The organism is Polaribacter porphyrae (assembly GCF_002954685.1).
GTDB classification, from domain to species: Bacteria; Bacteroidota; Bacteroidia; order Flavobacteriales; family Flavobacteriaceae; genus Polaribacter; species Polaribacter porphyrae.
In genome coordinates this window covers 334256-391926 of the sequence record NZ_MSCN01000001.1, presented here as the reverse complement: position 1 = coordinate 391926, position 57671 = coordinate 334256, and the positions used below count along the sequence as shown (strand labels likewise).

Below are 57671 nucleotides of genomic sequence, written 5' to 3'. Positions count from 1 at the left end.
GAACCTACATATGAATTATCTTTAATAGCTAAATCATAAATTTCAATAGGTTTTTTTGTATAAGTTTCTTTAATGTTATCTAATAATTCTAGATTTATATTATCTTTATATACGTTGTATTTTAACTGATTAGAAATTTTATTAATATTTTCATTTAGAGGAGCAGGATCAAAAAATAATTGAATTTTGTCGTTCATTTGTCTTACTCTTTTATTTCTTAAGTGCGTATCAAAAGCTTCTGAAACAGATTTAATATATGCGATATCTCTTTGGTAAAACTCCATAGATTCATTTGGGTATTTTTGCGGGTTAATTCTATCAGAAAGGTCTAATAGAAAACTTATATTTAAATTTTGTGTGCTAGTATTTTTTGAAGTAATTACGCTATTCTTATTATCTACATCTTTTTTATTAATTGAATCTTTTGCACATGAGAAGAATAGAATCAAAATAAAAAGAGGAAATATTGTTTTTGTTTTTTTCATCATTTTAACTTTTTGAGAATACAAGTTGTTGAAAATCAATATCTACTAATTTCAATTCACTTAAATGTTTTTGAGCTACTTCTTCACATTTATCTCTTACTTCGTCTAATTGCTTTTGTGGAAATTTTAACTCTGAATTTATGGCTTGATACCATCCTTCTTTGTATTGATAATGATAATGCAGGTATTCTTTTACAGGAAAGATAAAACCATCTATTTTTGATTGTAATTCAGTAATATCTCCTTTAATAGAAGTGATTTCGTGTTTGATAGTTTCTAAATTAGTTATTAATTTTTCCTTGTTTAGAAGTGTGTTTTTAATTTCTTCTTTTCTGGCATTGATAAAAGCTTTTATTTTGTCCACATTTTCGTGCTCTTTCATTACAAAATCAAATACCAAACCCCAAATAATATAAACGATGAATCCAGCAAAAATAATTCCCCAAAAATTCACACTTTGTAATGCAGTTGAAGGGGAAAAACTTTCTCCTAAAACTCTTTCAAAATCAAAAATTTTCTTTTCGATTAAATAGGCTAAAATGACATCGAATAAAAAAGTTAGAATAAATAAACCTGCTAATTTTAGGTAAGATGAAACACCTTTCGTTTTTTGAAACATATGAACCAAATAGCCTAAACCCATAAATACAAAAGGAATTGTACCTACAAAAACAGCTTCTAACCAACCATCTGAAATAGCATTACTTAAAGCATTTGGAGCAAATATCGCAGCTGTTAAACTACTGGTTTCAAAATCTTTAAAAAATGCTGAATAAGATGCAGACACATAAAAAACAAAAAGATAGATTGTTATTGGCAATAATAAAATTAACCCAATATAAAACTGTGCTTTTGGTCTTCTGTCAGCGTCAATTCCATACGTTTCAGGGTTTTGTTTGATGTCTATCATTTGAAATCTCAAATCATCTATTTTTTTTTGACTCGTTTCTTTTTGGTCTTCATAAATAGATAATGCAGTTTCTCTTTTCTTTAATTCAGTTCTCTTTTTTTCTTGTTGCTCTAAATAAGGTTGTTTTAAAATTTGTTGTTCATTTAACTGTTTTCTACAAAGATTTTCAAAACTATTGTACAAATTTTGAAGTCCAACACCAAAAGTTACAGGATTTCCAGAAGCTTTTATAGAAGCTCCATAACCTGTTTGATAATACGTGATTCTTATTTGCTCTCTTGCTTCTTCTGTATCCTCAACAATTTCTTTTTGCGGGTTTATATCAGGATTATTTTTTAGTTTAAATAAATTCTTAATAGCTTCCATATTTATGAGTTTATGCTTTTAATAATTTCTTCTTTACTGATACTTTTTTTAGCGGCATCTAATAAATAATCTGCTAATTGCGTGATATTTTCATCTAAAAACTCAAATTTCTTACAGTATTTTTTAAGAGTTGTGTATTCATCTTCAGTTACTTCTTTATCAGCCCAAATCATAACTGCTAAATCATACAAGTATTCAATTCTTAATTCCAAAGAGGCTGGGATTGAAGAATCGTGAGAAGGATTTAATAGAATTTCGTTGAGTTGTTCTTTCGATATTTCTCTTTCTTCTGCAAATTTGTAAAGCATTTGCATTTCTAAAACATCAAAATTATCGTCAGCAAATGCCATTTGATATAATCTTAAAAAATGACTTTTTAGTTCGGTTGAAATCATAGTTGTTTGATTAGTATGAATATTGAAATACTGGAAGTAATTAGTAATAAGACGATTCCTAAACATCCACCTCTAGAAGATTTAGAAAATGTTTTTCTGTAGGTTAATCCTGGAATTCCTGTTCTTACAGAAAAACCTTTTGAACCAATAGTTCCTCTTTTGGTTTTTAAGCTAGATGAAATACCAGATTTACTGATATTTAACCCAAAACCTTTTCCTAATTTTATTCTTTTTTGATATCTGAACCCCATAATTAATATAGGTATTTACCATAAACATAGCCAATTAAGCCAGTTTTTTTGACCTTAACTTTTATCCAATTTTTAGTTTTATCTAAATAAATAAGTGCTGCATCTTTTTTTAAACGCTCTAAAATTTTAGACTTACTATTTGGTTCTTTTCTCAAGTTTAAAGTTTCTATAGAAACATATAAAGTATTTCCCTTTTTTAATTTGTAAGCTATTTTGCTAAAACTCGTAGATTTCTTTTTTGAATAATTATTTCTGTAAACTTTATTACTTACTGAACTACATACTCCACAAGAACCTCCATTTTTTGAACAATGCTTGCACCCAGAACAATTTTTACAAGCTGTACAATAACTTGAACCTGTGCATCTACCCAGTTCTGTGCAACAAGAAGCTATTAACTCTTTCTTTTTTGTTTCTTGTGAAAGTAAATCAATACTAAAAAAAAATATTAATACACATAACAATTTTAATGATAAATCTTTCATAATCAATTATTTTGGTGGTGTTCTCCTATGCTTTCTTACAGGAACTGTTTTTGGTCCTGGCTTTGGAGTATTTGGATTTTTTCTAGGAGTAGGAGAAGGCTTTGATCTTCTGTGAGGTTCAACTGGAACTGTTTTTGTTGCCATAATTTCGCTTTTTAATTAATTTCATTTCAAATGTAAAACCTCTAAAAAACAAAAGCTTACGGAAATCCGTAAGCTGAAAATATTAAACCTAAAATGCGAGAATTTATTTATGCTGATAACAATGTCCACCACCTTTTACTTTTCGTCTACAAAATTTACCCGATTTTGTTTTTGCACCACAAAGTGTAGTTGTCTTTTTTGAAGAAGAACTTTTTCTACTATTTTCTTTTTTATCTTGACTTGTATGCTGATAACAATAGCCATTTGCAATTTTCGTAAAGTGTTTGCATCTTGATCCTTTTTTGGTAGTTCCTTTACATCTTACTGATTTGGATTTGCCAACAGCTTTGTTAGTAAAATTAAAAGTATTTACTAAATCTTCTACTCTTGGTGGTTTACAAATTTTACAGGGACTTAAATGGTGTTTAGAAATATCAGTCTTTCCTAATAATTTCTTGGAAACATTTTCTACCATTCTACAAGAAGCTAAATGATACTTTTTACCAGAAGGTGTTTTGTAAACGTTTTGAGAGCTAATTTGAAAACTAAAAAGAATAAAAAAAATTAAAATGTATTTTTTCATAGACGATTATAAATTACTAAATTATTTATAAAACAAAACCTTACGAAAATTCGTAAGGTTTGTCGATTATTTTAATAATCTTTCTGCAATTTCTTTTTCATCAATTACATCTTTATTTGGTAAAATCATATATTTTCTTTTATCTACTGGATTTGTGAACAATTCAAATCCATGCTTGCAATTATTAATTCTAAATTTTAATGCCTTTAAACCTGAATAAAAACCCTCATTATATGTTTTCTCATATACATAATGAGAACAAGACTTTCTAAAAATACAACTCGCTGATTTATTTTTAGACTTTAAAAACCAATAAAGCTTTATAAACTTTATTAAAACTATTTTCAATTTTGTTTGCTAAAAACAATCATTTGCCTAGAAGCCATATAACCAGGTTTTGCGCCCAAACCAAAACATCCTGCATCTGGCTGAATAAAAGTTTCTACACTTTCTAATCTCACATACAACCAACCTTGATTAGAGTGATGTTTAATCATATCTTCTAATTGTTGCGCAACTTCTGTAGAATTTTCTTTATTCCTGTTTATTGATGGCACAAATGGTATTACTTTATATTCCATAATTTTTATATACTAACAAATTCAGTTGCTTTGACAACTATTCCTTTTTCTAATGTAACATTACAATTTCTACATACAGACTTTAAATCACTCATAGCTTGATTTGATGATTTTTTTGAATGCCAAAGTGTTGTATTTGGTAAATAATAAATTTTAGTTTCTCCTTTGAAATTAAAATGATCTAGATAACCAAGTTCTTGTAACCCTTCTTTAACATCATTGTGTTTATTCTTTATATCATATGATAATAATATATTTCCAACAGTTGTTCCCATAATTTTTAATTTTAAATTATACTTCAAAACTAAAACCATAAAACAAAAAAAGATTACGTATTTCCGTAATCTAAATAATTAATATTAAAAATTAGGTTTTATATCAAACCTAAATCTTTAGCAATAGCAACCAAATGAGTAGGGTTATTGGCATTAAAATGTTCTTTTAAAAACTTTAATCTTTTTTCTATTGAACTTTTTCCTGAAGGTTTTATTCCCTTTTCTATAAATAATTTTGGTAAATCATCTTGCAAAATACCATTAGAAAGATGCTTGATGATATTAACATCATATTCTGTAATTTCAATTGCTTTTTTTGGATGAATAGCACTTTTTAAATCTTGAGTAATATAAAAATCGTCTGTTTTATAAATTGTATGAATTGCTTTTTTTAGTTCTATTTGAGCATTTCTGTTTTTCCAAACATACGCATTTACCCTTAAGTTTTTATACAAATTTTGAATTCTAAAAGGTTTATCTTCTATAGAAAAAATAATGATTTTTAGATTTGGGAACGCTCCTCTTACTTGCTTTACTAATCCTTCTCCAGATTTTATTTTTTGTGGAATATGATCTTCAATAAAAGACAAATCAGAAATTAGTAAATCAAAAGGTTTATGCTCTAAAACACCTTTTTTTAAATGTAAAAGTACTTCATCACAATAAGAAACGTGTTTTATTTCAGAGAAATTTAATTCATCTAAAGTAGCTTTTAGCCCACTATTTATAATATCTACATCTTCTGCAATGAGTACTCTTTTAAACATTTTTATTTTTTAAAACGAATCTTTATTTTCAATCCTTTGTTAGTTACTGATTCAAAATTAAGCGTTCCTCCAAAAGGTTTTATACGGGTTTCCATATTTGTAAGTCCGTTTTTTAAAACAACTTCATTATTTTTAAACCCAACACCATTATCAGCATAATTAATCTCTAAAAATTTGCCTTCTTTTTTACAAGAAATAACAACCAAATTAGCTTTACTATGTTTTTTTAAATTTACTAGTAATTCATTAAATACTCTGTACAACATTCTTTGTTGCTCTTTTTTTAAGAAATTCAATTCTAAAGCTGATATATCTTTCAAAATAATTTTACAATCTTCAGAATGGTAACTTTCTATTAACTGATTTAAAGTTTTTTCAAAATCTTTACCTGTTACTATTTCATCATTTTCGTGAGAAATAGCTCTTGTTTGTAAGTATATTTTATCCAAGTCATTTACAATTTCTGTGTTACTGTAAGTGGTGTTTTGGACTTTGGTAATTACATTAAAAATATCATTACCTAATTCGTCGTGTAATTTTTTTGCTATTCTAGTTTCGGTAAGATACTTCTCTTCTAAAACTTTTTTCTTCTGTATTTGTTTTCTTCTATAAAGTGAGAACGACAAAATTGAAATAGATATAATTGCAATAATCAAAATGTTTTTCTTTTGATTATTTTCTTGTTCAGCAATCAATTTATTTTCGGTTGCTAATGTTTTAAACTTTAATTTCTTTTTTTCTTCCTCTTCGTAATCATATTTAATCTTCGCAAACTTATATTGTCTTTTGGTATTTTCTTGCTGTAAAGAATCTCTTAAACAAATACTTTCTTTATAATATTTGATTGATTTTTCTGGAGTTTGAAGTTTTACAATTTTATCAATAGATTCTAATAAACTATTTACAGCTTTTTCATTTTTAGCAGCTTGATACATTTTTTTAATATAAAGCAAAGATTTATTTTTATTTCTTTTCTCAAAAAATTCAGCTAAATGAGAGTAACTTGCTATTAAACCATAATTATCATTATTCTTTAATTTAAGAGAATTTGCAAAAAATAAATCTTTTAAAACTTTTTTGTTTCGGTTTTGTAACCATTTAGTATAGGCTAAATTATCTAAAACTCTAGCTCTTGTTTTTTTATTGATTTTTGAGTTTTTTAATAACTCTTCAAAAAGTAAAATTGATTTTTGATATTGTTGCTTATCTTTATATAAAATTGCTAAATTATTTTTATACTTAATTTTTGAATTTTCATTATCAGAAATAATAAAAGCTTTCTTATAATAGGTTATAGCATCATCAAATAAAAAACGCTTTTTAGAATTTATAGCTAAACAATTGTAAGCAGATGAAGTTGTCCTATTTCTTTTTCCATTAATGAATTTTATAGCTTCTACAGCAGTAGAATCACTAATAGAATAACTCCCAAAATTAGATTCAATAATAGCTATATTTAATAAACTTCTCCCAACTTGTATGCTATCACTATCTTTTAAAAAAGAAATTTTTGACTGATTAAAATAATAGAATGCACTATCTGATTGACTTTTCTTATTGAAATAACCACCTAACTTGTAATAAACCTTACCTTTATAACCGTAATTCTTTTTTACTATATTTTGATTTAGCATTTTTTTAGCAAAAATAATTGAGCTATCAATTTTATTTAGTTTCCCATACAAATAACTGATATTGTTTAGCACTAAATACCTAATTGTATCATTTACATTTTTTTGTCCTAGAATTTCTTTAGAAAAGTTAAGTCTATTAGAAAAATCAGTTTTTTTACTGACTGATTTTTGATATAGTTCTTTTAATTTTTCATCTTTAACGGATGCATTATTATTTGATGACTTATCTTTACAAGACACAAAAAAAATAACAATCAAAAAAAAGAGGAATGTAACTTTAATTTGTTTCATTCCTCTAAATTACTATAAATATTTAAAAACTCTATCCTCCATTTGCTGGATCTTCTTCCTCATCTGGATCTTGCTCTTCTTCTCCATCTGTTGCTTGAATTTCGATACTTTCAGATTTATTATCAAAATCTTCATCTAAATCTGTACAAGATGTAAACACTCCGTTTGCAAGTAAAATTGCGAATACTAAAAATATTTTTTTCATTATATTCTCTTTTAAAAATTAAACAATAGTGTTGCTATCCGAATTTGTAATTCAGCTTATCTGTTGTTCACAACACATTAAAATTTAAAAGAGTCGCGCGCCTCTTTTGTGGGAAGTTGTAGCATAAAATAGCTTTGTAGAGTTGTTTTCCCAATTCAAAAAAACGCCACTATTTTATACTGTTTTTTAGAAGTTATTCTCTCTTTGTTTTTTTTGAGAATTAATTCTGATGCAAATATCAAATAGAATCTTTTATTTCTTGTGGACAGATATTGAACAACTTTTGGAAAGTTTTGTCTATGAATAGATTAGACAACTTTGTCTAATATTTGTCTAAATAATTTTACCTTTGTTTAGCTTAAAGGAAAGTATATGATTGAGAAGTTATTTGTAGATTTATTTGAAAAAATTAAACGTGAAGAAGGTGCTAATAATAAAAATGCGATAGCAGTATTTTTTGTGAACACAATTCTAGAAAATTATGGAAAATCGAGATATATAAGCGAAAAGAAAACGAGTAGATATTACGAAAAATATATAGAAAACAAACCTAATGTTAGTGTTGGGAATCCTGATGAAACTCTAAAAGAAATTATATCAAAATATTTAGGTTATCAAGATTATAGACATTTTATTATCAACTTTAATAATGAAGTATTAGAAAATAGAAACAATGCATCATCAATAACATCTTCTGAAGTTAAAGAAAATTTTAAAGAGCAAAAAAAGGGATTAAATGTTAATAATAAATCTACTCTAGTTTTAAAAATAGCTTCAATACTTTTAATTTCTATAATTGGGCTTTTTGGTCTCAATTATTATTTTACAGATGATAATTGTATCATTTGGAAAGAAAATCATTACGAAACTACTTCTTGTAAAACTAAAAATTCATTAGATAATAAAATCAATACTATAAATATTGAGCAATTCAAAAAAATAGAGGTTGATGATAAAACTGCTTTTTTCAAAAATGGAAACCCTATTATTTGGTATGGGAAATCTCCAAAAGGAAAAATTGAGTTTTTCACACAAAGAGGTAAACATCCAGAAACTTTGAATGAATTAAAACCAATCACAGAAGGCATTATTAATAAATATGTTTACACTAACAATGAGGATAAAACTATTTTAGAATAAGTTTTCTATAAAAAAACTATGGATATAAACGTAATTCAGTTTGTTACCTTGTAAGCCTCCTAAAAACGTTAAAAAGACTCTTTCAGAGTGACAAACTGAATGGAAAATAAAAGTAAAATAAATAATTATTTTGTCATTCAGAACGAGGCACGAAGTGAAGAATCTCAAAGTAAAAAAACGAAATTCTTCAGACATATTTATCAGAAAAATTTCAACATTAACAAATATATAAAAGAAAAAAAAGCAACTAAAAATTTAGCTGCTTTTGTCTTTTTTAAATTGATAAAATTATCGAATCAACTTTTTATATTTAATACGTTTTGGCATTAAATCTCCACCCAAACGTTTTTTCTTATTTTCTTCATAATCAGAAAAAGAACCTTCAAAGAAATATACTTGGCTATCGCCTTCAAAAGCTAAAATGTGCGTACAGACTCTGTCTAAAAACCATCTATCGTGACTAATTACCACTGCACAACCTGCAAAATTTTCTAAACCTTCTTCTAAAGCCCTTAAGGTGTTTACATCCAAATCGTTTGTTGGTTCATCTAATAAAAGAACATTTCCTTCTTCCTTAAGCGTCATTGCCAAATGCAAACGGTTTCTCTCTCCACCTGATAAAGTTGAAACTTTCTTATTTTGCTCACTTCCTGAAAAATTAAATCGACTTAAATAGGCTCTAGAATTTACTTGCTTTCCTCCCATTAGTACCAAATCTTGTCCATCAGAAAAATTTTCCCAAATCGATTTATCAGGACTAATATCTGAATGTGCTTGATCTACATAAGCCAATTTTGCTGTATCTCCTACTTTAAAACTTCCTTTATCAGCAGTTTCTTCGCCCATAATCATTTTAAAAATGGTCGTTTTTCCTGCTCCATTTGGCCCAATAATTCCAACAATTCCTGCTTGAGGCAAATTGAATTCTAAATTTTCATACAATAATTTATTTCCATAAGCTTTAGAAACACCAGTTGCTTCAATTACATTGGTTCCTAATCTTGGTCCATTAGGAATATAAATTTCTAATTTTTCATCAACTTGTTTTTGATCTTGACTCATCAATTTGTCATAATTCTTCAAACGTGCTTTCTGCTTGGTTTGACGACCTTTTGCTCCTTGACGAACCCACTCTAACTCACGTTCTAAAGTTTTCTGACGTTTACTAGCTGTTTTGCTTTCTTGCGCCATTCTTTGCGATTTTTGATCTAACCAAGAAGAGTAATTTCCTTTCCAAGGTATACCTTCTCCTCTATCTAATTCTAAAATCCAACCTGCAACATTATCCAAGAAATATCTATCGTGAGTAACAGCTATTACTGTTCCTTTATATTGTGCTAAATGATGCTCTAACCAATGTACAGATTCTGCATCTAAATGGTTTGTTGGCTCATCTAATAATAAAATTTCTGGTTCTTGTAATAGCAATCTACACAAAGCCACACGTCTTTTTTCTCCTCCAGAAAGTACACCTATTTTTTTATCAGAATCTGGTGTACGTAAAGCATCCATCGCAATTTCTAACTTTGTGTCTAACTCCCAAGCATTTGCTGCATCAATTTTGTCTTGCAGTTCTGCTTGTTGATTCATTAACTTTTCCATTTTATCTGCATCAGAATAGACTTCTTCCAAACCAAACATATCGTTGATTTTGTTGTATTCATCTAAAATGGCAACTGTTTCTGCAACACCTTCTTTTACAACCTCCATTACGGTTTTTTCTGGATCTAATTGTGGCTCTTGTTCTAAATAACCAACGTTGTAACCTGATGAAAAAGTAACATCTCCTTGAAAATTCTTTTCAACTCCTGCAATAATTTTTAATAATGTTGATTTTCCTGATCCATTTAAACCAAGAATTCCAATTTTTGCTCCATAAAAAAAGCTTAAATAAATATCTTTTAAAACCTGTTTTCCTGTAGATTGATAGGTTTTAGAAACCTTATTCATTGAAAAAATGACTTTCTTATCGTCTGACATTTTATATAATTTATTTTTTGTTTAAATTTAATTTGTTTTCTATTCTCTTATACAAAAGTTAAAGATGAAACTAAACCCTACCTTTTAATGCATTAAATACCCATGCAATACAGAAGAAACCAATGCCTACAGTTGCGAAACCCCAACCAGCAACATCATCATATCTATATGCACCCATTAAAATTAAAATTACACCCATTGTTATCATTAAAAAAGTAGCCCATCCTAAAACGGTATTTTTGTTCATTGCCATATTTTGTAAATTTGTGAAAAGCAAATATCGATAAATTATTTTGTTTATCTTAACATTTTATAACCTTGAGTGTAACAATGTATTAGTTTTCAACGTCTATATATTATGACCAAAATACTTTCTTTATTTTTCTGTCTATTGTTTAGCCAGATAATATTAGCCGATAATACAGAAATTCGATTATTTTCCGAAATTCCTATTTATTTTTCTCATGCTGAAAAAATCAATGAATTTACAACTAGAATTCCTTTTAAGTTAGTTGATAGATTAATTGTAATTGAAGGGGAATTGAACGATAAAAAAGGGAATTTTATCATTGATACAGGTTCTGAAACTTTAATTTTAAATAAGACTTACTTTAGAATATATAGTTTTAATTATCAAAAAAGTGGGGAAACATCTGGAATTCTAAAAGATGTAAACCCCATTGAAAAAACAATAAGTAAACTAACTTTTGACAATTTAAACCTAAAAAATAAAAAATCTGATATTATAAATCTTTCTCATATAGAGAAAAGCAAAAAAATAAAATTACTAGGTATTATTGGTTATGATATTTTAAAAGATTACGAAGTTTTTGTTGATTTGTATCTGAATCAAATCACGCTAACAAAAACAGATCATAAAGGTAATAAACTTGGTGAAAAAAATTATTTAGAAAGAATTGTTGATACAGTAGATTTTAAATTAAAAAAACACACAATAGTACTTAAAGCTTTTGTAAATAAAGAAAAAGTTACTTTTGGTTTAGATACTGGTGCAGAGTTTAATCAAATAAATTCTAGAATTAATAAAAAGGTTTTAAAATATTTTTATCCAAAGAAAAGAGTAAAGTTAACAGGGGCAAGTTCTAAACAAATTGAAGTTTTATATGGAACTTTGCATAGAGTTAAGCTTAATAATAAGAATTATTTTGGACCAATGAAAACTATTTTAACCAACTTAAATAATATGAACAAAGCCTTTGGCACAAAGTTAGATGGTATTTTAGGGCATGACTTTTTTGCACAAAAAAGAGTTATTATTAATTATAAGAAAGAACAATTGTATTTTATCAAATACCCAATAATCAGAGATTGAGAAAAAAGATTTCACATATCATAATTTTTGCACTATTATTTATTTCTCTCACAGGGTTTTCACAAGAAAACGTAATTAAGGGATATAAAATTGAAGGTGATTATATTGTTTTTACTTTTGATAAAAGAGATTATAATAAAGCTACACATCATAAAACTGAAGAACGTTTAGATTTTAATGATTTTGACATTGATAAGGTAGTAGTTGCTGGTAATTTTAATAACTGGTCTCGTAAACGTTGGAAAATGAAAAAAGTTGATGAAAATATTTACCAACTTAAAAAAAAGGTTTCAGATTTTAATGAGGATTTTAATTGGGAATTTAAATTTGTTGTAAACAATAATTTTTGGGCTGAACCTACAGAAAATCCTATTAATACAACTCCTGCAAAAAATTGGTTTGGAGCCTATCTAAATACATATAATTTAAGAATTTTACCAGCTTATATTTCTGAAAACGGGAATGCTAAATTCTTTTTAAAAGGCTTTGATAATGCAAAAGAAGTAATTTTAAGTGGCTCTTTTAATAGATGGAATGAGCATCTATATAAGATGCAAAAAACTAAAAATGGTTGGAAATTAAATCTGCAATTAAGTCCAAATTATTATGAATACAAGTTCATTGTAGATGGCAAATGGATTGAAGATCCTGATAACCCTAATAAAACTGAAAATGAGTTTTATGAATATAATTCTGTAATTAACATCAAAAAAAAAGTTACTTTTTTATTGGAGCATTTTAAAAATGCTGAAGAAGTAATTTTAGCTGGTTCTTTTAACAATTGGAATGAAGAAGAGTATAAAATGACAAAAACAGAACATGGTTGGAAATTTACCACGAAACTTTCTGGAGGCAAACATCACTACAAATTCATAGTTGATGGCAATTGGGAGTTAGACCCACACAACCCGATAAAAGAATTTGATGATAATGGTCACATCAATTCTGTTAAAATGGTAAAGTAAATCTTATCTTTCTAACCAAACTCGAAATTCTGGTGTTCTACTATTTGTAGTAAACAAAGTTTCTTCAGTATTATTTAAATGAACTTCTACTCTATTTTTAATGTAAGAACTGTATTTTTTGATATAATTAAAGTTTACAATTTCACTTCTACTAATTTGAAAAAAAACTTTTTTATCTAATTCTGAATATATTTTACTCAATCTTTCGTTTATGATATGTTTTCTATTTGTATTATCAACTGCAACTACAAAATCCCCATTTGCCTGAAAATATTGAATATCTTCAATTCGTAACAAGAAAAATCCATCTCTCTTTTTAATAGAAAACGTAGTTCTTTTTTCTGGTTGATGTTCTACAAATTCATTAACAGAAATATTTGCTAAACTCAACTGTAAGTTAGCATTTTCAAACTTTAATTGATTAATAACTGACTGGTTTTTTATACAATCTTTAGCAAACCTATATAAAAATGAATATAGAATTGTAGAGTAAATAAGCATACTCAAAACTCCAAAAATGATACTATTTTCTCCGAAAAATTCTTGCTGAAAAATCGCAAATGAAAAGTCAGATTCTGATAGATAGATGCTAAAAATAAATGACCTCATAACTTCGAAACCAACAAATAATGAAAAGGAAATCGCTAAATACAAGTGCCATTTTTTCTTGTTTAAAAATTTAGGAATTAACCAAAATACATTACTAAAAAATAGTATCGGAACTGCTAATGCAATATGTGGTGCTACTGATAAAGGTAAAAATTCGTTCGATATCCAAGATTGAGTCCATTCTACATTAATACTTGCAAAAAACAAAGTCCAAAATAAAAGATGAATCCAAAATTCTAATTTTAAAATCATCGATTTAAAAAAAGTTGACATAGATATTGGTTTTAATAACTTACTACAAAGTAAACGATTGAAAACTATTTATGTAACAATTTCAACTAGTTTTTATACCCAATTCAACTTTTAATTAACCTTTTTGAATTGAAAGAAACACTTCTTAAGTTACAGTATATAAAGCTTTTCGTCTTATTTATATATGAAAAAAATCATTGCACAAGTTTTTGTTTGTTGTACAGTTGTAGTGTCTCATTCTATGATGGATGCATTTCCAACTTTTCAAAAATTATCTAAAAAGAAAATTTGCGAGATAGAAACTGACAGCATTCTAGCCTCTGAAAAATTTAAAAAGTTCACTAATCATTTAAGTAAAGAGGAAAAAGAAGAGCTGTTGCAGCTAAAAGAATTACAAGTAGAATTTTGTGATTGATAACCTACAAATCTATCTGCAATAAAAATGATTTTTTTAGAATTAAGCTTGTCATTTCAAACGCAATGAAATGGAATTAAGAAATCTAAAGAATTTTAGTTTTTAGATTTCTAAAAAAGGTCGAAATGACAGATATATCAAATATTAAATACATTAAATTATGAGTTTACAAATTAATAAATTAACAAAAACATATTCAAATGGTGTAAAAGCCATTAACAATTTAGACATCGAAATTAAAAAAGGAATGTTTGGGTTATTAGGACCAAATGGAGCAGGAAAATCTTCTTTAATGAGAACCATTGCCACTTTACAAAATCCAACTTCTGGAAGTGTAATTTTTAATGATATTGATGTTCTAAAAAGCCCATTAGAATTAAGAAAAGTTCTAGGTTATTTACCTCAATACTTTGGAGTGTACCCAAAAGTTTCTGCTGAAAAATTATTAGATTATTTTGGAGTTTTAAAAGGAATATCTTCTAAAAAGGAACGTAATAAAATGACACAAAGCGTATTAGAACTCACCAACTTGTGTGATGTAAGAAAAAAAAGTGTTAGTGGTTATTCTGGAGGAATGAAACAACGTTTTGGAATTGCACAATTACTACTCAATAATCCTAAATTAATTATTGTTGATGAACCTACAGCAGGTTTAGATCCTGCAGAAAGAAATCGTTTCTTAAATGTTTTACGTGAAGTTGGTACAGAAAATACTGTCATTTTCTCAACACATATTGTAGATGATGTTAAAGAACTATGTACAGATATGGCAATAATGAACGGTGGTGAAATTCTACAAAAAACAACTCCTCTTGAAGCTACAAATAATATTAAAGATAAGATTTGGGAAACTATAATTGACAAAAATAAATTGCCTTTTTTTGAAGAGAAATTCAATATTTTATCTTCAAGTTTTACAGAAAATAATGCTTTAGCAGTGCGTGTTTTTGCAAAAGAAAAACCGAATGATTCTTTTACAATTGCCAAAGCCAATCTTGAAGACGTGTATTTTATTGCTTTAAAAAATGCTAACCTTTAATCTAAAATTATGTTTACTTCAATTTTTACTTACGAACTTAAATATTGGTTAAAAAAACCATCTACATACTTTTATTTTATCACTTTTTTTGGAATTGCACTCTTACTTTTTATTGGAACAGCAGGTTTTTTTGATAGTGCAGAAAGTAGCAACCCACAAAATGTCAGAATTTTAAATTCTCCTTTTGAAATTAATTATATGTTAAAGTTTTTCAATAAACTATTCTTATTTTTATTACCAACAGTAATTGGAGTATCAATTTATAAAGATTATAAAGACAATGTGCACAGTATTTTATACAGTTTCCCCATTAAAAAAAGAAGTTATCTATTTAGTAAGTTTATAAGTTCTTTCTTAATAGTTAGCTTCATCACTTTTTCAGTCGGATTCGCTTTTTTAATAGGCGAATACTTCCCCAATTTGCATTCATCAAAAATTGGTGATTTTAATATTCTTGGATACCTACAAGCCTACTTGCTGTTTACTATTCCAAATATATTTATTTATGGTTTACTTATTTTTTCTTTAATTACCTATTTTAGAAATATTTACACTGGTTTTGGTGTAATTATAATCTTATTTTTTATTCAAAGTATTACTCAAAATATTTTTGGTGATTACCCTTTCTTAATTGCATTGTTAGATCCTTTTGCTGAAAATGCTGTCCTGTACGAAACTCAATATTGGTCTTTAGCTGATAAAAATTCTGCATTAATTCCAGCATTTGGAGTTATCTTATACAATAGAATTTTTTGGACAATGTTGAGCTTTCTTATTTTTTACTTTGTATATCAAAAATTTCAGTTCCACGAACATATCTCATCAATTTTAAACAAAACAAAAAAAGGAAAAAGCATTGTAAAAAAGAATTTTAATAAGGTTTTAAGTGTTACTTTACCTAAAGTGAATTATCGTTTTTCTACATATCAACAGCTTAAAAGTAGTTGGTATTTATCTAACTTTCATTTTAAAACAATTGTAAAAAGTTGGTTATTTTATTGCATCGCTTTTTTAGGAATTCTTGCTGTATTATTTGCCATTGGTAAAATTACCAATGATAGTGATTTAGCTGTTTTACCAAGTACTAACATCATTCTTACAATTCCTGCTTTCTTTTTTACCACCATAATTATGCTACTTACATTTGTGTATAGTGGAATGTTGATACATAAAAGTAGAAAAGCAAATATGCATCAAATAAATGATGTTACTGCAACCAGTAACTGGGTGTTTTTGGTATCAAAAATAATTGCGATTTTAAAAATGCAAGTTGTACTACTGTTTTTGTTGCTATTAACAGGAATCAGTATTCAAATTTTTAATGAATATTACAATTTTGAAATTGATTTATATCTATTTCATTTATTCATAATTCAATTTTCAGGATTAATTATTTGGGCATCTACATCTATATTTATTCACAATTTATTTAAAAACACATACGTTGGTATATTTATTTTGATTTTGATTTGGCTGGGAGTTTCTGGTATTCAACAATTTGGAATTGATACTAAATTACTATTGTTCAACTTTGAAGAACCTCTGCAATATTCAGATATTAATGGTTATGGAAGTCAATTAATACCATTTTTAATTGTTAAAGGATATTGGATTTTCTTTACTTTATTATTATTAATATTTTCCTATCTACTTTGGTTTAGAGGGTTTTACGAATCTTTTAAAGAACGGTTTCAGCAAATAAAAGTAAATCTAAACAAACCTGTAAAATATACTACTATTACTGGATTCATAGGATTTATCTGTTTTGGATTTGTTATTTATCAAGGAGAAAGTAAGTTATATAAAAATCAGGATATAAAACCTGAAACTGCATTAATAAATTTTAAAAATGAGTTTAAATTGTTTTCAAAAATTACAAATCAACCTAAAATAGTCGCTGTCGATTTAAAGTTGGATATTTTTCCTAAAAAACAAAATTTTAAAGCGAATGGAAGTTATTTATTAGTAAACAAATCTAATCAGAAAATAGACACTTTATTAATTAAAACAGGTTTTGATGAAGTTAGCAATTATACTTTAAACATTGATTTTAAGCTAATTAAAAAAAGCGATTATTTTAATTTTAAAGTACTAAAATTATCAAAACCATTATTACCAAAAGATTCTATTAAACTAAATTTTTCGGTTAAAAACAAAGAAAACACCTTGTTTGAAAGAAATTCTAATGTGCTTAAAAATGGAGCATTTTTAAAACAAGATATTTTACCAAGATTTGGCTATTTTTTAAATAATACTATTAAAAAACCTACTGATTCTCTAGCCAAAATTAACCAGTTAGGAAGTTTAGATGCAGATTTTATAGACTTTTCAGCAACAATTAGTACTTCTAAAAATCAAATGATAATTTCACCTGGTAATTTGATAAAAGAATGGAAATCAGAAAATAGAAAGTTCTATCAATACAAAACTCATAAAAAAATAAAGTTCAGTCTAGCGTTTATTTCTGGGGATTTTGACATTAAAAAAGAACATTATAAAAATGTTGATTTTGAAGTATATCATCACAAAAATCATCATCAAAATATTGATAAAATGCTAAATGGTCTCAAAGCAAGTTTTGACTACAATACCAAATATTTTAATAATTATCAGCATAAGAGTGTAAAAGTGGTAGAATTTCCCATTTCAGAAGGTGTTTTTGCTACAATTATGGGAAATATGATTCCAACTTCTGAAAGAAGGTTTTTAGCAAATCCGAATGTAAAAAATCAATTTGATACTTCTTTTAAGGTACAAGCTCACGAATTAACACATCATTGGTGGGGAAATCAATTGATACATGCAAATGCTTTGGGTGCTGGACTTTTATCAGAATCTATTACAGATTACATCACCTTAAAAATATTTAATCATCAATTTGGACAAGAAAAAAAACAACAATTTTTAAAATACCAAAGAAGGCGTTATTTAAGAGGAAGTGTAAATGATTCTAATGAAAAATCTTTACAATTAGCACAACCTAAAGATGTGTATTTATCTTATGGAAAAGGAAGCATGGCTTTAAACACTTTAGCTACATATTTAGGGGAAGATAAATTAAACAATACTTTAAAAACGTTTTTTGATGAATTTACTAGCAGAAAAAATCAGTATCCAACTTCATTAGATTTGATTAAAAAACTGAAACAAAATATACCAGATTCATTACAATATTTAGTAGGAGATTATTTTGAAAATGTAATTTTTTACGATGCTAAATTAAATAAAGTAAAAGTGAATAAAGATGGAAATAAATATAAAATTATAGTAGATTTTGAATACTCTAAATACCTGAAAAACAACAAAAAGAATGTATCATCTTTAAATGATTTTATCCAAATTGGTTTTTATGATATTGATGAAAAAGTTATCACTCAAAAAACTATTAAAGTGACTAAAAAAGAGAATTCTATTTCTTTTTTATTGGATAAAAAACCAGCTAAAGTCATATTAGATCCTAATTTATTATTGATAGAAAAAAATATAGATAATAACATAAAAACCATATATAATGATTAAAAATAGTTTTCTAACCTTATTACTAATAATTTCTAATCCGATTCTAACTCAAGAAAATTTAGAAATTCAGAAGCCTGAATCTGTTGGCATATCAAGTGCAAAGCTAAAGGAATTAAATACTAAACTACATAGTTTTGTAAACAACAAGCAATTGGCAGGAATTCAAACTGCAATCATCAGAAAAAATAAATTAGTTCATTTTAATACTTATGGATTTTCTAATGTTGAAGAGAATAAGCCTTTAAAAAATAACAGTATTTTCAGAATTTTCTCAATGACAAAACCCATTACTTCAGTTGGATTGATGATGTTATATGAGCAAGAAAAATTTAAATTAGATGACCCATTGTACAAATATATTCCTGAATTTAAAAATATATCTATTTATGACGAAAATTCTGGAATTATAAAAGCCAAAAGGCATATTAGAATTATTGATTTATTAAGACATACTTCTGGAATTAGTTATGGCAGAACTCAAAATAAGAGTCTTAATGATTTGTACAGAAATGCTCATTTAAGAAACTCAAAAAACTTAAGAGAAATGATTTTAAAGCTTGCAAAATTGCCTTTAAGTTTTGAGCCTGGTACAAATTGGGAGTATGGATATTCGACAGATGTTTGTGGATATTTAATAGAAGTTTTATCTGGTAAAAAGTTAGATGATTTTTTATACTCTAATATTTTAAAACCATTAAGAATGGACGATACACATTTTCAGCTCCCAAAACATAAAATAGATAGATTTACTGTAGGTTATAGAACCATAAACGGAAAATTATTGGTATCAGAAACACCAGAAGAAAGCAGATTTGTAAATGATGTACATATTATAAATGGAGGTGGAGGATTGGTTTCTACAACAAAAGATTATTTACAATTTTGTAAAATGCTCATAAATAGAGGAAAACTAAACGATACTCAAATTTTAAAAACTGAAACCATAGCTCTAATGACTAAAGATCATTTAAAAGAAGTTAGAAAATTTACACCAAGATTACGATTAATGCCCAGAGAAACTGGTTTTGGTCTAGGATTTTCTATTGCATCAAAATCGCCAAATAAAGAAAGAGGTGTTTATGGTTGGGGAGGTGCTGTTGGCACATACTTTAGAATCGATCCAGAAAGAGAACTCATCTATATAATGATGATTCAACTTTCTCCATACAGACAACTAGGCTTAAGACAAAAATTTCAACAATTAGTAAACAATTCCATTTTATGAAAACAAAAAATAACTTTACGCTAACTATCATTTTTGCAATGATATTACAATTGGTTTCTTATAGCCAAAACTCAAAAAAAGACAATGAAATTAAACCATTTAAAATTGATTCTAAATATCTTTCAGGATTAGAAATTCCGCAGATTAAACTAAAAGCTCATCCAAATAGAAAGTACTTTCAAAAAACCATTTATTCTGGAAAAGAATTAAGTGTTTTTGTACTATCCAGTGAAACCGCTTTAAATAAAATTAAGAGTTTCCCAATTGATGAATTTGTATATTATATTAATGGTAAAGCAGAAGTGAAAAATGACAAACAAAATACAAATTTTTATGCAGGTGATTATTTAGCTGTTCTTAAAGGGTTTTCAGGAAATTGGACAAATATTGGAGGAAATACGTATCATTTGGAGCTGTCTGTGATTTCAAATAGAAAATCAAAAAAAATAGCTACCTCTAAAGATATTTTTCCCTTTCTTCTAAACAAAGATTTACTTTCTGGAATAAATCTTAAAAAGCAAGATTCAGTTTCTTTCAGTAATATTTTATATAGTGGAACTGAACTGGAAATAAAAACAGTTTCAGAAAAGCCAAATTCTAGGAAAATATCAAATAACAAAAAAGAGGAGTTTATTCATATTCTTTCTGGGGGAGTTTCAATAACTCCATTAAATGGAAAACTACAAACTTTTTACAAAGGAGACTTTTTTATTCTACCAAAAGGATTCAATGGTTTGTGGGAAAGCAAAGGGAATAATTTATTAAGAACAATTATTGTTTCAGAATCTGATATTCTATAAACCTATTTTTTAATCGTATTTAAAATAGTTTCTTTATAACTTGCTCCAATAAGTATTTTTTTATTATTAATTAGTAAAGGAGCTAAATAAAAATAAAATAGGAAATTCTAAAAAAGTTTAGAATTTCCTATTTTGCTATCTGTAAGTAAAACTACTAAAAACCTCCTCTTTGTCTATTTCCTCTTTGACCTGGTTGTTGATTATTATTTCTTTGTGCCCTTTTGGGTTTTAATTTATCCTTTAGCTTTTTTTGGTATTTAAGCCATTTTTTATTTTGTTTTTTTGATAAAACAGCTTCTAAATTTTCATTTAACTTTTCTTCTTTTTCTCTAACTTCTTTACGAATTGGACGAAGAACCTCTTGTATTTTTTCTCTTAATTCGCCTTTTGTATTATTTTTTGTTCGTTGATTACCAGATTCTCTTCTAGCTTGCATTTCAGCATTTACTAACTTATCAAAATCTTTGAATTTATCAGCATTAAGAAGCGTAATTTCTTTAATTTCGAAATTATAATCTTTTAATAGTTTAGCTACAGAAGTCTCAAGAGTTTCATCTTTAATTTTAAGCTTTTTTATAATTTTTTCAACATCGTAAGAAAACAATCCTGCAACTTCTGCAGATTTAAAAACTCTTGGTTTTTCTCTATCTTGTTGCCCTTGTTGATTTTGTCTTTCTCCTCTTTGACCTCCACCACCTCCAGGAGGTTGTGCATAAACGCTAAAATTTAATAAGAAAATGGCGAGGTATAATATATTTTTCATCTTTTGTTTTTTACATAGTTACATAATTTTAGATGTAAATACCCTAAAAAACTTGCGTTGTTAAAGTAGTATTGTTTAAAAATCAGTAGTAATTATCCTTTTAAAAATTCTATAAATGCCTGATAAGAGCACTTGCTGGAGATAAATAAATCAAATATTCAAAAATATTCAGTTACTTCTTCTAATAAAATGACATTTATCAATCTTAAAAAAGTAATATCTAAATTTAATAAGGTAGAAATACTGAATTAATCTTTTAATTCTTCTAAATAATTTAAATATTTCTGCTTGTTAACTTTGGTTTCTTTCCAAATATCAGTTAGCATTATAGTTAACTTTTTATCAATTTTTTGCTGAATTTCATTCCTATAATCTTGGTAATCATAATAATGAGTTTTTGTAGCCTTATTTAATCTATTTTGAAAATATGTTACAGGATTAAACAAATATGTGTTTTCTACGATAGTATTTCTAAAGCCGTTTTCCCTTTCTATAATTTCGCTATTATCTTTTAATAGACTGTTTAAAATCGCTGCTGATGAATACCGTTTTTTATACAAACTCATTGAATTTTGCAGACTATCTGGTATTTTATTTAATTCTGAATATAATCGGAAAATTTTCTTTTTAATAATACTATCTTCCTCTTTTAAAATATCTGCATAACCATCTCTTTGCAAATCCAAATAAGCAACCATTAAATTATTAGGTTTCTTTATCGATACATATTGATGTACAGCAGCAGGAACTATAAATGCAAATACTACCCAAAAACCCAACATCTGTAAAGTTGTTGCAATAGTACTTTTACTCAATTTAAGAATGAAGAAATAAATAATAAACCAAATAAACAAATACTCTAAAAACCAAGTAAAGATTGACCAAAATTCTGATGAAGCTGTTTGAAAAACATTGGTAAGTATTGCTCCATAGAGCATTAATCCTAAAATTAAAACTATAGATAATAAAGCATAAAATGAAACTCTAGTAAAAAGCCACCAATTTTTTGAACCTGTCTGCACATAAATTAATGATAAAAATCCTTGTTCATTTTCTAAACCTTTAATATTGTAAAGTAGTATTAATAACAATAATGGCAACAAGTATAAAACAACAAATGAAAAGTCTAAAGTACCAATTTGTAAACGTTCTGGGTTTGCAATTTCTTCAGCCATATCTGCATCATAAACGCTACTCCAAACTGTAACATTTTTATAAAAACCATATTGTTCAGCTTGACCAACAGAATATACTAATGTTGGTTCTGGGGTTTTAAATTTTGGAGTTGGTGTGTGCCAAATTGCCCAAAAAGGCATAGAAACATTTACCCATGGTTTTGCTTTTGGTCCCTTTTTTCCTTCGTTAAAATAAGCTAGAGTGGTTTCTTTTTCTTTTAAGGCTTTTTGCTTTACTTTTTCAATTTCTTTTGTTTGTTCTTTATACAAATGAAACCCATTATGTAAGCCGTAAACACCAGCTACAACAAATAATAAAACTGCAATTATCTTAAACGGACTTCTTTTAAAATGACTCCATTCGTACAAAAAGATAGTAATTATTTTCATACAATTTTATTTTTTTTAGATGCATATAACAGCAAGAAGATTATTAAAATTGACCAGATAATTAATACCAAAATATCTATTAAATAATTAGATATTGCCTGATTAATTTTTGTGGGTTTGTATTCAAAATCTGGTACAGATTTAAAAAAAGCATTGTCAGCTTTCCAGCTCCAATCTCCGGTTTTAGAACCTCCAAACGTGTGTTTGTCATTTAACATTTTTATAAAAACTCTTCGATAATTTTCAACTTGTAATAAGAATTCTTGATGATGTAGGTTGTCTGAAGCTGCAAATCCCATACTTGAGTTTTGTAGAGAAATAAAAGGATTTAAAATGCCTGCAAACTGGAAACTTTTCTTTTGTTGTTGCATTACCATTTTGTTGTTTCCAAAATGTTTGTCCCAAACAATGTTTCCATATTCTTCATCTGCTTGCATTCTAATGCCATCAAAATTGATTGGCAATTTGTGTAAACTATCTACTTTATATTCTCTCAAAACACTTTGCTCTAACTCTTTTCCTCTTTCGTCAGAAGGATTATGACCATCTAAACCTTTTGCTCTGTCTTCTTTCATTGCAGTTTTAAACTCATTTCTTGTAGGTAATGAATACCAATTTTCTACAGAACTCATCAAAATATTTGGCAAAAAAATTGTCCATAAAATCCAAATTCCTAACATTGTGGTTAAACCTAATGTTGGCGTTTTAAATTGTATTGAAAAGAAAATTGTAAGACCAGTAACTACAAAATAATACAATAAGTAAGTACTAAAAAACAACAATGTTCTGCTTAAAATTTCAGTATTGATATTATCAACATTCAAAAAAGCATACGTAACTACTACTATTAATAATAATACTAATCCATATAACCAAACTGATAGTGTTTTAGCTAAAATTAATTTTGTTGGTTTTGCTCCTTGTAAAATAAGTAATTTTAAACGACCACTTTGCTTTTCGCTACTTATAGAATTAAAAGCCAAAAAGATTAATAAAAGAGGTACAATATATTGCAATAATAAAGAACTCTTGAGTTTTCCAAATCTTGAAATTACTTGCGATTGGGAAGCTGCAGAATGCACAATTTCATTTTGTACATGACCTTCTACTTTAATAACATTACCTGTAACACTAGTTACACCATCATCTAAACTACTCAATAAATTAGTAGGTTTAAATATATATGTTCCATAGTGTGCAGCACTATGTGGGTTCATTTCTTCAATGCTTACCCATTTTTCTCTTAAATGTTTTTTTGCGTCATTACCTTTACTTTGTAACTTTTCATTTTCTAAATTCCCAAAGTAAACAGATACTATAAGTATACTAAAAAATCCAATTGCGATTCCCAGAAAAATTTTGCTTCGTGTTAAAAACTGCCACTCATTTTTTATAATTTGTAACATAACTTTTTAGTTTTGCATAAATTTTAAATACAAATCTTGTAACTTATTTGCAGAAACATCTTTGGTTAATAATTCTTTAACTAGAACTCCATTTTTTAATATTCCTATTTTATGACAAACCTCTTTCACTCTAAAAATATCGTGAGAAGCCATTAAAATTGTAGCTCCTTCTAATGCTAACTTTTTTAATAATTCAGAAAGTTCGTTACTTGCAACTGGGTCTAAACCACTTGCAGGTTCATCTAGCAAATACACTTTTGCGTTTTTAGCATAAGCAATTGCAATACCTACTTTTTGACGCATTCCTTTTGAATACGTATCTACTTTTTTCTGATGCGCGTCTTCTTGTAACCCACATCTAGTTAAATAATTTTCTAAAACTGCTTTAGAATATTTTAAGCCTGCCAATTTGCAGAAATAATCTAAATTTTCTAAACCTGATAGATAAGGATATAAATTTACATTTTCAGGAATGTATCCTATCATTTTTCTAGCTTCATTTTCATTTTCAGCAACATTTACATCAGCTATTTTTGCATTACCACTATCTGGTTTTAAAAAGCCTAAAAGCATATTTATTGTGGTAGATTTACCTGCACCATTTGCGCCTAATAAACCTAAAATCTCTCCTTTTTCAACTTTTAAATTTAAATTTTTAACAGCAACAATGCCTTTAAAAGATTTGTTAACGTCCTGTAAATGTATCATAAACAAATATTAATGCGATTAAGTCGCAAATATAAAACATAAATTTGTTATTGCAACTAAACTGCATTAGATTTGTAATTATGGGAATCGTTAGAAAAACAAAATCAGTTAAGGAAATTTTAGCATTTTTCTCAACAAAAAATGAAGCTAAATCTGCTGTGCAACTCATTGAGTTTTTTAAAGATAAAATGAATCGAACTACTGTTTATCGCATTTTAGACAGACTCGTAGAAGAAGGAATATTGCATTCTTTTAATGGCAAAGAAGGCTTGAAATGGTATGCGAAATGTCAAGGATGTTCTTCTGAACATCATAGTGATGTACATCCTCATTTTCAATGCACAGATTGTGATAAAGTTGAGTGTTTGCCTACAAATATTGCTTTACCAAATTTGAATAATAGAAGTATAGATTCTGTTGATTTTTTTCTAACAGGCAAATGTGCTACTTGTAATTCTTAAAGTTTGGCAGCCAATCTAGAACCTTGGTCTATAGCTCTTTTTGCATCCAATTCTGATGCAAAATCTGCACCACCAATTACGTTTACACTTTTTCCTGCATCTAATAAAGGTTGGTATAATTCCTTAAATGGAGTTTGACCTGCACAGATAATCACATTATCAACATCTAATATTTTTTGTTCCTCATTCTGTGTGTAATGTAATCCTTGATCGTCAATTTTATTATAAGAAACTTCACCAATAAATTGCACTTTTTTCTTTTTTAAGTTAGATCTATGAATCCAACCTGTGGTTTTCCCCAGATTCCCTCCAAATTTACCCTTACTTCTTTTAAACATAAAAATTTCTCTTACTGATGGATGAAAATCTGGTTGCATACCTTCTATTCCACTTCTGGCTTCTAAAGATTTGTCAATTCCCCATTCTTTTAACCAAGCATCTATGTTTTGTGAAGTAGATTCACCTTCGTGAGATAAATATTCTGAAACGTCAAAACCAATTCCTCCAGCTCCAATAACTGCTACTTTTTTGCCCACTGGTTTTTTATGTTTTAACACATCAATATAACTTAATACTTTTGGGTGATTGATGCCTTCAATTTTTAATTCTCTTGGCTTAATTCCTGTAGCTACAACAATTTCATCAAAATCTGATGTTGATAAATCATCAACTGAAACTTTGGTATTTAACTTTACGGCTACATTATGTAAATCAATCTGTTTTTGAAAATATCGAATCGTTTCGTAAAACTCCTCTTTACCAGGAATTTGTTTTGCCATATTAAATTGACCACCAATTTCTGAATCTGCATCATACAAAGTAACTGAATGTCCTCTTTGAGCAGCCACTGTTGCAGCTGCTAATCCTGCAGGACCTGCACCAATTACAGCCACTTTCTTTTTATTAGTTGTTGGATTATAGTTCAATTCTGTTTCATGACAAGCTCTTGGATTTACCAAACAACTCGCTACTTTTTTCTGAAAAGCATGATCTAAACACGCCTGATTACAAGCAATACAGGTATTAATTTCATCGTCTCTTTCTGCTCTGGCTTTATTTACCCATTCTGGATCTGCCAAAAAAGGGCGAGCCATAGAAATCATATCTGCATCACCAGAAGCTAATACTTTTTCAGCAGTTTCTGGCATATTTATTCTATTAGAAGTTATTAAAGGAATCTTAACTTCTTCTTTCATTTTTTTGGTAACCCATGTAAATGCAGCTCTTGGAACTGAAGTAGCAATAGTAGGAATTCGAGATTCGTGCCAACCAATTCCTGTATTTATGATGGTTGCTCCTGCTTTTTCTATGGATTTTCCTAATTGTACAATTTCTTCCCAAGAACTTCCTTTTTCTACCAAATCTAGCATAGAAAGTCTATATATGATAATAAATTCCTTGCCTACTGCTTCTCTAATTTTAGTAACCAACTCAATAGGAAGTCGCATTCTGTTTTCATAATCTCCTCCATAATTATCAGTTCTATTGTTGGTTCGTTTTGCAATAAACTGATTGATTAAATAGCCTTCAGAACCCATAACTTCAATTCCATCATAGTTAGAATCTTTGGCCAATTTTGCACAATTCACAAAATCTTTTATGGTTCTTTTAATACCAGATTGTTTTAGTTTAAAAGGCTTAAAAGGATTTATTGGTGCCTTTATTTCTGATGCTCCTACATTAAAAGGATGATATCCATACCTACCAGAATGTAAAATTTGCATACAAATTTTACCACCAGCTTCGTGTACAGCTTTAGTTACTTTTTTATGATTCTTTACATGTTTTTTTGAGCTTAATCTTGCAGAAAATGGGGCTGTCCAACCTTGAATATTAGGTGCTATACCTCCTGTAACAATCAAGCCTACTCCTCCTTTTGCACGTTCTGCAAAATACACTGCCATTTTTTCATAGCCATTTTTTTCTTCTTCTAAACCTGTGTGCATAGAACCCATTAAAATTCTATTTTTTAAGGTAGTAAATCCTAAATCTAATGGCTCAAAAATGTGTTTGTACTTCATATCTATTGGAGTTAGATTCCCTTATTAGGAATGACAATTTTAATTGAAATCTTATGTTAACATCACAAGAAAGTTTTTTTAATTTATTATGCATGCATAATACTTTGCAAGATATACTTATTTTTTGAAAAGAAAAAGCCAAAGAAATGTATTCTTTGACTTTTAGAAAATTCGAATTAAAATTTTAATTCATAGGAACATCAATAACCAATAATTTACTCTTTTTTGATGCTTTTATAGTTACCTTTTCCGTATCTGAAATACCAGCTGCATCTCTATTCTCTAGAGTTTCATCAGCGACTTCAACTTTTCCATCAATTAAGAAAAAATAGGCACCATTTTTCAATTCATATTCAGTTTCGAAACCTTCGTCTAAATCAATCATAGAAATATAACTTTGTTGATTTATTGGTAAAGAACCTTCTACTTGCTTATCTTTTGGAGAAACCAACGTTTGAAATTTATTTTTTCGTCCTATTTCCTCAAAAAATTTCTGATTGTAATAAGGTTCAACTTCATTTTTCTCTGGAACTACCCAAAGTTGTAAAAAGTTGGTTTCTTCTGTTTTAGAATCGTTAAATTCTGAATGTGTTAAACCAGTTCCTGCACTCATTACTTGGACCTCTCCTACTTCTATAGAACGTTTGTTATCTATAGAATCTTTGTGAGATAATGCTCCTGAAATTGGAATTGAAATGATTTCCATATTTCTATGGGGATGTGTGCCAAACCCCATTTTGGGTTGTACAACATCATCATTTAAGACTCTTAACATACCAAAATTCATTCTTTCAGGATTTTGATAACTTGCAAAACTAAATGTATGGTGCGATTTTAACCAACCATGGTTTGCATATCCTCTTGTACTTGCTTTGTGAATTGTTTTTTTCATTTTTTTTTAAGATTATTGGATTGTTAAACTACTAGATTATTAGATTTTAATCGTGTTCTAATCATCTAAAATCTAGAAGTCTAAAAATCTGATTAATATAAATATCCCATTTTACCTTGTTGATAATCACGCATTGCTTCTAAAATTTCAGTTTGCGTGTTCATTACATAAGGTCCATATTGAGTCACCTTTTCTTTAATTGGAGCTCCAGACAAAATCAGTAATGTACTGTTTTCTTTTACTTCAAATTGAATGGTATTTCCATCTTGATTGAAAATTATCATTTGATTTTCTCCTTTTTTTAGAACATCAGAATTGTTTACCAAAACCTCACCATCCAAAAGGTAAACTAACGATTGATGATTTTCAGGAATTTCAATTTCCATCATTCCATTTTCTTTGGCATTAACTGTAAAAACATTTACTTCTGTTTGTGTTTTTATCAATCCGTTTTCTTCGTGTTGATTTCCTGCAATAATATTTAACTGCACTTTTTTGTCATCAGAAAAAACTTTTGGAATTTGTTCATCTTCCAAATGTTGATAATTAGGTGGTATCATTTTATCTTTTGCAGGAAGGTTCAACCACAATTGAATCCCCTCTAAATCTCCTCCTTTTTTAACAAATTCTTTGGTTGGTGCTTCTGCGTGAATAATTCCACGTCCAGCAGTTGTCCACTGAACTCCACCTGCTTTTACCACCATTTCATTTCCTAAAGAATCTCTGTGCAATTGTTCTCCTATAAATAACAAAGTAATTGGCTCAAAACCTCTGTGTGGATGTGGGCCTAAATCAAAAGGATTGTTGAATTCTGATATTGCATAAGGTCCATAATGATGTAATAATAAAAAAGGATCAACATTTTCTATACCTTGAGTTGGTAATGGTTGTCGTAATCTAATTGGTCCCATATTTACTAATGGACTTGTTACTTTATGTTGTATTGTTTTATATGTTTTCATTGTAAACTTGTTTATAACCTTTAACTTGACTCAAGATCTTATATTTATTTAGATTCTATTAATTCGACTTTATTTTATGATTTGAATGAATAAAATTTGTATCGAGAATAAGAATATCAACTTTAAAATATTCTCGATACAATTTCGATGAAAAATCGAAATCACTCGAACTGACATTAGCATTCATTTTATAATCAATTGATTATAATGCTAGGTACTTTTTGTCTTTTATATCTAAAATTCATAATTATTTGCTTTTAATTTATTTTCCTTGGAAAATATTTTGATAAAAAAACACCTTTATTTGAGATGCTGAAACAAGTTCAGGATTACAATTTTTAACGAATTTTATCTAATAAATCACTTAATTGTGCTGCCTCTTTTTCTGTTAATTTCTCTAAAAATGATAAATTTTTATTTTCATCAATTGTAGATAATAATTCTAAACCTTGATTAGTAATTTTTACATACACCACTCTTCTATCGTGTTCACAACGTTCTCTTTTAATTAATTTTTTATCACACAACTTATCCATTAAACGCGTTGCATTTGGTGCCCTTTCTATCATTCTATCTTTTACAATTTGCACCTTTGTTCTTTCTTTTGCTCCTCTTAAAATTCGTAAAATATTAAACTGTTGAGGCGAAATTCCATAAGGTTTAAAAAACTCGTTTTCTTTACTACTTAACCAATTTGAAGTATACTTTATATTGATTAATGCCTTAACTTTATTACTCTTAAACTTCGATTTTATATCTTTAGAAATATCTCCCATGTTTTTATGTTTGGTGTGTGATGTTTGGTACTAGATGCTTATTGTTAGTTGTGTACTTAAAACGTCCTGCTTCCAGCTTCACACTATTTTCATGCTCTCAACTTTAAATCTTGCATTATCTTATTAAATTCTTCTGTAGTTGGGGTTAGAAACACTTTATCATCTACAAATAACGTTGGGTATTTTGCAACTCCTCCATACAATTCTTTGCTGTGTTCTCTTGCATCAACATCCTTTGAAATATCCTTATAAATATATGGAACATCAGTTGAGTTTAAAAAATTCTTAAAGGCTACTGTATAAGCATGACCTTGTTTACCATATAAAGTTATTTTCATATTTTATTGATTTACTGTGTTTTCAAATTCGATTACTTTTTCTTGTAATGTTGATGCAAACTCATCATTTACAATTTTACCTTCTTTAAAATTATCATAAAAATTGGGTAAAGAAAAAGTTGTAATTGTTTTTGCACCCATATGTGGAAAAGAGGTTGCTGCTGCATTTAAAACAGTTGCTCCTCCTCTGCCTCCTGGAGAAGTTGCCATTAATAATAATGGTTTGTCTCTAAAAAAGTTTTTTTCTACTCTTGTACTCCAATCAAAAATATTTTTAAAGGCTGCTGCATAAGAACCATTATGTTCTGCTAAAGACAAGATAAATCCATCATAGTTGTCTAAAAGTGCACTAAACTTTTTTGCGTCTTCTGGTAAACCTTTTTGTTCTTCATCTATGCTATAGATTGGCAGAGTAAAATCTCTTAAATCTATAACATCAAAAGCTGTGTTTTCTAAACTTTCTGCTGCAAAAGTTGCCAATTTTTTGTTTATTGATGTTGAGCTTGTGCTCCCTGCAAATGCTACTATTTTTTTCATGTTTTTTGTATGTTATTTGTGTATTTGTTTAATTGTTCTCGATACAATTTTTCAAAAAAGAAAAATCACTTGAACCGACAAGGTTGAAAACTGTGAACTGATAATTTCCCTTCCAACTTCAAACTTCAAACTAGTTTTACTCAATACTACTTACTATTTCTGTTTCTCCTTTTACCATCTTGGCAACAGGACATTTCCCAGCAATTTCTAATAATTTGGCTCTTTGTTCATCTGTTATTTCTTTTTCGAAAGAGATTTCTTCAACTAACGATTTTTTAATTCCCTGTGATGTTAATTCTTCTTTTTGAGAAACAATTACTTTTATTTTACCAACATCCCAACTTTTTCTTTCTGCATACATTCTTAAAGTGATAGATACACAACTACCAATTGCTGTTAACAAATATTCTACTGGTGTTGGGCCTGTATCTCCACCTCCAGAAGCAACAGGTTCGTCTATTACTACAAAGTGATTTCTGATTTTTGCCTCCGCAAAATATTTTTTTTCTGATAAAACTACTTCAGATGATTTTCTCATTAGGCTTGTATCTTTTTCCAAGTAAAATAAGACGTTAATAATAAAACTGTAGCTACTAAAGCCCCCATTTGCTCTCCATCACCTATCATATAATGAGCAAAAAATGCCAATATAAACGCAAAAAAGAAACCTGAATATGCCCATTCTTTTAATGAAGTATTGGGTATAAACCATAAAGCCACTAAACCTAATAACTTAATAGTACCATAAGGATAAATTAAATACGTTGGATACCCAAAACTTTGAAATGCACTTTCTATAACTTCATAATTGAAAAAATACTGACTTACTGAAAAAAGCATTAATAAGGTTAATAAACCAGTTGAGATATAATAAATAATTTTTGTTGTTTTCATAATGGTTAATTTATAATTTCATAACAAAGTTACAACAAATAATTTTATTTACCAAGGAAAATATATCCTTGGAAGTATTTTATACTAATTTTAAATATTTATAGGAATTTTTACTGTTGATTTTCTAAATAAAAAAACTAACTTTGAAACAGTAGATAAAAAGAATTATAAGACAAGGATTATTCATGAAAATTTATATTTATTACTAAACCTGAACTATTAAAGAATGATTGTACCTGTAGAAAACATTGTTGAGACGGTTGATTTAACAGCTGATGACGTTTTATTACCCTTAATGGAGTGTATAGTCAATTCAGTGATAAGCTTACAGCAATCAGATACCCAAGCTGAAGATAAATATATACAAGTTAAAATCATTCGAGGTAAAGCACCAAGACAAATTAACCTTGAAAAGGTTAATACGATTGAAAGTATAATAATAACAGATAATGGGATTGGTTTTAATCAAAAAAACTATAAATCTTTTGAAACACCTTTCTCAAAGATAAATAGAGAATTTGGATGCAAAGGAATTGGAAGATTTACTGTACTTGCCGCTTTTGAAAATCTAAAAACTAGAAGTAATTACTTTGAAAATAATGATTTCAGAAAAGGTAATGGAACATTGTCTAATTTATTACCTCAATGATACTTTACCAAATATTGTTATTTATGATGAAGAGAATAATGAAGTTGAATACATAAATGATTTATTCCAAAAAGTTTCTAAAGAGAAAGAAAGAACTTTTGATTTAAAAGAAAAATCATTTAAGATTTATATAACCAAAACTCCTAAAGAAGGCAATAGGAAAAACAACTATGCTTATTATTGTGCAAATTCAAGAGTAGTTGGGACACCAAAAAACATTAAAAATTTTAATAGTTTATTCAATTATCCAATTACAAAAAATGGAAAATTATATTTTCTAGATGTTTATGTTGTATCAGAGTATTTAAATCAAAAAGCTTTTAGCACAAGAAACGGATTTAATATTCCTAAAGAAAACGAAAATTTACTTTTCAACGATGCAAAACTAATAACATTTCAAGATATTGAAGAAAAACTAACATTAATTTTAGAAAACGAATACGATGAATTTGAAAAGAGTCCAAAATTAAAAGTCAAAAACAAATAGAAAATTATATAATACAAAATGCACCTAGGTATAGAAGTTTTTTAAAAAACACTTCAATTTTAGATTCAATTCCTCCCAATTTATCAGAGGACAAACTTGAAGAACATTTATATAAAATTTCATATTCTGCAAGAAAAAAAGTTGAGAATCATATAGATAAATTTATATCTGACAAACAGATTAATGAAGAATCAATTGAACAAATTAAAGATGACATAAGAGAAAAAACTGCTTATGATGTTGATAGTTTAGCGGATTATATGACAAGAAGAAGAGCTATAATTCAATTATTTGAAAAGTTTTTAGACGCTGATGAAGAAGGAAAATATAAATTAGAAGAAGATGTACATAACATAATTTTTCCAATGGGTTTAACTAGCAATGAAACTTCATACGAAAATCATAATCTTTGGTTATTAGATGAAAGATTTATTAACTATAAATTTATTGCTTCTGACAAGTCAATTACTTCATTTTCGCAAAAGAAAAGTAGTAAAGAACCTGACTTACTCTTAACAGATAGTCCAGATATGTTTAATAATCCAATTAGTTTTGGAAACAGGAGTGCTGGAGAAGTTAACTCAATGGTAATTTTTGAATTCAAAAGACCTGGTGATATTGCTCATCAAAAAAATAAAAAAAATTATAGATGGCAGTTTTCTGATTTAGTAGAACTGTATTTTGATGAATTTCTTTATAAACAAGATAAAAAAAATTATAAAGGAAATCATATCATTATAACAGATAATACACCAAAGTTTGGATTTATAATTATGGATATTATACCACCTCTTTTAGCAAAATTCAATGAAGGTAAAGGTTGGAAGAAAACACCATTTGGAACTTATTATAAAATTCAACCTGAATTAAATATGCATATTGAAGTTATGAGTTTTAGAAAGTTATTGGATATAGCTCAAAATAGACATAGTGCATTTTTTGATAAACTTTTCAGTTAAAATTCAATTTAAAATCCATATGCTAGCAAACAAGTCTAGCCCATATTGCAATGGCATCCTTTTTATAAACTGATTAAATAGACGTCATTACGAATGAGAAACGAATGAAGTAATCTCTCTTTCGATTAAGAGATTGCTTCGTAAACTCGCAATGACATTATCTAAAAATAAAAATGTTTGCTAACAAGTCTAGCCCTGATTAACTCTACTTTTACATTTTATTGAATGGTTGAATGTGCTACATTAAAAATGACATCCTTTTTCTAAACTGATTAAATAGAAGTCATTACGAGTCAGGAACGAATGAAGTAATCTGTTTTTAATTAGAAGATTGCTTCGTAAACTCGCAATGACATTATCTAAAATTAAAAATGTTAGCTAACAAGTCTAGCTTTAGGTTAACTCTACTTTTACATTTTATTGAATCGTTGAATTCCACTTGCATTTGAAATGGCATCCTTTTTTCTAAACTGATTAAATAGACGTCATTACGAATGAGGAACGAATGAAGTAATCTCTCTTTCGATTAAGAGATTGCTTTGTAAACTCGCAATGACAAACTTAAAACTGAAACAACCAGTTATCAGATAAATCATTCCAATTAGGATTTTCTAAATTTACCAAGTCGTTTTTACGTTTTCTATTTCCAGCTTTTAATTGTTTTTCTCTTACGATAGCAGAGTTAATATCATCAAATTCTTCAAAATATATTAACTTATTGCAATTATATTTCGCAGTAAAACCCTTAAATTCTTTTGTTTTATGTTGGTAAATCCTTTTAAGTAGATTACTAGTTACACCAATATATAAAACAGTATTATTTTTGTTCGTTAAGAAATAAACGTGGTACTTTTTCATCTTTTTCTTTTAAAGATAAAAAACTTTGACTTAACCAAGTCTACGACTGAAATAATTTGTTTCTCTATTAAGAGATTGCTTCGTAAACTCGCAATGACGCTAGTTCATCTTAATAGAATCAATACGTTTTTGCAAACGTTCTATTTCTTTTTGCTTTGCTTGTTGGTTAGATAACAACTGAATGGAATCTAATATTTGTCGGTTTTGTTCTAAAATAGTTTTCTCTTTTTCAAAATAAATATTCTGGTTTTCGCTACTTCTCCATGCTTCATTCAGTTGCAAATATACTTCTTCATTCCATTTGCTTGGGTGTTTGGCATCAATCCAAATTACATCTCTGTATTCAGCATCAATTAATGCCAAATCTGGAGTTGCAGAACCATCAAACTGTGCATTTTCTTTTTTAATGGCAGAAATGGTACTTAAAAAAAACATCCGTTTTCTTCCTGCAATTTCCTTAATATAAGGTCTAAACTCTACAGGTTTGTTTACAGACCAATCGTATTCTTTTCGAGATTCTATCACCTTTAAAGGCATTGCAGAAACGCCTGCATAACCTTCTTTTTTAGAAGCGTGATCGTAAAAATACAATGCGTCTGTACCATCTGCAGGAATAAAAACACTAAACGTTAAACTGGTTCTTTCTGCACCCACAGGCTCTAAACCAAACCAATGATATAAGCCACTATAAGCACCAGTTTTGGTGTCCGAAAAATCGAAATCGGTTACAAAAGGTTGCTGATTTTGATCGTCTTCTAAATCTGGAATTTTAACTGCGGTTTTCATATTCCAAGGTAAAGGGTCTGAAAAACCTGCCAAAAACTTTAAACTTTCTGCTTGTAAACGCGACACTTTTTCTGCAACCGTATTTTGGCGTGTTAAAAAGACATAGTTTTTCATTGCTGAAGGAGCAACATAGGTTCCTTTTCCTATGGTGATTCTCTCTAGATAATCTTTCCAAGAATGCTCGCCATTTTCTACAATCATCACTCCACCAAAAGTTGGATAAGGAAAAAAGAAACCTTTCCACTTTATTAAACTCACTACCTGTACCCAAGCTCCTTTATCGTTTTTCATATAATAGGTATCACTTGGCTCGTAATTGAACAGCATCCAAGGATTTAAACGTTGTACAACTGCATTGTAGGTGTTTCTACTAAACTTTAAAGATTCGCCAATTGAAAAGGTTACAGGTATTCTATTTTCGCTAGAAAACCTTGGAAATGGTGTGGTACTAGATACTGAAAAGACTTCTTCTGTATTGTCTTTAATACCTTGCCAATAGTATTTTTCTGTGGGCTGTATAGCCATTGTCCATTGATTACTATCATCTACTCTTACCAAATGTGGCAAGGAAACATCTTTGGTTTCGCCTACAGATTCATTAGCCATTGAAAAGATATTTCTTAATGGTTGAATTCTTTCATTCTGTGTTAATGGGAGTTCTACAATTTCAATGCGATTTAAGTCGTTAAAAACATTGTAGGTTTGCATATAATTGTACATTTTAGAATGGAAACCTACGTAATATAGCAACCCAAAAAATATTACTAGCATTCCTAAAATACCTAAACGTTTTCCTGTACTTGCAGATTTTCTAAATTTTCGTAATCCGAAAAACAGAACCATAAAGCACAATAAAATGATGAAAATGAATTTTCTAAAAAACAATAATGCTGGTTGATAATCGTCTCTTAAAAAGAATAACAATCCTATTAGCAATAATGTTAATAGAATGATGTTTCTTTTTTGTTTTGCTCCTTTATTCCAATATGATTTTATCATTTCTTAAATATTTTACTACGAATACACTTACTGTTCTTTTTAATGAAATTCCTGCCTACGCAGGAATGACACAGATTTACAAAAGTCCTTTATCCTTTAAACGTTCTCTAGCACTTTTTTCGTTTTCTTTAGGTGTTTTTTTAATTTCCTCTTGTGCTTTTTCTATAGCAACAGGTTCTTCGTTTTTTAAATCTTCGATAAAATCTTTTCCTTTTTCAATGACATCTTGAAATTTATCTTCTAAAGATTCTGATTGTTCTTCAATAACTGCTGATGATCTAAAGATAAATCCTGCTAGATACATTCCTATTAAAGTCCCGAAAATCATAGAAGCAAATAAAGATATGGTTGCCAAATCTATTGGAATTAAAATACGTGTTATTATAATTCCGATTAAAAAAAGTGAAACAATAAACACCAATCTTAAGAAGAAGGATTGTTGATATACAAAGCCTTTTTTGTCTGTTGTTTTCATTTGCAATTCTTTGGAATTCATCATTTTATTAAAAAAACGATATACTCCATTTCCTTGAGATTCTCTCCAGAAAATAACGGCTCCAAATAAAATGGATGCTATGAAGGTGATGAGTTCTATTGTCATATTTTTTTTATTTTTTTTCCTGTAAGGTTTCAAAAACCTTGTAGGTATTATTTTATTTAATTTGATACCTACAAGGTTTTTGAAACCTTGCAGGATGCAAAACTTGTTGTTTTCTTACTCTAAATATACAAAATTCTTAATTTGAACCCCTTCCTAAAACCCACCGACAATAGTTTCAATTACCCAATCTTTTTTGGTTTCCTGCCAAGTTTTAAAGTTTTTGTAAAAGTCTTCTTTATCATACCAATACCAAAATAACACGTCTTTTGATGAAATATTAATCAACAATTTCCAGATTAAATCTTGATGATGTGGTCTTAAAGAGGAATGAGGTTTATGTAGGGCAAAATAGAATTCTTGATTTACAATATCCTTTATTTTCAAATCACTATTGCTCTTTTTTTTCTCTAAATAACGCTCAACACTCATCACTTTTTTACGTGATTTGATGTCGATTTTATTCAGATAACTTTTGAACAACATTTTATCTTCTAAAATATCGCTTACTGGATGTTGGGTATCTGTTAAAACTTCTCCGAAAATAAATTTTTTAATACGATCATACCTATCTGTTTTCACTTCTTTTGATAAATTACACTCAATAATAAAATGATCTTTCAACTGTGCTATCAATTCTGATTGCGAAATATGAAACATCAAAACATCATAAGTAGTATCGTTTATAGCTTCTCTATACGCTTCATCTTCTTCGAAAACAAGAATCGGTTTTATAAAATTTCTTAAGAGATAAATTCCGCCAAAAGCTTTAGTATAAAAAGAATCTGATGTGTAAACTATTGGATCTAAAGTGATGTTTCTATTTCTTAAATCGCCATATTTTTTTGCTGATGCTAATAACTGTTGATGAATATTTTCGTCAATAAAATTAGTATCTTTTTTAAAGGTTTCAATCAGTTTTAATTGTTCTTTTTTGGCTTTCTGTAAATTATCAATCAAATGAAACTTGATAATAATTTCTTCGTATTTTAAAACATCTAAAGGTTCGTAAAACACATCTATATATTGATCAAAATCGATACAAATAGCTGAGTCTCTTGTAATATTTTGAATCTTTTTTTCGTGAGTTCTAAAAACCAATTTCATCAATTCTACATCAAAAGAATGATATGGATTGTATATGGGTAATCCCTTTTGTAATGGTGTTATTAAAATTGCGTGCGGATTTGCTTCTCCATTATTCAGGTAGAAAATCTTATTTTTTTCTTCAGCAATTTCTGGACTCCAACCAATTCCGTCAATGGAAAACGAAGTTAATTTTGTAGGCTTAAAACCCAGTTTTACCAAGCATTTATTATAACGTTCTACCAATTTTCCACTTATGGGAATTAGTTCGCTTCTGTACAGATTTGCTTTTTTTAGTTTGTTCATTTTCCTATCCTAAATCCTTTCCAAAGGAAAGGACTTTTGCGCTTTTGATTTATTTACTGATTTTAAAAAAACGACTAATTGCATTTGTCTTTCAAGAATTACGCTAATTTTTGAAAGTTGATATTTGTTTATAGTGATTTAAACTTTCACCTATTGAGTGATTCCAATTTTGATAATCGATGGATTCTATATTATTATTTTTTAAATCAGTAATTGCTTTGTCTAAAATAGCAATAATTTTATCATACTTTGGAAGCTTAAATCCATATACTTTTTTAATTACAAGACTATTTGAATTCCAAGTATACTCTTTTCTTTTGAGTTTATGTAATTTCTGAAACACATATACTGGAATAAATTGACCTTGTTGTTTGGGATTAAAAATAATTTCAATTTCCAACCATTTGTTTGGTTGAAATTCATCTTTTTCAGGTGAAATAACTAGGAAATAATCTTTAAAGTATCCAGAAACTGAAACTTCATTATTCGAAAAACCATTTGAAATAAACCTTTGAAATAAGTCCTTTTTTATTTGTTTTTTCTTCCTTTTGGTGTTGATTCTATCTCCAAATTTATATTGAAAAGTACCCAAAACTAATGTTAGAACAATTGACATTATAGATAACCATAATATCATTTCACCTAACTCTGGAGTATTATAATTTATCACTAAAGGGGGAACTATAGGAATAAGTGTCATTCCAAATACTGGCAAATAATATTTTAATATAATTTCTTTCATTTTATAGTGAAATTATTACTTGAATTTGAATCTCACTTTTAATCATTATACTTGCTTTTTACAACGAAAGTACCAGCAGCCAAATCTCCAATTCTTTGGTTTTCCTTATTTGCAGCTGCTACAATAATTCCAACAACAAGTATACAATCTACAAAACCAACAAAAAATCTAATAAAAGCTTTACCAATATCAATAGGTTCATATGTTTTGGTAACTACTTTAATATCCAAAAAACGTTTTCCTAAAGTTTGTCCCCAAATGCCTTCACTAATTGGCCACAAAAAAAAGAAAATTCCTAGGCTAACCAAAGCTGGAAATCCTTCTAAATTGTAACTAAAAACACCATCATCTTGTGTATCAAAAAAAAATCCTAAAATAACACCAGTCAAATAATAAATAAAAAAATCTATTAAAAAAGCACCTATTCTTCTTAATATACTTGCTTTTTCAAACTTTGTTTGATAATTTTCAAATTCTTCTAATCCACTCATTTTAGCAATTTATTTATCTGTAAATATTGCAATAATAAAATCGTTCTTGCATCAATAATTTCTTCGGTTTCAATCATTTTTAGAGCATCAGAAAAGTTGGTTTCTATAACTTCAATTTCTTCATTTTCATCTTCTAAACCTCCACCATTTTCAGTTTTATCAGAATCTTTGTATTTACCAACAAAAAGATGTACTCTCTCTTTTACGATTCCTGGAGATAAAAAAACTGTACTTACTTTTTTTACTTCTGATATTCTATAGCCTACTTCTTCTTCTGTTTCCCTAATTACACAAGTTTTTGCAGTTTCATTTTCATCTAAAGCTCCACCAACAACTTCAATAGAAAATCCGTTATCAACTCCTGCAACAAAAACTGGCATTCTAAATTGTTTGGATAAAATTACTTTTTTTGTTTTAGGATTATATAATAAGATAGCAACTCCATCACTTTTACCATAAACTTCGTGTGTTAAGTTTACAGATTTTCCATTTTTGAACGTAAAATCAAAGTTTACGTGTTCTAATTTTCCCCAAAAATTGGATGCTACTTTTGATGTTATATTGCTAATTTTCTTTTTAGTTTCCATTTTCAAAATTTCTTCTTGCCTCCAAATCAATATTCAACTGATTCACTCTTGCATCAACTTTACGCTTAAAATCTGTATCAGCTATAGTTGCTACATTATCTAAATAACGCACTACTTCTTGTCTTCTGATTTCAGAAAAATCCAAGCCTTTCATATTCGCTTTCATCAATTCTTGCAACATATTCAATTTAGTAGCATAATCTTTTTTGAAATAAGTTTCAGGATTATCAAACCAATCTTGCTCCAAATCAAAATCTGTTAATCGCAATGAAATTGCAGATTGAATGTTTCTAACATCTCTTGATGAAAAGAATGGAAATATTTTTTGAATTTCTTTATATAAAGTCGCAAAAAATAAATGCTCATTGGTTTTGTGTTTTTGACTTGCTTTGTCATAAGCTTCTAAAACGCTGCGTTCTGATGGTTTTTCTACGGAATTTAAAATATCTCCCATATTTTTTGCCAAACCTTGATCTTTCAAAAAATCATAATTCTGTGGATTTTGCATATTCACAAAATTTGGAATCGTTTTTTCAAACTTTTTCCACCAAATATAATCTTGATCTAAAAAATCGTGCTCTGTTCTTGCTCCATCAATTTTAAACCTTCCTTGTACTCTAGAAATCACTGCTTTGTCTAGCATTTCAGGTAGGTTTGTAAATAAGCCCACAGACGAATTTCCATAATTTACAGCATACGCACCTTCTGTATATCGTAAGAAAACACCAATAACTTCTTTAACTCCAGCAGAAACACCTTGTGCTGTTCTTTCTTGTAAATTGTTTTCTGCATCATCAATTGGTGCAAAAATAATTTTAGTTGGATCTTGCATTGGTTTCATCCATTCTACCATTTTTTCTGCAGAACCTCCTTGAAAAGTAGAGATTAGAGTATCTGGCATTGGATGAAATAAAAACGGAATATCTAAATGATCACAATGTTCTTTTAAACGAGTTGCAATTGCTGCAATTAACATACTTTTTCCTGTTCCTGGAATTCCATATCCCATAAAAACAGGCATAAAACCACCTAATTCTTGAAACGGATTTTTCTGTGCTTCAAAATCGTAGCTCAACATTCTTTCTGTTAATCTACGAGCAAAATGTTTTGCATCTTTATTTCCTACAATTTGCTCAAATTGAATTTTATTGAACTCTACACTTTTAGCTGTTCCTTGAAAAACGTTTTCCCAACCTGAAACTGCGAAATCTGAATTTTCTAATTTATAGGTTCTGTCTACAATAGTTTCTGTATATTCTAAACTGCTTTTACGCAACTGAATTTCATCAATTAAAGCTTCAAAATAAACAACAGTAAAATCGACAACATCTTTGTCTGATTTTATGATTTCTGGATGACCTAAATATTTATCAAAGTAAAATAAAGCACACGCAATTCCTTTTAAGGGCGATAAAAAAGATACTTCTGGAATGCCTGCAAACTTTTGTTTCATTACAGATAAATCATCAGAAGCAAAAGATTTTAAATCGTGTAAAATTTTATAGGATGTTGCAAATAATTGAAAAGCAGTTGCTGTTTGTAATTTGCTTTCAAACTCTCTTTTTCCTGATGAATCTAAAGCCGTTTTTCGTTCATTTAAAGCTGATAAACCTGATGCATCATAATAAGCATCTTTAATCCAAATTCCTAAAGTTAAGCCTTCTTGAACTGCAAATAATGTTTGATTTAAATGAACAGGAATTGCAATTGAATCTGGCAATAATCGTTTTTTTAACGCCAAAATAGTTTTAGAAACGGAAGTAACTTCAACATTACTTCCATTATTTGCTCTTGATAAATACAGCAAAATGGAATCGTCTTTGGCATTTTTTTCTCTACTTTTTGCTTTATTACCTTGTTCCCACTGAACGGATTTTATATAGTCTGTAGCTTCATCACGAAGTACATCTAATTCGTTTTGTTTTATAGGAAATGTTGAGTTGTGTTCCATTTTTTTCTGTTTTCAATTTACAGACTTCACAGGTTTTCAAAACCTGTAAGGTCTTTGATAGCTTTAAATTTTATTTACTACTTAACCTTAAGATCAGACATTAAAATTGGTTCTTTCTCGAGTTTATCTAAAGCTCTTGGCACTTGATTGTAAAGTAATTGAATTACTCTATGTGATGCAAAAAGATATTGTTGTTTTACAACTTCGCTCCATTTTTGCATGGTTTGTTTTGTAAAAAAACCTCCTTCTGTAAAAGTATCTCCAGAAAAAACTTCATCAATTTTTAATGATAAAGCATATGAATCTAATGTTATTGTTTTATCAGCTATGGCTTTTAGAATAGTATGCGTTATTTCGTTTTCATCTTTTGCAAAAACATTGTGCAAAGGCCCTAAATCGATTCTTTTAATGTGTTTTGGACGAATATCTTCTAGTTTTCTATCAATATTATAAGCCATTGCATCTAAAGGCATTTCTCTATCTGCACTTTCTTTTAAAACTTGATAAATTTTTTCTTTGTCTCTTATAGCATCTCTTTTATCATAATCAAAATACATAAAACAAATAAAAGGTCTGTTGTGACTTACATCGTAAAAACTCCAACTTGTTACATATTGATAGTTTGCATTTTCAGGACCTTCCAAAATTTTACCTTGTACAAATCGATTGAAAATGAGTTTTTTATTAACAGAAGTATAATATATTATTGATGACGCTTTAAATAAATCTCTCTTTTTAATTGGTTGTTTTTTACGTAAAAGCGTATCTAAAAATTGTGATTTTAGACTATCTATATCAACTAACTTATCAATATAATTTTCACGTAATTCTAAATCATTATACAAAAAACGAAACTCTAAATAATTAGGAAATCCTGAATCTGTTAAATCGACTTTCATATTATCTTCCTCATCGTACATATATTTAATTCGCATTGCTTCAATAGAATACAATAACAAATCTGAATATTGTTTGAAGAAAATTAATTCTTGTTGAGAACATAAAGCTTCTTGCTGAATGCTTACAATCAATTCTTTTAGAACAAAATCTACCATTTTATGATAGAAAACATATTGTTCTTTGGAATTTAAAGCAGCAGAATCTAAAGGAGTTGGAATCATTTTTTAGTATTCAGTTTGCAGTTTTCAGTAAACAGTCAACATTGGAATGAGAACTATTGACTGAATACTACTTACTCATTTAAGATAACATATCATCATTTGAATTATCAACTTTCGGTTTTTCTGTAGGAATATCTTCTAAAGTTGGTGTTTCTTTATCAGCTTTATAATAATCCTCGAAAATCTCTTTCATGTCTATTCCATATCTGTCTGCAAAATTCTTTTGAATGTCGATGTCTTTTTCTCTGATTTCGTGAAGTGCTTCTGCATAAGTGCTATACACGCCTTTCATTACTTTTTCATGAACAGGAATATTATCCATCATTTCTTGACGAGCTCTAGCACTTGCAGAATGCATAGAAGCTAAAGTTTCACCTATATGTTCATCTGTTTTTACACCTAAATGCTCTAAAATTCCAGCAAATTCTTGATCTGTTCTCGCTTTTAAAGCCACTACATAACCATCATAATACTTTAATCTTTCTTCAGTATCTGACTTTAATTTTGCTCTGTGAGTTTGTAAATTAGAACGCAGAGAAGTCAATACTTTAATCGTTAAATTATGTTTATGTACAAAACTATCTTTACTTGCTGCTAATGTTGTATAGGCATTTTTAAGCCCTTCTAACTCTTCAACTTTTTGCTCAATTGTTGTTACTTTTCCAATAGCTTCAGAATATGCTGTTGATTGCTTGTCTGCAATTTCATCTAATTCTTGACGTGCTTGTTTTAACAAAGCATATTGTTCTTCTAGCTTACCTTCAATCTCTTTTTTCTTTTCTAAAGATTTTGTGTGATTTTTGGAAGCTTCAACAATAGCCGTTTTTAACTTTTCTTCTACTTCTTTAATTTCAACTTCCCTATTTTTTAAACGGGTAACAGCAGCTTGAGATTTGTAAGAAAGTTCACTTAATAAAGTTTCTACATCTGCACTTTCAATACGTTCTTGAAACATTGCTTTTGCCTTATTATCAGCACCAGCTCTTACTTTCTCTGCTTCAGCAAATTCTTCTATTTCTTTTTTTATTTTCGATTTTCTTCCCCAAAGATTATTCCACCAAGTATCTGGTTTATTTTGAGCATCTTCTAATTCAATTCTGGCTCTTTCTAATTCTTTTTGAGCATCATCAATAACTTTTTGCTCTTTAGGATTTAAAGAAGAGAATTTCTCAAACATAATCCCTACTTCATCTTGATAATCTGTCAAATCTTTAATAGCGTCTAAAAGTGTGGTTCTGTCTTTTTCAGCCATATGTACAACATCATCTAAAGTTGCATTCAGTATTTTTTGACGAGATTGTGGGTCGTCTTCTTGAGCTAATTTAGATTTCATTGTATCTATGGCTTTACCCCAATTTACATCTACTTTTTCAGTTTTCTCATTAGAATTTGTTTCTAATAAATCAAAATCATCAGACATATTATTTTAGTTTTTTATAAGGTTGAACAATTTTTGAAAAAGCAATTTCGTTATTTTTTTTAAGTATAAGAAATATAACTTTAAATATATGTAGCTTTTATTTAAAAAATGTTACAAATGTTTAATCCTTACGTCTAAAAATAATCACTTTTATCAATGTTAAAAATTGAGTAATTGTGCTAGTTTTTAAATATATTTGAATATTCTATTATAAACTCTATTAAATGAAGAATTTTTCGTTAATAATATTCTTACTTTTTACATTAAATATATTTTCTCAAAAGGAAGCTAATATCTGGTATTTTGGTGAAAATGCTGGTATTGACTTTAATGAAAGCCCACCTAGATTTTTGTTGAACGGACAGATTAATACACTAGAGGGATGCTCATCTTTTTCAGATTCTAATGGTAATTTACTTTTTTATTCAGATGGAATTAAAGTTTTTGATAGAAATCATAACTTAATGACGTATACCAATGGTAATAGAGCAGATGATTTAAAAGGTGACCCTTCAAGCACACAATCTGGAATGATAATACCTAAACCAGGCTCCTCAACAATATATTATCTTTTTACTGTTGATGATGGGCCAAGTTTTAATAATAATGGAGGTATTACTGAAGATGGTAAAGGATTAAATTATTATACCATAGATATGTCTTTGAATAATGGTAATGGGCAGCTAATTGATGAAAATAATGACGGTGTTTTTTTTACAGATTTATCTAATGGACTTCATAATGATTGGACAGAAAAAGTAGCTGCTGTTAGAGGTAAAGAATGTAACACTTTTTGGGTTGTATCTGCAGACAATACAAATTTTTATTCTTTTAAAATTGATGATTCTGGAGTAAATTTAACTCCAGTGCCTAGTCCAGTAAATAATTTTGTCAGTGGAAGAGGGTATTTAAAATTATCTCCTGATGGTTCTAAATTAGCGATTGCTAATCAAAGTTCTAATGCTGTATTGTATGATTTTGACAATAGTAATGGAAAAGTTAGTCCTAATAATGGAACTATTCTATTAAATGGAATAAATGGAAGCTTTAATGGAGGTCAACCCTATGGAATCGAGTTTTCAGCAGATTCAAAAAAACTATACGTTTCAACTGTTTCTGGTTTTAGACAAACTCTTTCCAATGCCCCTGTTAATTATAAATTATTCCAATTTGATCTGACTGATGCTGATATACCTGGATCTGGAACTATAATTCACGAACAATTAGCAGGAAGTACAGATTTTCCACAAGGAGGTTTTAGAGGAGCTTTGCAACTAGGCCCAGATGGAAAAATATATGCAACAATACCTTTAGCCTATCAAGATCCTAATAATGCAGCAAACCCCAATGGAGATGCTCCATATTTAGATGTAATTGAAAACCCTTATGAAGTAGCTTCTAAAGTTATTTTTACAAAAAATGCAATTTATTTAGGTACAAAATTTGCTACCCAAGGTCTACCTCCTTTTATTTCATCTCTTTTATTACCCATAAATCTAACAGATTCAGATACAAACCTTCCTATAGTAAGCAATCAAGCTTTACAGTTATGTGTTAATCAAAATAAAACTATTAAACCTGATGATCTTGATGTTGGCACATCAAATGAAAACTATATTTGGACATACACTGATGGAGTAAATATCACTGAAATATCTAATTCGGCTACTATAAAAAATTTAGAACTTACAAATATTACCGCTAGTGAAGCTGGAACTTATAGTCTAAAAATTACTGCTATTGATGGTTGTAATAACCCTGTTGAGTTTAATGCAACCTTTAAAATAGAAGTTTATGAACAAGCCAGTGCCAAAAAACCAGATGATATCGTTTTTTGTGATACTGATAGAGATGGTTTTAATTCATTTGATTTAAATACTTTAAAAGACACTGAAATTTTAGACGGATTGGATTCAAATACTTTTGAAGTGAAATATTTTGATACAATGGATAAAGCTAACGCTAATACAGTAGGTACCGAAATTTTGAATCCTTATACAAATCCAACTGCTTTTAGCTCTCAAAATATTTATGCTCGCGTACAAAATAAGTTAGCACCAAATGCTTGTTTTGCAGTTACCGATTTTGTTTTATCAGTTACAGATTTGCCTGTACCCAAACAACCAACACCTTACAGAATTTGCGATAATGATGATGATGGAAATGATATAAATGGTGAAGTACAAACGTTTTTATTAAATACAAAAGATACTGAAACTTTAGATGGTTTAGATCCAACTCAATATAATATCACTTATCATACTACTCAAATTGGTGCTGAAAATAATGACCCAACAACTGTAATTCCTAAAAATGCAAATCATTCAGTAACAATTTCTCAAATAGTTTTTATTAGAGTAGAAAATAAAGACAATGTAAACTGTTATGATGCATCAACTAATTTAGAGTTAATAGTAGATCCTTTACCAGTACTAAAATCTAATCCAGAGTTAGATCAATGTATAGCTGCAAATAATAACAATCCTACTGTAAACTTAAAAAATGCTGAATTTAATATTTCTGAAACACCAAATGCAACATTTACTTACTTTGTAGATGCATCTGGCACAAATTTAATAACTGACCCAACATCTTATCCTGTTCAAGTAAATACTACACAGTCTGTTTTTGTAAGAGTTACTACGAATCAAAATTGTTCTAGAGATTTAATTGAGTTAAAAATAAATGTCGGTCAAACACCAGATAACCCATATAATGCTCTACAGCCTCCTGTATGTGACGATTTTTTAGATGCTAATGGAAATGATACTACTGGTATGAATAACGATACTGATAATATTACTAATTTTTCATTAGATAAAGCTAATATAGAAGCAAATATTAACCCACCAGCAAATACAAGAGTTTTATATTTTGAAAATATACAAGATAGAGCAAACACGTTAAACGAAATTGATATCACTAACTATAGAAATGATATCAATAAAATTAATATCACCCAAATCAATGGTGGTGTTCAATTTCCAATTTACTATAAAATTTTAAGTACAGTAAATAATAACTGCCAAGGGTTGGGAGAATTTATACTGCAAATTAATAGTGTACCTAAAGTGAGTAGTGAAACGCTTTCTCCAATTTCCGAATGTGATACTGGTGCAATTGATGGAAATTTTTCGAATGGTAGCAATAGAAATATAGATTTAACACAAAGAATTGATGAATTACTTGCAGGTACAAATCAAAATAGAAATGATTTTAATTTCTACTTTTTTAAATCAGAGGCAACTGCAATTTCTGGTGATACTTCAAATGCAGACTACATAGATACACCTACACAGTTTACAAATGATGTACCTCCAACATTTACTCAAGGAGATACAGTTACTCAAGAAATTTTTGTAAGAGTAGAAAATAAAACCACAAGTTGTGTAAATCCTCACACAAGTTTTAATGTAATTATCAATCCTTTACCAATAATTACAACTGCAATACCCTCTTTAGAAGTATGTGATGTAGGAACTAAAGATGGTGATGTTAGAAACGGACTTGCCCAAAATATTGATGTGAGCCAAAGAGATGCAGATATTTTAGGTGCAAGAAATGCTGCTGATTTTACAATTACATATCATAAAACACAGGCAGATTTAATGGATTTAAATTCTACAGGTATTGATAAAATTAGTTATGATTCTGATGATACTAGAGTTACGATTGATGCTACAACAAATATTAGTGAAGAAGTTTTATTTATTCGAATTCTTGACAAGAATACTGGTTGTGTATTTGACCAATCTACGCTTACTATTGTTGTAAATCCAGAACCTACATTTATACCTCCTACAAATTTACCTTATTGTGATAATAATGATGATGGAGATGATACTAATCAAGTAATTCAAGATATAGATTTTGACAGTAAAATAACTGAAATTTTAGGTTCTACTCAAAACTCTAATGATTTTAATGTTACATTTCACAAAACTAAAGCTGATGCATCTTCTGGAGATTCTCCTATTTTATCACCTTACGAAAACACTAACCCAACAGAAAGGATATATGTACGTATTCAGAATAAGAAGACACTTTGTGTAAATGATGATGCAGAATTTGATCTTATTATCCATCCTTTACCAAGTTTTACAGTAACAACACCACAAATATTATGTTTAAATGATTTACCATTAAATATTTCTGTAGAAAATCCAAACGATGTATATTCTTATGTTTGGACAGATGAAAATGGAACACCTTTAAACACTACTTCAACCGATAATATTGACATATCTACTCCTGGTAATTATAAAGTTACTGCTACAACAAGAGATGGTTCTATGTGTTCTAGAGAAGAAACCATAGAGGTAAGACCATCTAATATTGCAACGTTAAATTCAAGCTTTATCACTATTGTAGATGAATCTAACATCATTAATAATGAACGAAATTTATCAATTTCTATAGATACTATTAATAACGATTTAGGCCCTGGAGATTATCAATTTGCAATATTAAATACTGATGACAATACAAGAACACCTTTTGCAGGTTTTCAAGATGAACCGCTTTTTGAAAATTTAGAAGGTGGTATATATCAAATTATAGTGAATGATAAAAATGGATGTTTACCAGACACAACCTTATTAGTTTCTGTAATCCAATTTCCAAAATTCTTTACACCAAATGGTGATAACGAAAATGAAACTTGGGTAATTAAAGGTGCTAATAAAACCTTTTATCCAGATAGCAGTATTAATATATTCAACAGGTTTGGAAAGCTTGTAGGACAAGTCCCCATTGATGGACAAGGTTGGAATGGAACATTTAAAGGTAAAGTTTTACCTTCAGATGATTACTGGTATAATATTACTTTAGTACCTGCTGATAATACAAAACCAGTCATAAATAAAAAAGGACATTTCTCTCTATTAAGAAGATAATATTATTTTTTATATAAGTATAAACATAGTAGATTTTATGAATCAAAAAAACCGAGCTTTGCTCGGTTTTTTTATTAATTTATAAGGGTTAAAAAAAATCAAACTATTGAAGCTGCTATCTTTTTGTAGGTACCATTTTCTAACTTTTCTCTTATCGCAGAAAAAGCTGTTATAGTATCATCTATATCTTCTTGAGTATGTGTAGCTGTAGGGATTAACCTTAAAATAATTAATCCTTTTGGTATTACTGGATATACAACTATAGAACAGAAAATTCCATGATTTTCTCTTAAGTCATTAACCATTGCCATTGCTTCTGGTATATCTCCTTTTAAAAATACTGGTGTTATACAAGTTTGTGTAGTTCCTAAATCAAAACCAGCATTTCGTAAACCAGATTGTAAAGCATTGGTATTTCTCCATAGCTTCTCTTTTAATTCTGGCATTGTACGTATCATATCTAAACGTTTTAATGCTCCTTTAACCATTGCCATTGGCAAAGATTTTGCAAACATTTGAGAACGCAAATTATATTGTAAAAACTGAATTACATCTGCATCACCTGCCAAAAATGCTCCTATACCTGCCATAGATTTTGCAAAAGTTGCAAAATAAACATCAATTTCATCTTGTACACCTTGCTCAAAACCTGTACCTCTACCTCCTTCTCCAAGTGTTCCAAAACCATGAGCATCATCTACTAATAATCTAAAACCATATTCTTCTTTAAAAGAAACAATTTCTTTTAAACGACCTTGTTCACCTCGCATTCCAAAAACTCCTTCAGAAATCACAAGAATTCCTCCACCAGTTTTATCTGCCATTTTTTTTGCACGTTTGATATTTTTTTCGAAACTTTCCATATCATTATGCTTGTAAACAAAACGTTTACCTGCATGTAAACGCACACCATCTATAATACAAGCATGAGTATCCATATCATACACAATAATGTCATTTTTTGTTACTAATGCATCTATTGCAGACATGATTCCTTGGTAACCAAAATTTAATAAATATGACTTTTCTTTATCAACAAATTCAGCACATTCACGTTCTAATTGTTCGTGCAAAGGTGTATGACCAGACATCATTCTAGCACCCATTGGATAAGCCATTCCATGCTCGTTAGCAGCTTCACCATCAACCTTTAAAATTTCTGGATGATTTGCTAATCCTAAATAATCATTAATACTCCAAGTCACTACTTTTTTGCCATTAAATGACATTCTATTAGAAATTGGTCCTTCTAATTTTGGAAAAACATAGTATCCTTCTGCTTTATCAGCCCACTTTCCTAAAGGGCCTTTATCTGCTTTTATTCTTTCAAATAAATCTGACGCCATCTTATAATTTTTGATTTTTTTCGATTTGCAAAGAAACCGCTTTTTTCGCAGTTAATCAAATTGTTAAGGTAGTAATCTTTCTACAAGAAGCCTTGTGCTTTCATCCAAGAATCGTTGTAGATTTTATTCATGTAACGTGATCCGTGATCTGGAAAGATTAAAACCACAAAACTATTTTTTGTAAAATATCCTTGATTATTGTATTGTTTAGTAGCTTGTAAAACAGCTCCTGAAGTATAGCCACAAAAGATTCCTTCTTTTTTTACAATTTCTCTAGAAGCAAAGGCTGACTCTTTATCTGTTACTTTTTCGTAAATATCTATCACATCAAAATCTGTGGCAGTAGGAATTAAATTTTTCCCTAAACCTTCAATTTTATATGGTGAAACCTCATTCATGTCTAACTTACCAGTTTCATGATATTTTTTTAATACAGAACCAAAAGCGTCTACAGCTAGTATTTTAATGTTCGGATTTTGTTCTTTCAGGTATTTTCCAGTTCCAGAAATTGTGCCTCCAGTTCCACTTGCAACAACCAAATGTGTAATTTTGCCTTCTGTTTGTTTCCAAATTTCTGGGCCTGTAGTTCTGTAATGTGCATCAATATTTAACTCATTAAAATATTGATTAATGTATACTGATTTTTTTGTTTCTTTATGAATTCTTTTGGCAACTTCATAATAAGATCTTGGGTCATCTGCTGCTACGTTTGCAGGACAAATATGCACTTCTGCTCCCATAGATTTTAGCATATCAATTTTATCTTGCGAAGATTTATCACTAACTGCTAAAATGCACTTGTATCCTTTTACAATGCTAATCATAGCCAAACTAAAACCAGTATTACCTGATGTAGTTTCTACAATAGTTGACCCCTTTTTAATTATGCCTTTCTTTTCTGCATTTTCTATAATATGTAATGCGATTCTATCTTTTGCAGAATGACCTGGATTAAAAGCTTCGAGTTTTGCAAAATATTTACCTTTAAAATCTTTAGTAATACTGTGTAATCTTACAAGTGGAGTTTCTCCTACTAATTGTAAAATATTATCAGTTATTCCTTGATTTCTTGTCATTATAAAACTTTAAGCGATTGCAAAAGTAATCATCATTATTGAATAATAAAATTCATTTACAATTATCTACTTTTCAATGGATATTTTATCCTCTAAAGCCAATAAGAAAGTATAATCTTTTGCAGTTTCTTTTAAGGCTTCAAAACGCCCAGAAGCTCCTCCATGACCTGAATCCATATTAGTATGCAACAAAAGAATATTGTTATCAGTTTTTAACTCACGGAGTTTTGCTACCCATTTTGCAGGTTCCCAATATTGAACTTGACTATCATGAAAACCTGTTGTAACTAACATATTTGGATATTCTTTAGCGATAACATTATCATAAGGTGAGTAAGATTTTATATAATCATAGTATTCTTTATTATTAGGGTTTCCCCATTCATTATATTCGCCAGTTGTTAACGGAATTGAGTCATCTAACATTGTAGAAATTACATCTACAAAAGGTACAGCTGCAATAATGCCATTGTATAATTCAGGGTTCATGTTTATGATAGCTCCCATTAATAATCCGCCAGCAGAACCACCCATTGCATATAAATGCTTTGCTGATGTATACTTCTTTTCGATTAAGAATTTAGAACAATCTATAAAGTCTGTAAATGTATTTTTCTTGTTGAGCATTTTACCATCATCATACCAATTTCTACCTAAATATTCGCTTCCTCTTATGTGAGCAATTGCATAAACAAAACCTCTATCTAACAGACTTAAACGTGTTGTTGAAAAACTATCTGGAAGGGTATAGCCATATGAACCATAAGCATATTGCAACAAAGGTGTATCTTTATTTAGTGCTGTATTTTTATGATATACTAAAGAAATGGCTACTCTTTTTCCATCTCTGGCTGATGCCCAAATACGTTCACTCTTATAATTTTCCTTTTTAAATTTACCTCCTAAAACCTCTTGTTCTTTTTTAATTTCCTTTGATTTATTATTCATATTAAAATCAATAACAGAACTTGGTGTTGTAAATGAGTTGTACGAGTATCTTATGATTTCTGTGTCAAATTCTGGATTTCCATATACATTTGCTGTATAGGTTTCTTCATCAAAAGGTAAGTAATAATCCTCTTGATTGTCCCATCTTTTAATTCGAATTTTATTCAATCCATTATTACGTTCTTCTAAAACCAAATAGTCTTTAAATATTGAAAAGTCTTCTAACAAGGTATCTTCTCTATGTGAGATTACATCAACCCAATTTTCTTTTGATGTTTTATTAACAGATGTTTTCATCAATTTAAAATTGGTAGCTTTGTCTTTATTTGTTAAAAAATAAAAATGATCTTTATAATGGGAAACGTTATATTCTAAATCTGTAATCCTTTCTTGTAATATTTTAAATTCACCATTTGGAGTATCAGCATCTAAAAAACGAGATTCTGTAGTTTGTGTTGCAAACGAGCTAATAATAATATATTTCTTTGATTTTGATTTAGTTACATAACATCCAAAGGTTTCATCTTTTTCATGATACACTTCTACATCTTCAGAAATTGGTGTACCTAAAACATGTTTAAATATCTTTTCGCTTCTTAATGTTACAGGGTTTTTCTTGGTGTAAAAAATGGTTTTGTTATCATTTGCCCAAACTGAACCTCCAGTTGTATTATCAATAATATCCTTGTAAATTTTTCCTGTTTCTAGATTTTTTACTCTCAAAAAATACTGCCTTCTACTTACTGTATCAGTCGCAAAAACAGCTAGTTTATTATTGGGTGATACATTTAAACCTCCTAATTGATAATATTCAAAACCTTTTGCCATTTTATTAACATCAAAGAGGATTTGCTCATCTGTCTTTAACGTCTCTTTTTTGCGACTATAAATTGGGTATTGTTTTCCTTTTTCATAGCGAGTTATATAAAAATAACCATTGCTTTTGTAAGGTACAGAAGCATCATCTTCTTTAATTCTACCCTTCATTTCTAAAAATAATGCTTCTTGAAAATCTTTGGTATCTGCAGTAACCCTATCAAAATAAGTGTTTTCAGAATTTAAATAATCAATTACCTCTTGTGTTTGTTCATCTTTAACAGGTGCTAATTTTTGGTCATCAGATAAACGCATCCAAAAATAATTATCAACCCTAACATCTCCATGTTTTTCTAGATGAGTAAGTTTCTTTTTTGCTATTGGAATTTCAATATTAGAAATTTTCATATACTAGTTATCATTTTACAAGCGGTTGCAAAAATAAGATATAATACGAATGTGTAACGAAAAAGTTTTCTCATTTATTAGTCCTGCAAAATTCATGTTAAATTAGTAATTTTGTTAAAAATTTAATACAAAAATTATGTTTGGAGATTTATCTGGAATGATGGGAAAGCTGAAAGAGGCTCAAGAAAAAGTTGAAGAAACTAAAAAAAGATTAGATACAGTTTTGATTGATGAGGCTTCTTCTGATAATAAAGTAAAAGTAACTTTAACTGCTAATAGAAAAATTAAAGCCATTACTATAGATGAGACTTTATTAAATGATGCTGAAGAGTTAGAAGATTATTTAATTATCACTTTAAATAAAGCTATTGAAAAAGCTACTGCCATTAATGAAAATGAGTTGGCTGTTGCTGCAAAAAGTGGAATGCCTAATATTCCAGGAATGAATATGTTTAAATAAACTGATGTTTTTATCTATAGAAGACTATATGCTACCTTGTTTTAGCAAAACTTTTTTCGGTTTTGACTGTTTGGGTTGTGGTTTGCAGCGTTCTTTTGTTTTTTTAATTCATGGTGAGTTTTGGAGTGCCTTTAAAATGTATCCTGCGATTTTTACAATGCTGATTTTAGCTGTATTTATTCTAATCAATTTTTTTAAAAAGTTTAAGCAATCCAACAAAATAATTACTAGATTAGCTTACTTTAATTTATCAATAATAATTATCAACTATCTAATTAAAATTAATCTTTAGAAAAAATCAAAAATGAAAAAATTAAACACTACACTTATCTATGTGCTATCTTCTTTAAGTATTTTATGCTGCTGTTTTGCTGGTTTAGGAATTATTTTGGCACTTCCATCATTTTTAATTGCAAATAAAAAAATGAAAGAAGTAGAAGCAAACCCAGAAGATTATGATCCAGAAGAAATTACTGCTATGGGTAATGCTAAAACCTTTGCTTTAGTTACTTTAGTAATTAATGGTTTATACTTTGCTTATAATGCTTATTATTTTGCAACAACAGATTGGAGTGAAATTGAACAACAAATTCAAGAGGCTATGGATAAGTATCAACAATAATAGTCTTATTTTTAAAGTTATAATATCCAACTAGCAAAAACTAGTTGGATATTTTTTTTGCTTTTCTTTTGCGTTATTATTAACACTATTTAAGCAAAAATAAAATAAGGAATGCTTTAATTTTGTCTAGTAAATAATATAGTATTTTATGAATAAGAAGAAAAAGTCAAAAGGAAAGAAAATTTTAAAATGGGTAATTGGTATTTTTTTAATATTGATTATTGGTTTGGTTTCTATTCCCTTTTTATTTAAAGATAAAATTGTGCAAATGGTTGTAAATACAGCTAACAATGACGTTAATGCAACCATCACTTTTAAAGATTCTGATTTAAGTTTGTTTACCAATTTTCCATTGGCAAGTGTTTCTATTGAAGACATTGCAGTTGTTAATAAAGAGCCTTTTTTAGGTGATACACTTTTTACAGCAAAAAAACTAAACTTAAGTATGAAGATTACAGAGCTTTTTAAAAATACTGGCGAAACATTAGAACTGTCTAGTATTTCTACTTCTGATGGTTTTATAAACATCAAAATAAATAAAGATAATATTGGTAATTATGATATTGCAAAAAAAGAGGATACATCAACAGAAAAAAATAGTCAAGAAAGTAATTTATCACTCAACATAAAAGAATATACTTTAGAAAATATAGATTTTTTATATACTGATGAATCCACTAAAACACATTTAAATATTAGCCAAATTAATCATACAGGAAAAGGAAACTTTGCCAAAGAAATTCTTGATTTGGATACCAAAACCACTGCCAAATTGCATTTAGATATGGAAGGTGTAAATTATATCAGTAATGTAGATGTGAGTTTAGATGCCTTATTGGCTATCAACCTAAAAGAATTAAAATATACGTTTAAAGAAAATGAAGGTTTTATAAATCAATTGCCATTAAAATTTGATGGTTTTATTCAGTTAGTCGATGATAAACAGCTCTATGACATTACGTTTAAAACACCAACATCGTCCTTTAAAAATGCTTTAGCTTTATTACCAAAACAATATTCAGGTAATTTAAAAGACATAAAAACTGAAGGTAATTTTGATTTAAGTGGAACAATAAATGGGTATTATTCAGAAAATTCAATCCCTAAATTAGACATTTCTCTTCAATCAAAAAATGCAATGTTTAAATATAATACACTGCAAAAAGCTGTGACTAATATTAATTTGGATACTAAAATTATCAACAAAACCGGGAATACTAAAGATACCTATCTCTCTTTTAAAACTGTTTCTTTTAAGATTGATAAAGATATTTTTAATGCTAGTGGTAGTTTGAGCAATATCACTCAAAACCCTAAAATTAATTTATCTGCTAAAGGAACAATCAATTTAAATAACATTGATAAAGTATATCCTATTTCGTTAGAAAAAAAATTAGCTGGAGTTTTGAATGCTGATATCTCCACTAGTTTTGATATGAATTCGATTGAAAAACGTAGCTATCAAAATATTAAAAACAGTGGTAATATTACTGTGAGTAATTTTAAATATGATGATAAAGATGTTGCAAATCCTTTTTATATTTCTAAAACGGCTATTGATTTTGATACCTCAAAAATTCAGCTAAAAGAATTTGATGCAAAAACTGGAAATTCAGATTTAAACATTACTGGGAATTTAGACAATTTCTATGGATTTTTATTTGATAATCAAAAACTTAAAGGAAATTTTAATTTAAACTCTAACAACCTAACCGTTGCTGATTTTTTAACTAAAGACACTACTTCTACTAAAAAAAAAGAGGCAAAATCATCTTTAAAAGTGCCCGCTTTTTTAGACATTATTCTTAATGCGAAAGCTAATAATGTAGTTTATGATAACATCAATTTAAAAGAGGTAAAAGGTACTGTAACTTTAAAAGATGAAACTGTAAATCTTAAAAATTTACAAACTAATGTTTTTGGGGGTAATATAGGTTTTGATGGTACTGTTTCAACAAAAGGTAAAAAAGCAACTTTTTCTATGGATTTAAACCTGAATGAGTTGAATATTACAGAATCTTTTTCGTCATTAGAAATGCTGAAAGCCATTGCACCTATTGCAAAAACTATTGAAGGTCAACTAAATTC

Annotated in this window: 58 protein-coding genes (1 of these 58 cut by a window edge); 17 read left to right on the top strand and 41 right to left on the bottom strand. The window is 28.5% G+C overall.

The annotated features are described in order from the left end of the window. The 13 genes from BTO18_RS01800 to BTO18_RS17555 all read right to left on the bottom strand — a co-directional run. A protein-coding gene (locus BTO18_RS01800) for a hypothetical protein (protein ID WP_146106872.1) crosses the window boundary here: on the bottom strand, nt 1-485 show its 5' portion. It extends 427 nt beyond the left edge of the window; 485 of the gene's 912 nt are visible here — the first part of the coding sequence; it begins with the start codon at nt 483-485; its stop codon lies off the left edge, out of view. A 4-nt stretch (nt 486-489) separates the two neighbouring features. After that, nucleotides 490-1761 (bottom strand): ABC-2 transporter permease, encoded by a 1272-nt coding sequence (locus BTO18_RS01795; RefSeq protein WP_105014578.1) that lies wholly within the window; start codon nt 1759-1761, stop codon nt 490-492. Nucleotides 1762-1763: 2 nt separating this feature from the next. Next, complete coding sequence (locus BTO18_RS01790; protein ID WP_105014577.1) at nt 1764-2156, bottom strand: hypothetical protein; 393 nt, start codon at nt 2154-2156, stop codon at nt 1764-1766. Continuing rightward, nucleotides 2153-2407, bottom strand: coding sequence for a DUF4236 domain-containing protein (locus BTO18_RS01785; protein ID WP_105014576.1), 255 nt, complete (start codon nt 2405-2407; stop codon nt 2153-2155). Before BTO18_RS01785 ends, BTO18_RS01790 begins: the two co-directional genes overlap by 4 nt. Before the next feature lie 2 nt (nt 2408-2409). Continuing rightward, complete coding sequence (locus BTO18_RS01780; RefSeq protein WP_146106871.1) at nt 2410-2892, bottom strand: SH3 domain-containing protein; 483 nt, start codon at nt 2890-2892, stop codon at nt 2410-2412. Between the two features lie 6 nt (nt 2893-2898). Beyond that, nucleotides 2899-3036 (bottom strand): hypothetical protein, encoded by a 138-nt coding sequence (locus BTO18_RS17560; protein WP_170063219.1) that lies wholly within the window; start codon nt 3034-3036, stop codon nt 2899-2901. A gap of 103 nt (nt 3037-3139) precedes the next feature. Next, the gene (locus tag BTO18_RS17785) at nt 3140-3619 is read right to left on the bottom strand and encodes a DUF5763 domain-containing protein (RefSeq protein ID WP_105014574.1); all 480 of its coding nucleotides are present in this window, start codon (nt 3617-3619) and stop codon (nt 3140-3142) included. Nucleotides 3620-3685: 66 nt separating this feature from the next. Further along, the gene (gene yidD, locus BTO18_RS01770; RefSeq protein ID WP_105014573.1) at nt 3686-3967 is read right to left on the bottom strand and encodes a membrane protein insertion efficiency factor YidD; all 282 of its coding nucleotides are present in this window, start codon (nt 3965-3967) and stop codon (nt 3686-3688) included. Continuing rightward, on the bottom strand, nt 3964-4200 hold the full coding sequence (locus BTO18_RS01765) for a hypothetical protein (RefSeq protein ID WP_105014572.1): 237 nt from the start codon (nt 4198-4200) through the stop codon (nt 3964-3966). Before BTO18_RS01765 ends, yidD begins: the two co-directional genes overlap by 4 nt. Nucleotides 4201-4205: 5 nt before the next feature. Next, a complete protein-coding gene (locus tag BTO18_RS01760; protein WP_146106870.1) occupies nt 4206-4475 on the bottom strand; it encodes a hypothetical protein in 270 nt (89 codons plus the stop codon). A 98-nt stretch (nt 4476-4573) separates the two neighbouring features. Continuing rightward, nucleotides 4574-5242, bottom strand: coding sequence for a response regulator (locus tag BTO18_RS01755; protein WP_105014570.1), 669 nt, complete (start codon nt 5240-5242; stop codon nt 4574-4576). Nucleotides 5243-5244: 2 nt separating this feature from the next. After that, on the bottom strand, nt 5245-7167 hold the full coding sequence (locus BTO18_RS01750) for a tetratricopeptide repeat-containing sensor histidine kinase (protein WP_105014569.1): 1923 nt from the start codon (nt 7165-7167) through the stop codon (nt 5245-5247). A gap of 31 nt (nt 7168-7198) precedes the next feature. Continuing rightward, a complete protein-coding gene (locus tag BTO18_RS17555) occupies nt 7199-7372 on the bottom strand; it encodes a hypothetical protein (protein ID WP_170063218.1) in 174 nt (57 codons plus the stop codon). 372 nt (nt 7373-7744) lie between these two features. Here BTO18_RS17555 and BTO18_RS01745 point away from each other — a divergent pair, with 372 nt between their 5' ends. Beyond that, the gene (locus BTO18_RS01745) at nt 7745-8512 is read left to right on the top strand and encodes a hypothetical protein (RefSeq protein ID WP_105014568.1); all 768 of its coding nucleotides are present in this window, start codon (nt 7745-7747) and stop codon (nt 8510-8512) included. A 288-nt stretch (nt 8513-8800) separates the two neighbouring features. Here the strand turns inward: BTO18_RS01745 and ettA are convergent, their stop codons facing one another. After that, nucleotides 8801-10492 (bottom strand): energy-dependent translational throttle protein EttA, encoded by a 1692-nt coding sequence (gene ettA / locus BTO18_RS01735; RefSeq protein WP_105014566.1) that lies wholly within the window; start codon nt 10490-10492, stop codon nt 8801-8803. A gap of 70 nt (nt 10493-10562) precedes the next feature. After that, the gene (locus tag BTO18_RS01730; protein ID WP_105014565.1) at nt 10563-10745 is read right to left on the bottom strand and encodes a CAL67264 family membrane protein; all 183 of its coding nucleotides are present in this window, start codon (nt 10743-10745) and stop codon (nt 10563-10565) included. 105 nt (nt 10746-10850) lie between these two features. On the opposite strand from BTO18_RS01730, the gene BTO18_RS01725 reads away from it, so the two are divergent. Beyond that, a complete protein-coding gene (locus BTO18_RS01725; protein ID WP_105014564.1) occupies nt 10851-11825 on the top strand; it encodes a pepsin/retropepsin-like aspartic protease family protein in 975 nt (324 codons plus the stop codon). Next, nucleotides 11822-12790: an early set domain-containing protein gene (locus BTO18_RS01720; protein WP_105014563.1), complete on the top strand. Its 969-nt coding sequence runs from the start codon at nt 11822-11824 to the stop codon at nt 12788-12790. The genes BTO18_RS01725 and BTO18_RS01720 overlap by 4 nt, the downstream gene beginning before the upstream one ends. Nucleotides 12791-12793: 3 nt before the next feature. Here BTO18_RS01720 and BTO18_RS01715 read toward each other — a convergent pair whose 3' ends face one another. Then, the gene (locus BTO18_RS01715) at nt 12794-13672 is read right to left on the bottom strand and encodes a LytR/AlgR family response regulator transcription factor (protein ID WP_105014562.1); all 879 of its coding nucleotides are present in this window, start codon (nt 13670-13672) and stop codon (nt 12794-12796) included. A gap of 163 nt (nt 13673-13835) precedes the next feature. Here BTO18_RS01715 and BTO18_RS01710 point away from each other — a divergent pair, with 163 nt between their 5' ends. The 5 genes from BTO18_RS01710 (at nt 13836) to BTO18_RS17780 (ending at nt 20649) form a co-directional block, all read left to right on the top strand. Then, entirely contained in the window at nt 13836-14066 is a 231-nt protein-coding gene (locus BTO18_RS01710; RefSeq protein ID WP_105014561.1) for a hypothetical protein, read from the top strand. Nucleotides 14067-14226: 160 nt separating this feature from the next. Then, nucleotides 14227-15105 (top strand): ABC transporter ATP-binding protein, encoded by an 879-nt coding sequence (locus BTO18_RS01705; RefSeq protein ID WP_105014560.1) that lies wholly within the window; start codon nt 14227-14229, stop codon nt 15103-15105. Between the two features lie 9 nt (nt 15106-15114). Continuing rightward, nucleotides 15115-18624 (top strand): M1 family aminopeptidase, encoded by a 3510-nt coding sequence (locus BTO18_RS01700; protein WP_105014559.1) that lies wholly within the window; start codon nt 15115-15117, stop codon nt 18622-18624. Then, nucleotides 18617-19849 carry a serine hydrolase domain-containing protein gene (locus BTO18_RS01695; protein ID WP_105014558.1) on the top strand — a complete coding sequence of 411 codons (1233 nt, stop codon included), beginning with the start codon at nt 18617-18619 and terminating at the stop codon, nt 19847-19849. The genes BTO18_RS01700 and BTO18_RS01695 overlap by 8 nt, the downstream gene beginning before the upstream one ends. Continuing rightward, nucleotides 19846-20649 (top strand): cupin domain-containing protein, encoded by an 804-nt coding sequence (locus BTO18_RS17780; protein WP_211295556.1) that lies wholly within the window; start codon nt 19846-19848, stop codon nt 20647-20649. The genes BTO18_RS01695 and BTO18_RS17780 overlap by 4 nt, the downstream gene beginning before the upstream one ends. Nucleotides 20650-20803: 154 nt before the next feature. Here BTO18_RS17780 and BTO18_RS01685 read toward each other — a convergent pair whose 3' ends face one another. From BTO18_RS01685 to BTO18_RS01670, 4 genes are all read right to left on the bottom strand, one after another. Beyond that, a complete protein-coding gene (locus BTO18_RS01685; protein ID WP_105014557.1) occupies nt 20804-21412 on the bottom strand; it encodes a hypothetical protein in 609 nt (202 codons plus the stop codon). 248 nt (nt 21413-21660) lie between these two features. Beyond that, the gene (locus BTO18_RS01680; RefSeq protein WP_105014556.1) at nt 21661-22977 is read right to left on the bottom strand and encodes a hypothetical protein; all 1317 of its coding nucleotides are present in this window, start codon (nt 22975-22977) and stop codon (nt 21661-21663) included. Next, nucleotides 22974-24383: an ABC transporter permease gene (locus BTO18_RS01675; RefSeq protein ID WP_105014555.1), complete on the bottom strand. Its 1410-nt coding sequence runs from the start codon at nt 24381-24383 to the stop codon at nt 22974-22976. Before BTO18_RS01675 ends, BTO18_RS01680 begins: the two co-directional genes overlap by 4 nt. Before the next feature lie 6 nt (nt 24384-24389). After that, nucleotides 24390-25091, bottom strand: a complete 702-nt coding sequence (locus tag BTO18_RS01670) for an ABC transporter ATP-binding protein (protein WP_105014554.1) — start codon at nt 25089-25091, stop codon at nt 24390-24392. Nucleotides 25092-25171: 80 nt separating this feature from the next. Here BTO18_RS01670 and BTO18_RS01665 point away from each other — a divergent pair, with 80 nt between their 5' ends. After that, nucleotides 25172-25552 carry a Fur family transcriptional regulator gene (locus BTO18_RS01665; RefSeq protein ID WP_105014553.1) on the top strand — a complete coding sequence of 127 codons (381 nt, stop codon included), beginning with the start codon at nt 25172-25174 and terminating at the stop codon, nt 25550-25552. Here the strand turns inward: BTO18_RS01665 and BTO18_RS01660 are convergent. From BTO18_RS01660 to BTO18_RS01625, 8 genes are all read right to left on the bottom strand, one after another. Then, nucleotides 25549-27573 carry an NADPH-dependent 2,4-dienoyl-CoA reductase gene (locus BTO18_RS01660; protein WP_105014552.1) on the bottom strand — a complete coding sequence of 675 codons (2025 nt, stop codon included), beginning with the start codon at nt 27571-27573 and terminating at the stop codon, nt 25549-25551. The two genes, BTO18_RS01665 and BTO18_RS01660, sit on opposite strands and share 4 nt — an antisense overlap. A gap of 184 nt (nt 27574-27757) precedes the next feature. After that, on the bottom strand, nt 27758-28465 hold the full coding sequence (locus BTO18_RS01655) for a pirin family protein (protein ID WP_105014551.1): 708 nt from the start codon (nt 28463-28465) through the stop codon (nt 27758-27760). 92 nt (nt 28466-28557) lie between these two features. Next, nucleotides 28558-29427, bottom strand: coding sequence for a pirin family protein (locus BTO18_RS01650; RefSeq protein WP_105014550.1), 870 nt, complete (start codon nt 29425-29427; stop codon nt 28558-28560). A 338-nt stretch (nt 29428-29765) separates the two neighbouring features. Continuing rightward, a complete protein-coding gene (locus BTO18_RS01645; RefSeq protein WP_105014549.1) occupies nt 29766-30203 on the bottom strand; it encodes a MarR family winged helix-turn-helix transcriptional regulator in 438 nt (145 codons plus the stop codon). Between the two features lie 89 nt (nt 30204-30292). Continuing rightward, nucleotides 30293-30541, bottom strand: a complete 249-nt coding sequence (locus BTO18_RS01640; RefSeq protein WP_105014548.1) for a glutaredoxin family protein — start codon at nt 30539-30541, stop codon at nt 30293-30295. A gap of 3 nt (nt 30542-30544) precedes the next feature. After that, complete coding sequence (locus BTO18_RS01635; RefSeq protein ID WP_105014547.1) at nt 30545-31078, bottom strand: NADPH-dependent FMN reductase; 534 nt, start codon at nt 31076-31078, stop codon at nt 30545-30547. 136 nt (nt 31079-31214) lie between these two features. Further along, nucleotides 31215-31616 (bottom strand): OsmC family protein, encoded by a 402-nt coding sequence (locus BTO18_RS01630; protein ID WP_105014546.1) that lies wholly within the window; start codon nt 31614-31616, stop codon nt 31215-31217. Next, nucleotides 31616-31972, bottom strand: coding sequence for a DoxX family protein (locus tag BTO18_RS01625; protein WP_105014545.1), 357 nt, complete (start codon nt 31970-31972; stop codon nt 31616-31618). The genes BTO18_RS01630 and BTO18_RS01625 overlap by 1 nt, the downstream gene beginning before the upstream one ends. A 226-nt stretch (nt 31973-32198) precedes the next feature. Here BTO18_RS01625 and BTO18_RS01620 point away from each other — a divergent pair, with 226 nt between their 5' ends. The 3 genes from BTO18_RS01620 to BTO18_RS01610 all read left to right on the top strand — a co-directional run bounded on the left by BTO18_RS01620 (nt 32199) and on the right by BTO18_RS01610 (nt 34067). Beyond that, entirely contained in the window at nt 32199-32621 is a 423-nt protein-coding gene (locus BTO18_RS01620; protein ID WP_105014544.1) for a hypothetical protein, read from the top strand. Continuing rightward, nucleotides 32572-33108 (top strand): hypothetical protein, encoded by a 537-nt coding sequence (locus tag BTO18_RS01615; protein WP_211295555.1) that lies wholly within the window; start codon nt 32572-32574, stop codon nt 33106-33108. Before BTO18_RS01620 ends, BTO18_RS01615 begins: the two co-directional genes overlap by 50 nt. Before the next feature lie 260 nt (nt 33109-33368). Beyond that, nucleotides 33369-34067, top strand: a complete 699-nt coding sequence (locus tag BTO18_RS01610; RefSeq protein ID WP_105014542.1) for a hypothetical protein — start codon at nt 33369-33371, stop codon at nt 34065-34067. A 561-nt stretch (nt 34068-34628) separates the two neighbouring features. Here BTO18_RS01610 and BTO18_RS01605 read toward each other — a convergent pair. The 10 genes from BTO18_RS01605 to BTO18_RS01560 form a co-directional block, all read right to left on the bottom strand. After that, nucleotides 34629-34925 carry a GIY-YIG nuclease family protein gene (locus BTO18_RS01605; protein WP_105014541.1) on the bottom strand — a complete coding sequence of 99 codons (297 nt, stop codon included), beginning with the start codon at nt 34923-34925 and terminating at the stop codon, nt 34629-34631. Between the two features lie 99 nt (nt 34926-35024). Then, a complete protein-coding gene (locus BTO18_RS01600; RefSeq protein WP_105014540.1) occupies nt 35025-36710 on the bottom strand; it encodes a hypothetical protein in 1686 nt (561 codons plus the stop codon). Between the two features lie 76 nt (nt 36711-36786). Next, nucleotides 36787-37311: a hypothetical protein gene (locus BTO18_RS01595; protein ID WP_105014539.1), complete on the bottom strand. Its 525-nt coding sequence runs from the start codon at nt 37309-37311 to the stop codon at nt 36787-36789. 153 nt (nt 37312-37464) lie between these two features. Then, nucleotides 37465-38700 carry a DUF6638 family protein gene (locus BTO18_RS01590; RefSeq protein ID WP_105014538.1) on the bottom strand — a complete coding sequence of 412 codons (1236 nt, stop codon included), beginning with the start codon at nt 38698-38700 and terminating at the stop codon, nt 37465-37467. A 103-nt stretch (nt 38701-38803) separates the two neighbouring features. After that, nucleotides 38804-39442, bottom strand: coding sequence for a hypothetical protein (locus tag BTO18_RS01585; RefSeq protein WP_105014537.1), 639 nt, complete (start codon nt 39440-39442; stop codon nt 38804-38806). 38 nt (nt 39443-39480) lie between these two features. Then, nucleotides 39481-39933: an RDD family protein gene (locus tag BTO18_RS01580; protein ID WP_105014536.1), complete on the bottom strand. Its 453-nt coding sequence runs from the start codon at nt 39931-39933 to the stop codon at nt 39481-39483. Further along, nucleotides 39930-40520 carry an NUDIX domain-containing protein gene (locus BTO18_RS01575; RefSeq protein WP_105014535.1) on the bottom strand — a complete coding sequence of 197 codons (591 nt, stop codon included), beginning with the start codon at nt 40518-40520 and terminating at the stop codon, nt 39930-39932. Before BTO18_RS01575 ends, BTO18_RS01580 begins: the two co-directional genes overlap by 4 nt. After that, nucleotides 40510-42471: an AAA family ATPase gene (locus BTO18_RS01570; protein WP_105014534.1), complete on the bottom strand. Its 1962-nt coding sequence runs from the start codon at nt 42469-42471 to the stop codon at nt 40510-40512. Before BTO18_RS01570 ends, BTO18_RS01575 begins: the two co-directional genes overlap by 11 nt. Before the next feature lie 77 nt (nt 42472-42548). Next, the gene (locus tag BTO18_RS01565; RefSeq protein WP_105014533.1) at nt 42549-43592 is read right to left on the bottom strand and encodes a hypothetical protein; all 1044 of its coding nucleotides are present in this window, start codon (nt 43590-43592) and stop codon (nt 42549-42551) included. 79 nt (nt 43593-43671) lie between these two features. After that, a complete protein-coding gene (locus BTO18_RS01560; protein WP_105014532.1) occupies nt 43672-45012 on the bottom strand; it encodes a coiled-coil domain-containing protein in 1341 nt (446 codons plus the stop codon). A 224-nt stretch (nt 45013-45236) separates the two neighbouring features. Here BTO18_RS01560 and BTO18_RS01555 point away from each other — a divergent pair, with 224 nt between their 5' ends. Continuing rightward, nucleotides 45237-49907: a T9SS type B sorting domain-containing protein gene (locus tag BTO18_RS01555; protein ID WP_105014531.1), complete on the top strand. Its 4671-nt coding sequence runs from the start codon at nt 45237-45239 to the stop codon at nt 49905-49907. A 98-nt stretch (nt 49908-50005) separates the two neighbouring features. On the opposite strand, the gene capB is transcribed toward BTO18_RS01555, so the two are convergent. The 3 genes from capB to BTO18_RS01540 all read right to left on the bottom strand — a co-directional run bounded on the left by capB (nt 50006) and on the right by BTO18_RS01540 (nt 54501). Further along, nucleotides 50006-51253 carry a cysteate-C-fatty acyltransferase gene (gene capB / locus BTO18_RS01550; protein WP_105014530.1) on the bottom strand — a complete coding sequence of 416 codons (1248 nt, stop codon included), beginning with the start codon at nt 51251-51253 and terminating at the stop codon, nt 50006-50008. A gap of 80 nt (nt 51254-51333) precedes the next feature. Further along, nucleotides 51334-52329 carry a cysteate synthase gene (capA, locus tag BTO18_RS01545; RefSeq protein ID WP_105014529.1) on the bottom strand — a complete coding sequence of 332 codons (996 nt, stop codon included), beginning with the start codon at nt 52327-52329 and terminating at the stop codon, nt 51334-51336. A gap of 66 nt (nt 52330-52395) precedes the next feature. Then, nucleotides 52396-54501, bottom strand: coding sequence for a S9 family peptidase (locus BTO18_RS01540; RefSeq protein ID WP_105014528.1), 2106 nt, complete (start codon nt 54499-54501; stop codon nt 52396-52398). 136 nt (nt 54502-54637) lie between these two features. On the opposite strand from BTO18_RS01540, the gene BTO18_RS01535 reads away from it, so the two are divergent. The 4 genes from BTO18_RS01535 to BTO18_RS01520 all read left to right on the top strand — a co-directional run. After that, nucleotides 54638-54961, top strand: a complete 324-nt coding sequence (locus tag BTO18_RS01535; protein ID WP_105014527.1) for a YbaB/EbfC family nucleoid-associated protein — start codon at nt 54638-54640, stop codon at nt 54959-54961. A 4-nt stretch (nt 54962-54965) separates the two neighbouring features. After that, nucleotides 54966-55253: a DUF2752 domain-containing protein gene (locus BTO18_RS01530; RefSeq protein ID WP_105014526.1), complete on the top strand. Its 288-nt coding sequence runs from the start codon at nt 54966-54968 to the stop codon at nt 55251-55253. Between the two features lie 12 nt (nt 55254-55265). Beyond that, the gene (locus BTO18_RS01525; protein ID WP_105014525.1) at nt 55266-55583 is read left to right on the top strand and encodes a CCC motif membrane protein; all 318 of its coding nucleotides are present in this window, start codon (nt 55266-55268) and stop codon (nt 55581-55583) included. Nucleotides 55584-55731: 148 nt separating this feature from the next. After that, nucleotides 55732-57671 (top strand): AsmA-like C-terminal region-containing protein (locus BTO18_RS01520; RefSeq protein ID WP_105017467.1); only part of this gene is annotated, 1940 nt, incomplete at its 3' end.

What these genes read in the sequence shown, in the direction of transcription:
- BTO18_RS01700 (WP_105014559.1), top strand. Translation starts at nt 15,115, where the DNA reads ATGTTTACTTCAATTTTTACTTACGAACTTAAATATTGGTTAAAAAAA.
- BTO18_RS01560 (WP_105014532.1), bottom strand. Translation starts at nt 45,012, where the DNA reads ATGTCTGATGATTTTGATTTATTAGAAACAAATTCTAATGAGAAAACT.
- BTO18_RS01675 (WP_105014555.1), bottom strand. Translation starts at nt 24,383, where the DNA reads ATGTTACAAATTATAAAAAATGAGTGGCAGTTTTTAACACGAAGCAAA.
- BTO18_RS01615 (WP_211295555.1), top strand. Translation starts at nt 32,572, where the DNA reads ATGATTTCAGAAAAGGTAATGGAACATTGTCTAATTTATTACCTCAAT.
- BTO18_RS01750 (WP_105014569.1), bottom strand. Translation starts at nt 7,167, where the DNA reads ATGAAACAAATTAAAGTTACATTCCTCTTTTTTTTGATTGTTATTTTT.
- BTO18_RS01635 (WP_105014547.1), bottom strand. Translation starts at nt 31,078, where the DNA reads ATGAAAAAAATAGTAGCATTTGCAGGGAGCACAAGCTCAACATCAATA.
- BTO18_RS01790 (WP_105014577.1), bottom strand. Translation starts at nt 2,156, where the DNA reads ATGATTTCAACCGAACTAAAAAGTCATTTTTTAAGATTATATCAAATG.
- ettA (WP_105014566.1), bottom strand. Translation starts at nt 10,492, where the DNA reads ATGTCAGACGATAAGAAAGTCATTTTTTCAATGAATAAGGTTTCTAAA.
- BTO18_RS17780 (WP_211295556.1), top strand. Translation starts at nt 19,846, where the DNA reads ATGAAAACAAAAAATAACTTTACGCTAACTATCATTTTTGCAATGATA.
- BTO18_RS01640 (WP_105014548.1), bottom strand. Translation starts at nt 30,541, where the DNA reads ATGAAAATAACTTTATATGGTAAACAAGGTCATGCTTATACAGTAGCC.
- BTO18_RS01655 (WP_105014551.1), bottom strand. Translation starts at nt 28,465, where the DNA reads ATGAAAAAAACAATTCACAAAGCAAGTACAAGAGGATATGCAAACCAT.
- BTO18_RS01780 (WP_146106871.1), bottom strand. Translation starts at nt 2,892, where the DNA reads ATGAAAGATTTATCATTAAAATTGTTATGTGTATTAATATTTTTTTTT.
- capA (WP_105014529.1), bottom strand. Translation starts at nt 52,329, where the DNA reads ATGACAAGAAATCAAGGAATAACTGATAATATTTTACAATTAGTAGGA.
- BTO18_RS01785 (WP_105014576.1), bottom strand. Translation starts at nt 2,407, where the DNA reads ATGGGGTTCAGATATCAAAAAAGAATAAAATTAGGAAAAGGTTTTGGG.
- BTO18_RS01530 (WP_105014526.1), top strand. Translation starts at nt 54,966, where the DNA reads ATGTTTTTATCTATAGAAGACTATATGCTACCTTGTTTTAGCAAAACT.
- BTO18_RS01540 (WP_105014528.1), bottom strand. Translation starts at nt 54,501, where the DNA reads ATGAAAATTTCTAATATTGAAATTCCAATAGCAAAAAAGAAACTTACT.
- BTO18_RS01760 (WP_146106870.1), bottom strand. Translation starts at nt 4,475, where the DNA reads ATGGGAACAACTGTTGGAAATATATTATTATCATATGATATAAAGAAT.
- BTO18_RS01695 (WP_105014558.1), top strand. Translation starts at nt 18,617, where the DNA reads ATGATTAAAAATAGTTTTCTAACCTTATTACTAATAATTTCTAATCCG.
- BTO18_RS01705 (WP_105014560.1), top strand. Translation starts at nt 14,227, where the DNA reads ATGAGTTTACAAATTAATAAATTAACAAAAACATATTCAAATGGTGTA.
- BTO18_RS01625 (WP_105014545.1), bottom strand. Translation starts at nt 31,972, where the DNA reads ATGAAAACAACAAAAATTATTTATTATATCTCAACTGGTTTATTAACC.
- BTO18_RS01595 (WP_105014539.1), bottom strand. Translation starts at nt 37,311, where the DNA reads ATGACAATAGAACTCATCACCTTCATAGCATCCATTTTATTTGGAGCC.
- BTO18_RS01620 (WP_105014544.1), top strand. Translation starts at nt 32,199, where the DNA reads ATGATTGTACCTGTAGAAAACATTGTTGAGACGGTTGATTTAACAGCT.
- BTO18_RS01600 (WP_105014540.1), bottom strand. Translation starts at nt 36,710, where the DNA reads ATGATAAAATCATATTGGAATAAAGGAGCAAAACAAAAAAGAAACATC.
- BTO18_RS01535 (WP_105014527.1), top strand. Translation starts at nt 54,638, where the DNA reads ATGTTTGGAGATTTATCTGGAATGATGGGAAAGCTGAAAGAGGCTCAA.
- BTO18_RS01580 (WP_105014536.1), bottom strand. Translation starts at nt 39,933, where the DNA reads ATGAGTGGATTAGAAGAATTTGAAAATTATCAAACAAAGTTTGAAAAA.
- BTO18_RS17560 (WP_170063219.1), bottom strand. Translation starts at nt 3,036, where the DNA reads ATGGCAACAAAAACAGTTCCAGTTGAACCTCACAGAAGATCAAAGCCT.
- BTO18_RS01590 (WP_105014538.1), bottom strand. Translation starts at nt 38,700, where the DNA reads ATGAACAAACTAAAAAAAGCAAATCTGTACAGAAGCGAACTAATTCCC.
- BTO18_RS01715 (WP_105014562.1), bottom strand. Translation starts at nt 13,672, where the DNA reads ATGTCAACTTTTTTTAAATCGATGATTTTAAAATTAGAATTTTGGATT.
- BTO18_RS01630 (WP_105014546.1), bottom strand. Translation starts at nt 31,616, where the DNA reads ATGAGAAAATCATCTGAAGTAGTTTTATCAGAAAAAAAATATTTTGCG.
- BTO18_RS01565 (WP_105014533.1), bottom strand. Translation starts at nt 43,592, where the DNA reads ATGATTCCAACTCCTTTAGATTCTGCTGCTTTAAATTCCAAAGAACAA.
- BTO18_RS01710 (WP_105014561.1), top strand. Translation starts at nt 13,836, where the DNA reads ATGAAAAAAATCATTGCACAAGTTTTTGTTTGTTGTACAGTTGTAGTG.
- BTO18_RS01645 (WP_105014549.1), bottom strand. Translation starts at nt 30,203, where the DNA reads ATGGGAGATATTTCTAAAGATATAAAATCGAAGTTTAAGAGTAATAAA.
- BTO18_RS01570 (WP_105014534.1), bottom strand. Translation starts at nt 42,471, where the DNA reads ATGGAACACAACTCAACATTTCCTATAAAACAAAACGAATTAGATGTA.
- BTO18_RS01725 (WP_105014564.1), top strand. Translation starts at nt 10,851, where the DNA reads ATGACCAAAATACTTTCTTTATTTTTCTGTCTATTGTTTAGCCAGATA.
- BTO18_RS01745 (WP_105014568.1), top strand. Translation starts at nt 7,745, where the DNA reads ATGATTGAGAAGTTATTTGTAGATTTATTTGAAAAAATTAAACGTGAA.
- BTO18_RS01525 (WP_105014525.1), top strand. Translation starts at nt 55,266, where the DNA reads ATGAAAAAATTAAACACTACACTTATCTATGTGCTATCTTCTTTAAGT.
- BTO18_RS01605 (WP_105014541.1), bottom strand. Translation starts at nt 34,925, where the DNA reads ATGAAAAAGTACCACGTTTATTTCTTAACGAACAAAAATAATACTGTT.
- BTO18_RS01660 (WP_105014552.1), bottom strand. Translation starts at nt 27,573, where the DNA reads ATGAAGTACAAACACATTTTTGAGCCATTAGATTTAGGATTTACTACC.
- BTO18_RS01670 (WP_105014554.1), bottom strand. Translation starts at nt 25,091, where the DNA reads ATGATACATTTACAGGACGTTAACAAATCTTTTAAAGGCATTGTTGCT.
- BTO18_RS01730 (WP_105014565.1), bottom strand. Translation starts at nt 10,745, where the DNA reads ATGGCAATGAACAAAAATACCGTTTTAGGATGGGCTACTTTTTTAATG.
- BTO18_RS01610 (WP_105014542.1), top strand. Translation starts at nt 33,369, where the DNA reads ATGACAAGAAGAAGAGCTATAATTCAATTATTTGAAAAGTTTTTAGAC.
- BTO18_RS01765 (WP_105014572.1), bottom strand. Translation starts at nt 4,200, where the DNA reads ATGGAATATAAAGTAATACCATTTGTGCCATCAATAAACAGGAATAAA.
- capB (WP_105014530.1), bottom strand. Translation starts at nt 51,253, where the DNA reads ATGGCGTCAGATTTATTTGAAAGAATAAAAGCAGATAAAGGCCCTTTA.
- BTO18_RS01680 (WP_105014556.1), bottom strand. Translation starts at nt 22,977, where the DNA reads ATGAAAATAATTACTATCTTTTTGTACGAATGGAGTCATTTTAAAAGA.
- BTO18_RS17785 (WP_105014574.1), bottom strand. Translation starts at nt 3,619, where the DNA reads ATGAAAAAATACATTTTAATTTTTTTTATTCTTTTTAGTTTTCAAATT.
- BTO18_RS01685 (WP_105014557.1), bottom strand. Translation starts at nt 21,412, where the DNA reads ATGAAAAATATATTATACCTCGCCATTTTCTTATTAAATTTTAGCGTT.
- BTO18_RS01755 (WP_105014570.1), bottom strand. Translation starts at nt 5,242, where the DNA reads ATGTTTAAAAGAGTACTCATTGCAGAAGATGTAGATATTATAAATAGT.
- BTO18_RS01650 (WP_105014550.1), bottom strand. Translation starts at nt 29,427, where the DNA reads ATGAAAACATATAAAACAATACAACATAAAGTAACAAGTCCATTAGTA.
- BTO18_RS01555 (WP_105014531.1), top strand. Translation starts at nt 45,237, where the DNA reads ATGAAGAATTTTTCGTTAATAATATTCTTACTTTTTACATTAAATATA.
- BTO18_RS01575 (WP_105014535.1), bottom strand. Translation starts at nt 40,520, where the DNA reads ATGGAAACTAAAAAGAAAATTAGCAATATAACATCAAAAGTAGCATCC.
- BTO18_RS17555 (WP_170063218.1), bottom strand. Translation starts at nt 7,372, where the DNA reads ATGAAAAAAATATTTTTAGTATTCGCAATTTTACTTGCAAACGGAGTG.
- BTO18_RS01665 (WP_105014553.1), top strand. Translation starts at nt 25,172, where the DNA reads ATGGGAATCGTTAGAAAAACAAAATCAGTTAAGGAAATTTTAGCATTT.
- BTO18_RS01795 (WP_105014578.1), bottom strand. Translation starts at nt 1,761, where the DNA reads ATGGAAGCTATTAAGAATTTATTTAAACTAAAAAATAATCCTGATATA.
- BTO18_RS01585 (WP_105014537.1), bottom strand. Translation starts at nt 39,442, where the DNA reads ATGAAAGAAATTATATTAAAATATTATTTGCCAGTATTTGGAATGACA.